The 55,102-nt window shown below is 63.6% G+C and carries 59 protein-coding genes (1 of these 59 cut by a window edge); 36 read left to right on the forward strand and 23 right to left on the reverse strand.

Annotated features, from left to right (window positions below; genetic code table 11):
• From ACX4ZE_RS15230 to ACX4ZE_RS15240, 3 genes are all read right to left on the reverse strand, one after another.
• The coding region (locus tag ACX4ZE_RS15230) for a hypothetical protein (RefSeq protein WP_480274083.1) at positions 1-186 on the reverse strand (186 nt) is incomplete at its 3' end.
• Positions 187-351: 165 nt separating this feature from the next.
• Positions 352-1,569: an AI-2E family transporter gene (locus tag ACX4ZE_RS15235; RefSeq protein WP_480274084.1), complete on the reverse strand. Its 1,218-nt coding sequence runs from the start codon at positions 1,567-1,569 to the stop codon at positions 352-354.
• A gap of 76 nt (positions 1,570-1,645) precedes the next feature.
• The gene (locus ACX4ZE_RS15240) at positions 1,646-2,698 is read right to left on the reverse strand and encodes an NAD(P)-dependent alcohol dehydrogenase (RefSeq protein ID WP_480274085.1); all 1,053 of its coding nucleotides are present in this window, start codon (positions 2,696-2,698) and stop codon (positions 1,646-1,648) included.
• 165 nt (positions 2,699-2,863) lie between these two features.
• Here ACX4ZE_RS15240 and ACX4ZE_RS15245 point away from each other — a divergent pair, with 165 nt between their 5' ends.
• Complete coding sequence (locus ACX4ZE_RS15245) at positions 2,864-3,973, forward strand: S1C family serine protease (protein ID WP_480274086.1); 1,110 nt, start codon at positions 2,864-2,866, stop codon at positions 3,971-3,973.
• 11 nt (positions 3,974-3,984) lie between these two features.
• On the opposite strand, the gene ACX4ZE_RS15250 is transcribed toward ACX4ZE_RS15245, so the two are convergent.
• The 6 genes from ACX4ZE_RS15250 to ACX4ZE_RS15275 all read right to left on the reverse strand — a co-directional run bounded on the left by ACX4ZE_RS15250 (position 3,985) and on the right by ACX4ZE_RS15275 (position 8,299).
• Entirely contained in the window at positions 3,985-4,551 is a 567-nt protein-coding gene (locus ACX4ZE_RS15250) for a vitamin K epoxide reductase family protein (protein ID WP_480274087.1), read from the reverse strand.
• Entirely contained in the window at positions 4,548-5,426 is an 879-nt protein-coding gene (locus tag ACX4ZE_RS15255; RefSeq protein ID WP_480274088.1) for a DsbA family protein, read from the reverse strand. Before ACX4ZE_RS15255 ends, ACX4ZE_RS15250 begins: the two co-directional genes overlap by 4 nt.
• Before the next feature lie 157 nt (positions 5,427-5,583).
• Positions 5,584-6,429 carry a polyphosphate kinase 2 family protein gene (locus ACX4ZE_RS15260; RefSeq protein ID WP_480274089.1) on the reverse strand — a complete coding sequence of 282 codons (846 nt, stop codon included), beginning with the start codon at positions 6,427-6,429 and terminating at the stop codon, positions 5,584-5,586.
• 35 nt (positions 6,430-6,464) lie between these two features.
• A complete protein-coding gene (locus tag ACX4ZE_RS15265) occupies positions 6,465-7,205 on the reverse strand; it encodes an ESX secretion-associated protein EspG (RefSeq protein WP_480274090.1) in 741 nt (246 codons plus the stop codon).
• On the reverse strand, positions 7,202-7,867 hold the full coding sequence (locus tag ACX4ZE_RS15270) for a hypothetical protein (protein ID WP_480274091.1): 666 nt from the start codon (positions 7,865-7,867) through the stop codon (positions 7,202-7,204). The genes ACX4ZE_RS15265 and ACX4ZE_RS15270 overlap by 4 nt, the downstream gene beginning before the upstream one ends.
• A 42-nt stretch (positions 7,868-7,909) precedes the next feature.
• Complete coding sequence (locus tag ACX4ZE_RS15275; RefSeq protein WP_480274092.1) at positions 7,910-8,299, reverse strand: hypothetical protein; 390 nt, start codon at positions 8,297-8,299, stop codon at positions 7,910-7,912.
• A 175-nt stretch (positions 8,300-8,474) separates the two neighbouring features.
• On the opposite strand from ACX4ZE_RS15275, the gene ACX4ZE_RS15280 reads away from it, so the two are divergent.
• The gene (locus tag ACX4ZE_RS15280) at positions 8,475-9,221 is read left to right on the forward strand and encodes a GntR family transcriptional regulator (protein WP_480274093.1); all 747 of its coding nucleotides are present in this window, start codon (positions 8,475-8,477) and stop codon (positions 9,219-9,221) included.
• Between the two features lie 59 nt (positions 9,222-9,280).
• Positions 9,281-9,487 (forward strand): hypothetical protein, encoded by a 207-nt coding sequence (locus tag ACX4ZE_RS15285; protein ID WP_480274094.1) that lies wholly within the window; start codon positions 9,281-9,283, stop codon positions 9,485-9,487.
• Between the two features lie 55 nt (positions 9,488-9,542).
• On the opposite strand, the gene ACX4ZE_RS15290 is transcribed toward ACX4ZE_RS15285, so the two are convergent.
• From ACX4ZE_RS15290 to ACX4ZE_RS15300, 3 genes are all read right to left on the reverse strand, one after another.
• Positions 9,543-10,793: a saccharopine dehydrogenase family protein gene (locus ACX4ZE_RS15290; protein WP_480274095.1), complete on the reverse strand. Its 1,251-nt coding sequence runs from the start codon at positions 10,791-10,793 to the stop codon at positions 9,543-9,545.
• A gap of 121 nt (positions 10,794-10,914) precedes the next feature.
• Entirely contained in the window at positions 10,915-12,165 is a 1,251-nt protein-coding gene (locus ACX4ZE_RS15295) for a saccharopine dehydrogenase family protein (protein WP_480274096.1), read from the reverse strand.
• Positions 12,166-12,554: 389 nt separating this feature from the next.
• Complete coding sequence (locus tag ACX4ZE_RS15300) at positions 12,555-13,238, reverse strand: TetR/AcrR family transcriptional regulator (protein WP_480274144.1); 684 nt, start codon at positions 13,236-13,238, stop codon at positions 12,555-12,557.
• 361 nt (positions 13,239-13,599) lie between these two features.
• On the opposite strand from ACX4ZE_RS15300, the gene ACX4ZE_RS15305 reads away from it, so the two are divergent.
• The 4 genes from ACX4ZE_RS15305 to ACX4ZE_RS15320 all read left to right on the forward strand — a co-directional run bounded on the left by ACX4ZE_RS15305 (position 13,600) and on the right by ACX4ZE_RS15320 (position 16,507).
• Positions 13,600-14,817 (forward strand): DUF445 domain-containing protein, encoded by a 1,218-nt coding sequence (locus ACX4ZE_RS15305; protein WP_480274145.1) that lies wholly within the window; start codon positions 13,600-13,602, stop codon positions 14,815-14,817.
• A gap of 104 nt (positions 14,818-14,921) precedes the next feature.
• Complete coding sequence (locus ACX4ZE_RS15310; RefSeq protein ID WP_480274097.1) at positions 14,922-15,428, forward strand: helix-turn-helix domain-containing protein; 507 nt, start codon at positions 14,922-14,924, stop codon at positions 15,426-15,428.
• Positions 15,425-16,114: a heparin-binding hemagglutinin gene (locus ACX4ZE_RS15315; RefSeq protein WP_480274098.1), complete on the forward strand. Its 690-nt coding sequence runs from the start codon at positions 15,425-15,427 to the stop codon at positions 16,112-16,114. The genes ACX4ZE_RS15310 and ACX4ZE_RS15315 overlap by 4 nt, the downstream gene beginning before the upstream one ends.
• 102 nt (positions 16,115-16,216) lie before the next feature.
• A complete protein-coding gene (locus ACX4ZE_RS15320) occupies positions 16,217-16,507 on the forward strand; it encodes a DUF2516 family protein (protein ID WP_480274146.1) in 291 nt (96 codons plus the stop codon).
• 103 nt (positions 16,508-16,610) lie between these two features.
• Here ACX4ZE_RS15320 and purU read toward each other — a convergent pair whose 3' ends face one another.
• Both purU and ACX4ZE_RS15330 read right to left on the reverse strand, forming a co-directional pair.
• Entirely contained in the window at positions 16,611-17,501 is an 891-nt protein-coding gene (purU, locus tag ACX4ZE_RS15325; RefSeq protein ID WP_480274099.1) for a formyltetrahydrofolate deformylase, read from the reverse strand.
• A 204-nt stretch (positions 17,502-17,705) separates the two neighbouring features.
• Entirely contained in the window at positions 17,706-18,260 is a 555-nt protein-coding gene (locus ACX4ZE_RS15330; protein ID WP_480274100.1) for a GNAT family N-acetyltransferase, read from the reverse strand.
• Between the two features lie 154 nt (positions 18,261-18,414).
• Between ACX4ZE_RS15330 and deoC the strand changes: the two genes are divergently transcribed.
• A complete protein-coding gene (deoC, locus tag ACX4ZE_RS15335) occupies positions 18,415-19,083 on the forward strand; it encodes a deoxyribose-phosphate aldolase (RefSeq protein ID WP_480274101.1) in 669 nt (222 codons plus the stop codon).
• An 89-nt stretch (positions 19,084-19,172) separates the two neighbouring features.
• Here the strand turns inward: deoC and ACX4ZE_RS15340 are convergent, their stop codons facing one another.
• Entirely contained in the window at positions 19,173-19,895 is a 723-nt protein-coding gene (locus ACX4ZE_RS15340) for an LmeA family phospholipid-binding protein (protein WP_480274102.1), read from the reverse strand.
• 98 nt (positions 19,896-19,993) lie between these two features.
• Here ACX4ZE_RS15340 and ACX4ZE_RS15345 point away from each other — a divergent pair, with 98 nt between their 5' ends.
• Entirely contained in the window at positions 19,994-20,602 is a 609-nt protein-coding gene (locus ACX4ZE_RS15345) for a type IV toxin-antitoxin system AbiEi family antitoxin domain-containing protein (RefSeq protein ID WP_480274103.1), read from the forward strand.
• A gap of 9 nt (positions 20,603-20,611) precedes the next feature.
• Here ACX4ZE_RS15345 and ACX4ZE_RS15350 read toward each other — a convergent pair whose 3' ends face one another.
• The 3 genes from ACX4ZE_RS15350 to ACX4ZE_RS15360 all read right to left on the reverse strand — a co-directional run bounded on the left by ACX4ZE_RS15350 (position 20,612) and on the right by ACX4ZE_RS15360 (position 22,535).
• Positions 20,612-21,442 carry a class I SAM-dependent methyltransferase gene (locus tag ACX4ZE_RS15350; RefSeq protein ID WP_480274104.1) on the reverse strand — a complete coding sequence of 277 codons (831 nt, stop codon included), beginning with the start codon at positions 21,440-21,442 and terminating at the stop codon, positions 20,612-20,614.
• The gene (locus tag ACX4ZE_RS15355; protein ID WP_480274105.1) at positions 21,412-21,933 is read right to left on the reverse strand and encodes a DUF2505 domain-containing protein; all 522 of its coding nucleotides are present in this window, start codon (positions 21,931-21,933) and stop codon (positions 21,412-21,414) included. The genes ACX4ZE_RS15350 and ACX4ZE_RS15355 overlap by 31 nt, the downstream gene beginning before the upstream one ends.
• Positions 21,934-22,052: 119 nt before the next feature.
• A complete protein-coding gene (locus ACX4ZE_RS15360; RefSeq protein WP_480274106.1) occupies positions 22,053-22,535 on the reverse strand; it encodes a DUF2505 domain-containing protein in 483 nt (160 codons plus the stop codon).
• 24 nt (positions 22,536-22,559) lie between these two features.
• Between ACX4ZE_RS15360 and ACX4ZE_RS15365 the strand changes: the two genes are divergently transcribed.
• A complete protein-coding gene (locus ACX4ZE_RS15365; protein WP_480274107.1) occupies positions 22,560-23,654 on the forward strand; it encodes a UDP-N-acetylmuramate dehydrogenase in 1,095 nt (364 codons plus the stop codon).
• Positions 23,655-23,722: 68 nt separating this feature from the next.
• A complete protein-coding gene (locus ACX4ZE_RS15370) occupies positions 23,723-24,958 on the forward strand; it encodes a L,D-transpeptidase (RefSeq protein ID WP_480274108.1) in 1,236 nt (411 codons plus the stop codon).
• A gap of 30 nt (positions 24,959-24,988) precedes the next feature.
• Here ACX4ZE_RS15370 and ACX4ZE_RS15375 read toward each other — a convergent pair whose 3' ends face one another.
• Positions 24,989-25,723 (reverse strand): SDR family NAD(P)-dependent oxidoreductase, encoded by a 735-nt coding sequence (locus ACX4ZE_RS15375; RefSeq protein ID WP_480274109.1) that lies wholly within the window; start codon positions 25,721-25,723, stop codon positions 24,989-24,991.
• Between the two features lie 72 nt (positions 25,724-25,795).
• On the opposite strand from ACX4ZE_RS15375, the gene ACX4ZE_RS15380 reads away from it, so the two are divergent.
• From ACX4ZE_RS15380 to ACX4ZE_RS15415, 8 genes are all read left to right on the forward strand, one after another.
• Positions 25,796-26,617, forward strand: coding sequence for an alpha/beta fold hydrolase (locus tag ACX4ZE_RS15380; RefSeq protein ID WP_480274110.1), 822 nt, complete (start codon positions 25,796-25,798; stop codon positions 26,615-26,617).
• Between the two features lie 76 nt (positions 26,618-26,693).
• Positions 26,694-28,139 (forward strand): D-inositol-3-phosphate glycosyltransferase, encoded by a 1,446-nt coding sequence (gene mshA / locus ACX4ZE_RS15385; RefSeq protein WP_480274111.1) that lies wholly within the window; start codon positions 26,694-26,696, stop codon positions 28,137-28,139.
• A complete protein-coding gene (locus ACX4ZE_RS15390) occupies positions 28,136-28,639 on the forward strand; it encodes a type III secretion system chaperone family protein (RefSeq protein WP_480274112.1) in 504 nt (167 codons plus the stop codon). The genes mshA and ACX4ZE_RS15390 overlap by 4 nt, the downstream gene beginning before the upstream one ends.
• A gap of 90 nt (positions 28,640-28,729) precedes the next feature.
• The gene (locus tag ACX4ZE_RS15395) at positions 28,730-29,659 is read left to right on the forward strand and encodes an ROK family protein (RefSeq protein WP_480274113.1); all 930 of its coding nucleotides are present in this window, start codon (positions 28,730-28,732) and stop codon (positions 29,657-29,659) included.
• Between the two features lie 46 nt (positions 29,660-29,705).
• A complete protein-coding gene (locus ACX4ZE_RS15400; RefSeq protein WP_480274114.1) occupies positions 29,706-30,443 on the forward strand; it encodes a phosphoglyceromutase in 738 nt (245 codons plus the stop codon).
• Positions 30,444-30,766: 323 nt separating this feature from the next.
• Positions 30,767-32,824, forward strand: a complete 2,058-nt coding sequence (locus tag ACX4ZE_RS15405) for a CocE/NonD family hydrolase (RefSeq protein ID WP_480274115.1) — start codon at positions 30,767-30,769, stop codon at positions 32,822-32,824.
• A gap of 273 nt (positions 32,825-33,097) precedes the next feature.
• Positions 33,098-34,327 carry a sensor histidine kinase gene (locus tag ACX4ZE_RS15410; RefSeq protein WP_480274116.1) on the forward strand — a complete coding sequence of 410 codons (1,230 nt, stop codon included), beginning with the start codon at positions 33,098-33,100 and terminating at the stop codon, positions 34,325-34,327.
• The gene (locus ACX4ZE_RS15415; RefSeq protein WP_480274117.1) at positions 34,324-35,013 is read left to right on the forward strand and encodes a response regulator; all 690 of its coding nucleotides are present in this window, start codon (positions 34,324-34,326) and stop codon (positions 35,011-35,013) included. The genes ACX4ZE_RS15410 and ACX4ZE_RS15415 overlap by 4 nt, the downstream gene beginning before the upstream one ends.
• 37 nt (positions 35,014-35,050) lie before the next feature.
• On the opposite strand, the gene ACX4ZE_RS15420 is transcribed toward ACX4ZE_RS15415, so the two are convergent.
• Positions 35,051-35,923, reverse strand: coding sequence for a DUF3109 family protein (locus ACX4ZE_RS15420; RefSeq protein WP_480274118.1), 873 nt, complete (start codon positions 35,921-35,923; stop codon positions 35,051-35,053).
• A gap of 65 nt (positions 35,924-35,988) precedes the next feature.
• On the opposite strand from ACX4ZE_RS15420, the gene ACX4ZE_RS15425 reads away from it, so the two are divergent.
• The 9 genes from ACX4ZE_RS15425 (at position 35,989) to ACX4ZE_RS15465 (ending at position 44,322) form a co-directional block, all read left to right on the forward strand.
• Positions 35,989-37,020, forward strand: coding sequence for a Ppx/GppA family phosphatase (locus tag ACX4ZE_RS15425; protein ID WP_480274119.1), 1,032 nt, complete (start codon positions 35,989-35,991; stop codon positions 37,018-37,020).
• Positions 37,017-38,372, forward strand: a complete 1,356-nt coding sequence (locus ACX4ZE_RS15430; RefSeq protein ID WP_480274120.1) for a hypothetical protein — start codon at positions 37,017-37,019, stop codon at positions 38,370-38,372. Before ACX4ZE_RS15425 ends, ACX4ZE_RS15430 begins: the two co-directional genes overlap by 4 nt.
• Before the next feature lie 112 nt (positions 38,373-38,484).
• Positions 38,485-39,390: a sugar phosphate isomerase/epimerase family protein gene (locus ACX4ZE_RS15435; RefSeq protein WP_480274147.1), complete on the forward strand. Its 906-nt coding sequence runs from the start codon at positions 38,485-38,487 to the stop codon at positions 39,388-39,390.
• A 136-nt stretch (positions 39,391-39,526) separates the two neighbouring features.
• Positions 39,527-40,420, forward strand: a complete 894-nt coding sequence (locus ACX4ZE_RS15440; RefSeq protein ID WP_480274121.1) for a thioesterase family protein — start codon at positions 39,527-39,529, stop codon at positions 40,418-40,420.
• Positions 40,421-40,447: 27 nt separating this feature from the next.
• Positions 40,448-41,266 carry a pyrroline-5-carboxylate reductase gene (gene proC / locus ACX4ZE_RS15445; protein WP_480274122.1) on the forward strand — a complete coding sequence of 273 codons (819 nt, stop codon included), beginning with the start codon at positions 40,448-40,450 and terminating at the stop codon, positions 41,264-41,266.
• A gap of 163 nt (positions 41,267-41,429) precedes the next feature.
• Positions 41,430-41,705, forward strand: a complete 276-nt coding sequence (locus tag ACX4ZE_RS15450) for a helix-turn-helix domain-containing protein (protein ID WP_480274148.1) — start codon at positions 41,430-41,432, stop codon at positions 41,703-41,705.
• A 228-nt stretch (positions 41,706-41,933) separates the two neighbouring features.
• A complete protein-coding gene (locus ACX4ZE_RS15455; RefSeq protein WP_003402602.1) occupies positions 41,934-42,035 on the forward strand; it encodes a 30S ribosomal protein bS22 in 102 nt (33 codons plus the stop codon).
• A 236-nt stretch (positions 42,036-42,271) separates the two neighbouring features.
• Positions 42,272-43,318, forward strand: a complete 1,047-nt coding sequence (locus tag ACX4ZE_RS15460) for an NAD-dependent epimerase/dehydratase family protein (protein ID WP_480274149.1) — start codon at positions 42,272-42,274, stop codon at positions 43,316-43,318.
• Positions 43,315-44,322: a lysophospholipid acyltransferase family protein gene (locus ACX4ZE_RS15465; RefSeq protein WP_480274123.1), complete on the forward strand. Its 1,008-nt coding sequence runs from the start codon at positions 43,315-43,317 to the stop codon at positions 44,320-44,322. The genes ACX4ZE_RS15460 and ACX4ZE_RS15465 overlap by 4 nt, the downstream gene beginning before the upstream one ends.
• A gap of 127 nt (positions 44,323-44,449) precedes the next feature.
• Here the strand turns inward: ACX4ZE_RS15465 and ACX4ZE_RS15470 are convergent, their stop codons facing one another.
• Positions 44,450-45,397, reverse strand: coding sequence for an HAD family hydrolase (locus tag ACX4ZE_RS15470; RefSeq protein WP_480274150.1), 948 nt, complete (start codon positions 45,395-45,397; stop codon positions 44,450-44,452).
• A gap of 223 nt (positions 45,398-45,620) precedes the next feature.
• Between ACX4ZE_RS15470 and ACX4ZE_RS15475 the strand changes: the two genes are divergently transcribed.
• From ACX4ZE_RS15475 to ACX4ZE_RS15495, 5 genes are all read left to right on the forward strand, one after another.
• On the forward strand, positions 45,621-45,881 hold the full coding sequence (locus tag ACX4ZE_RS15475) for a glutaredoxin family protein (RefSeq protein ID WP_480274124.1): 261 nt from the start codon (positions 45,621-45,623) through the stop codon (positions 45,879-45,881).
• Between the two features lie 242 nt (positions 45,882-46,123).
• The gene (locus ACX4ZE_RS15480; protein ID WP_480274125.1) at positions 46,124-46,939 is read left to right on the forward strand and encodes a redox-sensing transcriptional repressor Rex; all 816 of its coding nucleotides are present in this window, start codon (positions 46,124-46,126) and stop codon (positions 46,937-46,939) included.
• Positions 46,936-48,381, forward strand: a complete 1,446-nt coding sequence (locus ACX4ZE_RS15485) for a glutamyl-tRNA reductase (protein WP_480274126.1) — start codon at positions 46,936-46,938, stop codon at positions 48,379-48,381. The genes ACX4ZE_RS15480 and ACX4ZE_RS15485 overlap by 4 nt, the downstream gene beginning before the upstream one ends.
• Entirely contained in the window at positions 48,378-49,433 is a 1,056-nt protein-coding gene (hemC, locus tag ACX4ZE_RS15490) for a hydroxymethylbilane synthase (protein WP_480274127.1), read from the forward strand. Before ACX4ZE_RS15485 ends, hemC begins: the two co-directional genes overlap by 4 nt.
• Positions 49,434-49,655: 222 nt before the next feature.
• On the forward strand, positions 49,656-51,218 hold the full coding sequence (locus ACX4ZE_RS15495) for a bifunctional uroporphyrinogen-III C-methyltransferase/uroporphyrinogen-III synthase (RefSeq protein ID WP_480274128.1): 1,563 nt from the start codon (positions 49,656-49,658) through the stop codon (positions 51,216-51,218).
• Positions 51,219-51,268: 50 nt separating this feature from the next.
• On the opposite strand, the gene ACX4ZE_RS15500 is transcribed toward ACX4ZE_RS15495, so the two are convergent.
• Entirely contained in the window at positions 51,269-51,541 is a 273-nt protein-coding gene (locus ACX4ZE_RS15500) for a hypothetical protein (RefSeq protein WP_480274129.1), read from the reverse strand.
• 191 nt (positions 51,542-51,732) lie between these two features.
• On the reverse strand, positions 51,733-52,530 hold the full coding sequence (locus ACX4ZE_RS15505) for a hypothetical protein (RefSeq protein ID WP_480274130.1): 798 nt from the start codon (positions 52,528-52,530) through the stop codon (positions 51,733-51,735).
• 302 nt (positions 52,531-52,832) lie between these two features.
• Between ACX4ZE_RS15505 and hemB the strand changes: the two genes are divergently transcribed.
• The 3 genes from hemB to ACX4ZE_RS15520 all read left to right on the forward strand — a co-directional run.
• Positions 52,833-53,810 carry a porphobilinogen synthase gene (gene hemB / locus ACX4ZE_RS15510; protein WP_480274131.1) on the forward strand — a complete coding sequence of 326 codons (978 nt, stop codon included), beginning with the start codon at positions 52,833-52,835 and terminating at the stop codon, positions 53,808-53,810.
• Between the two features lie 44 nt (positions 53,811-53,854).
• Entirely contained in the window at positions 53,855-54,331 is a 477-nt protein-coding gene (locus ACX4ZE_RS15515) for a hypothetical protein (RefSeq protein ID WP_480274132.1), read from the forward strand.
• A gap of 323 nt (positions 54,332-54,654) precedes the next feature.
• On the forward strand, positions 54,655-55,102 hold the 5' portion of the coding sequence (locus ACX4ZE_RS15520) for a hypothetical protein (RefSeq protein ID WP_480274133.1). It continues 35 nt past the right edge of the window; the window shows 448 of its 483 coding nt (coding positions 1-448); it begins with the start codon at positions 54,655-54,657; its stop codon lies off the right edge, out of view.

Below are 55,102 nucleotides of genomic sequence, written 5' to 3' on the forward strand. Positions count from 1 at the left end.
CCCCGAGCCGGTGCCATGGCAGTCGGGATACGGTGCGGGAGTCGATGGTTCCATACTGCTCGACATCAACGAAGCTGAACGGCGTACCGACACGATCGGACTCGCCCACAACGTATCGCCGATGATGCCCTCGTCGCCCACCATGTTGGCGCCGACATCATGATCCGCACCGGCTGGGTCGGCCATCTCGATGCCCTATCATCAAACGATTGATCGAGGTTGGCAGAGATGGCATTCTCGTGCTGCGCGGTGGCGTGAATACCCGTGAACGGCAAGCCGGCACCCAGACAATCGTGTCCCGATTATGGCAATCGATTGTTTATCGGTCTGTACCCTGCGGAAGTCGCAGATTCAGGTCTTGGCTGAGCTATTGGCGAGCCGGAGGGTCAGCTGCCTGGCCCATTTCCTGTTTCGCTTCGGCGGCGCTGTCCGATCGTGATTGGTCTCGACTTCGTAGCGACGAATGTAGGCGCTGGAGAATGCCTGCACTGTCGCGGTCACCGGGATGGCCAGTAGTGCGCCGGTCGCGCCGAGTAGCGCCGCGCCTGCCAGCACCGCGCCGAAGGCGACGGCCGGGTGCATGTCCATGGTGGTCGCGGTGATCCGCGGTTGCAGTACGTAGTTTTCGAATTGCTGGTAGAGCACGATGAAGCCGAGAATCCACAGGGCGGTGCTCGGGCCATGCACCAATGCCACGATCACCGGTAGCGCGCCGGCCAGATAGGTGCCTACGGTGGGGATGAATTGTGAGACCACGCCCACCCACAGCGCCAGGGCGAACGCCGAGGGCAGGTCGAGTACGCGCAAGACCAGGTAGTGCGCAAGGGTGGAGACGAGTGCGAGCAGGCCACGGGAATAGATGTAGCCGCCGGTCTTCTCCACCGCGATATCCCAGGCGCGCAGCACATGTCGCTGGTGTCGCGGCGGCAACAGCGAGCACATGGCGTGCCGGAAACGCGGCCCGTCTGCGGCGAAATAGTAGGTGAACAGCAGGATTCCGAGGGTCTGGAAGACGGCGCCGACCGCAGCGGTGCCGATGCCCCACACATTGCCCGCCAACCCGCTGAGATAATTCTCCAGGGTCGAGCTCCAGTCGGTGGCGTACTGCTGGATATCGGTGCCGGACAAGTCGGTTCGGAACGTGGAGTTGATCCACTCCACCACACGGTCGACATAATCGGGTGCGTTCTGCACCAGGGTGGTGGCCTGGTCCACCAGTAGTGCGCCGAGGGTCCATCCGAACGCGATGACGAACGCTATCAGGCCGAGAAACACCAGCCCGGTCGCGGGACCGCGGCGCATGCCGCGCCGGGAAAGCCAGTTCACCGCGGGTTCGATGGCGAAGGCGAGAAACAGGGAGACAAGCAGGACGGTGAGCAGGCCTTGTACGCGCTGGAGTATCCAGAAAGCGGCGAACAACCCGGCGACTGTCGCCGCGGCGAGCAGGAACGCGCGCAGCAGCCACGGCGGCATGCCCGCGCTGTCATTGGCAGGCTGTGTCGTTTCGGTGGTTGTCGCCGTTTCGGTGGTTGCCGTTTCGGTTGTTTTGTTGTCGTCCTCTGCGGGCACAAGGCCAACGTACCCACACCGTGGCCGGTTTCGCTGGCCGACACCGACGTGGCAACGCCAGTACCGGAAGTACGAATCACATAGTGGAGACGTCGATGACGAACCGGTAGCGCACGTCGCTGGCGACAACTCGGTCGTAGGCACCGTCGATTTCGTCGGCGGAGATCAGTTCGATCTCGGGGCCGATGCCGTGCTCGGCACAGAAATTCAGCATCTCCTGCGTCTGCGCGATGCCGCCGATCATCGAGCCCGACAGTGATCGTCGGTTCCCGGCAAGGCTGAATGGCTGCACACTCAGCGGGTTTTCGGGGAGCCCAAGGATCACCAGAGTGCCGTTCAGGGTCAGCAGCCGAAGGTAGTCGTCCATTGGCAGGTTCGCCGAGACCGTATTGATGATGAGGTCGAATCGGTTGCGCAATTCGCGGAAGGTCTGTTTGTCGCTGGTCGCGTAATAGCCGCTCGCACCGAAGCGTTTTCCGTCTTCTTGTTTGCTCAGTGAGTGACTCAGCACAGTGACTTCGGCGCCCAACGCGGCGGCGATCTTCACCCCGACGTGTCCGAGCCCGCCCATCCCGATGATCGCGACCTTCTTACCCGGCCCGGCGTCCCAGTGGCGCAGTGGCGAATACAGCGTGACGCCTGCGCACAGCAGCGGTGCGGCGACATCCAGACCGAGCCTATCGGGGATGCGGACCACGAAATTCTCGGTCACCACTACCTGTGTGGAGTAACCGCCGAGAGTGTTCCCTCCGGGCTGCACCGCCGGATCGACCTCGCTGTTGTAGGTCATCGTCGCGCCTGCGGTGCAGTACTGCTCCTCATCGGCAAGGCATGGTGCACACACCCCACAAGAGTCGACCATGCACCCGACACCGACTCGATCGCCGACCCGGTGTTTTGTTACCGCGGACCCGACCTCGGCGACTGTGCCGACGATCTCGTGTCCTGGTACGCACGGGTATCGGGTACCGACCCATTCATTACGCGCGGTGTGGATGTCGGAGTGGCAGATGCCCGCGTACTTGATGTCGATCAATACGTCGTGCGGCCCCAGTTTCCTGCGTTCGATCGTGATCTTCTCGAACGAGCCATCGGAGGCGGACATGGCGTAGGCGGCGGCTGTGCTCATAACTACATACCTACCGCTTAGCGGCATGGTTGCCAACCATGGTGCTCAGTGGCCCGGTCGTGGCTTTTTCGACACGGTCTCACAGTTCTACGGTCGAGGATGCCCGGCTGCGGCGACAATGGAACGGTCAGCGGTTCGGCTGCGGCAGGAGAGCCCAGGAGAGCCATGGACGAAGAACGGCAGCGAGAGATCGCGCGGCGCGCACGTGGTGGTGGCCGCATTCTCATCATGATCGTCACGCTCATGCTCGTGACGGTCGCTTTTCTCGGGTATGGCAGCGAACTGCCCCGTCGAGAGCAGGCTGGTGGCTCGGCCGGGATCTCGACCATGGCCGAGTCACTGAACCCGATGTGTGTTGCCGCGGCCGTGCGACCGGCCCTGGTCAGTATCAATGCTTTCACCGAACCGCTCGGCCCTGGTACCGCAGGGTCCGGCATCGTGCTCACCGCCGACGGCGAGGTGCTCACCAGCCACCATGTGATCAAGGGCGCGACCGCCGTCCGGGTGGCTGACGTCGGTGACAGCAATGTCTATGATGCGGTGGTACTGGGCTACGACTCCGGCGCCGATATCGCGCTGCTCGGTTTGTCCGAGGCTGCCGAGCTGCCGGTCGCCGCCATCGGCAGTTCGGCAGGTCTACGACTGAGCGATGAGGTTCTCGCGATCGGCAATGCCGGCGGGACCGGTGGTACGCCGACAGCGGTATACGGTCCCCTCACCGACCTCGACAGCACGATCGTGGCCGTCAACAGCGCCGATCTGTCTCGTAAAGCGCTCAGCGGCGTGTTGGAGGTCGAGGCGGCGGTCACCTCGGGACAGTCCGGTGGGGCGTTAGTGGATCGGAATGCGGCCGTAGTCGGGGTCATCGCCGCGGCCTCGGGCGACCCGCTGCACGCCGGGGTGCGCCCGCCGAATGGTTATGCGGTGCCGATCGATGTGGCGATGCGGGTGGTCCAGCAGATCCGAACCGGTATCCCGACCGACACCGTGCACATTGGTCCGACGGCCACTCTCGGCGTACTCGTCTCGAACGCGGTGCCGTTCGGCACGGGCGTCCGGGTTGAAGAGGTGGTCGACGGTATGCCTGCCCAGGTCGTCGGGCTGGTCGTGGGGGAGGTGATCGTCTCGGTCGACGATCGCGCCATTACTACCACGCAGTCCCTGCGTAGTGCGCTGAACACACGTAAACCGCATGACACGGTCAGGTTGGGGATCAATGGGGTGGGTGGACAGCGCACGGTGGCGGTCATGCTGGCCGCAGGGCCACCGAACTGATTCGGTCGGAATCAGACCAGAGACATCCAATAGTCCTGGAAACGCAGGAACACCAGCAGTAGCACCACTGTGAAGAACAGTGCGACGATAGTCCAGCGCCACTCGGCCAGCACGCCCAGCGGCCCCTTGATTTGTCCCCATAACTGCTCGGTTACCACCGCGAGCAGCGGCGTGACGACTGCCCAAACCACCATGCAGTACGGGCACAGCGCGTTGATCCGATAAAGCGACTGGAAGATCAGCCAGCAGATGAAAACGACGCCGAGCAGGTTACCCAGCCACAAACCGCCCCAGATCCAGCGCGGAAAACCCACGCCTGCCACCGATAGCACCCCGAGGGTGACTACGACGGCGAACCCGACGATGCCGATCAGCGGATTCGGGAATCCGAATACCGCGGCCTGATCGGTCACCATTACCGACCCGCAGGACAGAATCGGGTTGATGCTGCACGACGGCTTGTAGCCGGGGTCGACAAACAGCTTGAACCGTTCCAATGTCAGAGCTGCCGAGGCCACCCAACCGATCAGTCCACCGATCAGCAAGATCCACGCTGTGCGTCGTCCCGCGGTCGTCATGGCTTCGCTGCGGCGGCGGCGATTACGGGTCCGAGGCCACCGGGGGTCATGAGTGCCTTCGGCTGATCGACCTGCTTGCCGTCGACGAACACTGTCGGGGTGGACTTGACACCGCTCTTCAGTACATCCGCGGTGCGCGCTTTGATGTATTTGTCGTACTTACGATCGGTGATACAGTCGGCGACTGTGTCGTAGCCCGCCTCCTTGGCGATCTGGATCAGCTGATCGTTGGACAGGCCCGCGCCGCCTTCCGGGGGCTGTCGCTTGTACATCGTCGCCAGCCACGCCTGATACTTCGTCGGATCGGCCTCAGCGACGCAGTAGGAGGCGTTCGCACCCCGCGACGAGTACTGCGTGGTCGACCCCCGGTCCAGGAACGCGATCACGTTGTACTCGACCGCCGCGGTGCCGTTGTGCACCGCATCCATGAGCACTTGACCGTTGAAGTCTTCGAAAGCTTTGCAGGCAGGACACTGCAAGTCGGCGACGACCCGGACCGTGACCTTCGCATCCGGCTTGCCGATCCGGATGGCGCCGTTGTCGGTGATCGAGCCGGAGATGCCGCTAGGGTCCTGGTTCGCGGTCGCCGCGATGGACGGGATGGGGCCGGGATCGTCCCTGCGGGCTTTCTTCGCCGCGACGCTGATACCGATGGCGGTGATCAATGCGATGAGCACAGCGGCGACAGCCACCTGGATCAAGATATTCCGATTTCGGTCGGCTCCTCGCGCCGCCAGCAGCGGGTTCGATTTCCCACCCTGCTTTTTGCCCACCGTGCGCTCACCTCGCCTTTCGTTCAATGGACGGTTCTTGCCGTCACGATGGTAGATCGCGGCGGCGCTTTCGTGCCCGTGGGCCGCGTCCGTCGAGGTCAACAACGCTCGCTCGGCTCGGCTGGGTCGGATTGCTCGCTCGGCTCGGCTGGGTCGGATTGCTCGCTCGGCTCGGCTGGGCCGGATTGCTCGCTCGGCTCGGCTGGGCCGGAGCGATCGCCACGACATATCCGGAAAGTGAGCGCGGCCCGAACCGAGGCTACGCCTGTGCCAGGCGCCGTTTCTGCTCCGCGATATCGAACAACGCCGGGGGCCAGTCGAGCTTCAAACGCAGGAAAGCTGCGATGAGCAGTTCGGTGACGGCTAGGCGGGCGAACCATTTGTGGTCGGCGGGCAGGACATACCAGGGTGCGTATTCGGTCGACGTGCGGTCCAGCACCGCCTGGTATGCCTCCTGGTATGCGGGCCAGAACGCACGTTCATCGATGTCGGCCGACTTGAACTTCCAGTATTTGTCCGGGCGGTCCAATCGCTCGGCGAGCCGTTTCTTCTGTTCGTCGAGCGAGATGAACATGGCGACCTTCACCAATAAGGTGCCCTCGTCGACGAGTTCACGCTCGAAAGCGTTGATCTCGTCGTAGCGTAGCTCCCACTCGGTGGGGGGTACCAGATTGTGCACCCGCACTACCAGCACATCTTCGTAGTGTGAACGATCGAATACCCCTAGCTGACCCGCCCGTGGCAGTGCTTTACGGATACGCCACAGGTAATGGTGGCGTCTTTCTTCTTTGGTCGGCACGCTGAATGCCGCGTGGTCGACCCCTTGTGGGTCGACCGAACCGATGACGTGCCGGACGATACCGCCCTTGCCTGCGGTATCCATGCCCTGTAAAACCAATAGCACGCTGCGCCGGTCGCCGGACCGGCCGTTCGCGTACAGCTTCTCTTGGAGGTCCGACAGCACCAGGCTGCGCTCGGCGAGTAGTTGGGTGCCCGCCGTTTTGTCTCCCCGGAACCCGGGAAGTCCGGAGGTTTTGAGTTCGGCGACCCGCAAACCGTCGGCGCGCAAAGCCTCGGTCGGCGTGACCGCCCAGTGTTTGGTCATGCTGTCCACTTAACCATTCGTGTGTCCCAACAGAGTCACACATGCGCGAGGCGGGCTAGCTGCGCGGCGAACTCTCGGTCCGACACCGGGGCGAGAACGAGGTCGTGCGTGGTGGTGAGCAGGTAGCGCCCATCACCGCTGAAGTCCAACCAGGTGCGGTGGCGGGTAGGTGGGGACATGGGATCGTCCGGTTCCACCGTGACGGTGATGAAGCCGCGCCCATCGACCGGCTTACGCAGCGTCCGGCGGAATCGCGCCGGGCCGCGCTGGCCATTGGTGATGGATGGTTCGGCGAGGTCCGGACTCAGCACCGCGTCCTGCGGCTCACGCATCGGAGCGAGCCGACCCGGCTGTGCGGAGCCGATGATCCGCACCAGATGTTCTCCTACCGTGCGAGCATGGCACGCCAGCACGGTCATCGTCTCCTGAGTAGCGACCAGGATGCCCGCGTGGTTGTGCACCATTGCGGCGAAGGCGAGGATTCGTTCGGTTTCTGTGTCGCGATCCCCACGATTGTGCTCCGCGTGCGGGCGTGAGGTGCGTTCGCCGGAGATCGTGATGGTGGTCGCGTCATTCCGTGCGCAGAGCATCAACGCGGCGGCCAGGTCGGGGTCGGCTTGGCGGGCGAAGCGCTGCGGCAAGCGCAGTGCTCGGTACTCCGCTTCGGTGCGCACCGTTGCCGACGGAATCATGTTGACTGGGTAAGGTCTGCGATCCAGGCCCGTTTCGTTCGTCCAGACATGGGTGAATTCGTCTGAGGTGAGTACCCATTTCACCGCGCGCGGCCTCCACGGACAGCGTCGGGACTCGCCGGGCCGCCATCGCTTGCCGCCGGACCTTCCGGTGGCCGAGCGAACTGGGGAACGCGGTCGCCGGTAGCGGGCATCGTCGGGTTGTAAACGTAGGTCATAGTGTCGCGGGCATCCGCTTCCAGTTCTGCGGCCGCACGATCGTGCTCCATCCTGCGTTGTCCACCATAGACAGCTTCGGCGATCGGGTCTGTCAGCGGCCGATATTGCTGGGGTGGTACAATTCCGCCTCGGATCGCTTGTGCGGCATCGCTATTGAGCTCCATCAGCCGTGCGGCCGCCCGGCACACATCGTGCGTTGCTTCACCCACCCTGATGAATTGCCTGGTCGCCGCCGCGGCGGCGTCAGCGGTCCGGCCGGACCAACATGCGAACTCACGAGTGGTGGCGTCGGAGAAGGACTGGAACGCATCGGCCACCGCGGTGGCATTGGCTTGCCATGCCGCGGCTGTCCGGCCGAGCGCCGACGCGTCGAGCATCTCGTGTACCAGCTCCCATATCTCTTGGTGGGTGTAGGCGCCGAATATTTCCCGATCCGGCGCATAGGCGGGATCGTTCGCACCGCTGGAGAATCCAGCGAGTTCCCGCCGGATGCCGTCAGCGGACGCGCGAGCGGTGGAATCTGTCATGATTGTCCCCTCAGCTGGCCCCGGTCTGCGAGCGCTCGCTCATCAAGGCTCCAGATACTCGGTGATCAGCCGTAGCGCGGCTCGATTCGCCGCCTCCGCGTCGGCCAGCCGGTTGGCCGCTGCCAAGTACGCGGCCTTGAACAGCAGTGCCGTTTCCTGGAATGCCGCGAGGGTGTCGAGGTATTGCCTACCCTTATCGGCGAACCCGCGGGTGAGTCCTTGTCCGGTCGGCAGGTCGGGAAAGCCGGACACATCGGTAACAAGATGTCCATCGGCCATCGCGCGTCGCAGATCGTCGACCAGTTTGTCGCATGCGGCAGCGAGATTCTCGGCGACCGCCGTGTCCAGCTCGAACGGTTCTCCTCCGCCGTTGCCGATGGCCGCGGCGTACAGCTCCCGCGCTGCCGCCTGTCCGGTATCGGGTACCGCCATCCGGAAGCCCCCTTCCGCTCGGTCATGCCCGTGCCGTGCTGAATTCGAACTCTACCGGGCAATATCACACTGTAGACCGCCTTGGTGGTGGCTTGTGGGGCTCGAGGGGGTCGGCACTGTCGTTGCTACACTGGCCAGCGTCCCGAGGGGCGGCGTCTGTGGCGGAAGGCGACCGGTGGCTGAAATAGATGATTTACTACCGAAATACCTGCAGATCTCCGGGTATCTGCGTGAGCGGATCGAGCGTGGTGAGCTGGCGCCAGGCGCCGAGGTTCCTTCGGAGCGGGAACTCGCCGCATCCTGGAAGGTAGCCAGGCCTACTGCGGCCAAGGCGTTGAATACCTTGCGCCAGCAGGGAATTGTACGGTCCCGTAGAGGTTCGGGCACCTATGTGGCTGATCGGGTAGTCCGGATGCGCGAGAGCGCGCCTCGATACGGCACGCTTTTCCCCGCGGACAGGTCGCTGACGGTACTCGAATCCGGGATGGTCGAAGGGCCCTCTGAGGTTACTGATGCGCTCGGTCTGCCTTCTGGCGCCATGGTTGTCATGCGTAAGGAATCGAGTACCGATAATTCCGACTCGATGGTGTTGCTGACCTCATGGTTCCCCGGCGAATTCGCCGAATCAGCGGCACGCCTGCTCGCCGGCGCGCATCTACCGAGCGGAATCTCGCGTTATCTGGAATCCGCGACCGGCCGCGGTATTGCGGTTGTGCGCGAGCGTATCGGTGCGCGCCTGGCCAAGGCCGACGAGCGCAGTCTTCTCGCGCTGCCACATCCGGCCGCGGTCTCGATCGTGCACCGGATCTGCCTCGATCACGAGGGCAGCGCCCTCGTATTCTGCGAAGCCGTGCACCCGACCGGTAGCTGGGCATTACGGCAGGAGTATTCCGCCAGTTCAGTGCCCGATTTCCACTGTTGACACACCGTGCCCACAACTGGCATAGTCCACTTATCGGAAGTGTCGAAGGGGGAGTTGCGATGTTCGATCAGTTGACCATCGGTGGATGGGTGATCGTAGGGGAGCACTGCTCGGTACGGCTGGCGCCCCTGCCTCGCGACAACTACCTCGCATTCATCTTCGAAAGCAGCGGAATCGAATTCGAGCTCGCCCTGGCACCCGCGATTCTGCATCGCATGGCCGATCTCGGTGCCGCATGGCCGCCCGGCGTGGTGGAAGCGGGCTGAGCGGCCGCTGTCGTCGGTGTGTCACCGAGTTTCGATGGCACACCGACGAACTCGCTCAGATTCTGTTGACAGTGATGGTGATGCCTGCCGCGCGCAGTCGATCGGTGAGTGCATCGCCCATCGCGGAGGCGGGGGTGAGGATGCCCGCGAGTTCGGGTTGTTTGTCGGTGTCGAATGCCAAGCACAGGCCGCTCTCACCGAGCAGCACCGCGGTGCCCTGGTATCCGGGGTCGCCGGAGCCGGAGAAAGTCGCCAGGTATTTCGCCCCCGAGGTGGTGTGCGCGACAGTCTTCATGGTGAACCAGCCTCGTTCGCGGGATTTCTTGTTCGGTCCGGTGCCCGGTTCGGGCAGGATCCAGTCCAAGAACTTACGGCCTACCGAGGTCCGTGACAGCAGCGCGCCTGCCGCCATGACTGCCACGATGCCGCCGGTCATACCTGCTGCCAGCAGCGGTGCTATCGGCGAGTTTCCGGTGCTCATCACCTCGCGGTAACGGAAATTCTTGCCGTAGGGCCAGTCGAGCAGACCATTGCTGCGGCGCACGAGCTTCGTATTGGCGTTGGCCATGATGAATGTGCCCACCCAACCGTCCAGGCTCGAGTCGATCGCGCTCGCCCGCGACAGCGCCACATCGATTTGGTGACCGAGGTCGGGCTCCCTGGATTTGTCGGGGCTCAGCGAGTACGGGTCCGACATCACCGCGCTCTTGGCCGAGTCGGCGGCGAGCGCCTCCATCGTGGCCCGCGTCGAATCGACAGTGCCGCCGCTGACGCCGCCTCTGGCCGAGGCCACCAGCGTGGTGTCGGCGAGTTCGCCGGTGTTGTCCTCGACAGTGCTGCGGTAGAGCTGGTACACGCTCAGATCGGAGGGGATGGAGTCGTATCCGCAGGAGTTCACGATTTTCGCGCCGGTAGCGGCGGCTTGTTCGTGGTAGGTGTCGATGGCGTCGCGGATGAACAGTGGTTCGCCGGTGAGGTCGGCATAGTGGGTTCCGGCTTTGGCGCAGGCTGCGACCAGGGGCATTCCGTAGCGCAGGTAGGGGCCGACGGTGGTGACGACCACTGTGGTGCGTGTGGCGAGTTCGTCCAGTGCGGTGTGGTCGGTGGCGTCGGCCACGATGAGGTCCCAGGTCGCGGCTTCGTCGCCGAGTTCGTCGCGTACGGTGGTCAGTTTGTCCAGTGATCGTCCGGCCAGGGCGATGCGTGCGTTTTCCGGTGCGGCGCTTGCGAGGTACTGCGCGGTCAGTTTGCCGACGAAACCCGTCGCACCGAAGAGGACCAAGTCGAATTCCCGAAGATCTGCCATGGTCTTGCATTCTCCTGTGTGCGGCTGGTCTGAAGCTACTTTTAGGGTCGGCTCGGGTTACTGCGGCACAGCGTGATCGTTGCTGGAACAGCAGAAGCGCGGGAACAAGCGGGACGAAGCATCAGTCGCGGTCGACGGTGATGGTGATGTCTGTCGCGCGTAGTCGATCGGTGAGTGCATCGCCCATCGCGGAGGCGGGGGTGAGGATGCCCGCGAGTTCGGGTTGTCTGTCGGTATCGAACGCCAGGCACAGGCCGCTCTCCCCGAGCATCATCGCAGTGCCGTTGTATCCGGGGTCGCCGATGCCGGAGAAAGTCGCCAGGTATTTCGCCCCCGAGGTGGTGTGCGCGATTGTTTTCGTAGTGAACCAGCCTCGTTCGCGGGATTTCTTGTTCGGTCCGGTACCAGGTCGGGGCAGAACCAGGTCCAAGAGCTTGCGGCCTACCGAGGTCCGTGACAGCAGCGCGCCCACTGTCATTATCGCCTCGATGCCGCCGGTCATACCTGCTGCCAGCAGTGGTGCTATCGGCGAGTTTCCGGTGCTCATCACCTCGCGGTAACGGAAATTCTTGCCGTAGGGCCAGCCGAGCAGACCATTGCTGCGACGCACGAGCTTCGTGTCATGCGTAGCGAAGATGTAGGTGCCTACCCAGCCGTCCAAGGCCGGGTCGATCGCGCTCGCCCGTGACAGTGCTCTATCGGATTGGTGGCCGAAGTCGGATTCTCTGGACTTGTCCGGGCTCAGCGAGTAGGGATCCGAGATCACCGCGCTCTTGGCCGGGTCGACGGCGATCGCCTCCATCGTGGCGCGGTTGGAATCAATAGCGCCGCCGCTGACGCCGCTTTTGATCGCGGCTATAGCCGTGGTGTCGGTGAGTTCGCCGGTGTTGTCCTCGACAGTGCTGCGGTAGAGCTGGTACACGCTCAGATCGGAGGGGATGGAGCCGTATCCGCAGGAGTTCACGATTTTCGCGCCGGTAGCGGCGGCTTGTTCGTGGTAGGTGTCGATGGCGTCGCGGATGAACAGTGGTTCGCCGGTGAGGTCGGCATAGTGGGTTCCGGCTTTGGCGCAGGCTGCGACCAGGGGCATTCCGTAGCGCAGGTAGGGGCCGACGGTGGTGACGACCACTGTGGTGCGTGTGGCGAGTTCGTCCAGTGCGGTGTGGTCGGTGGCGTCGGCCACGATGAGGTCCCAGGTCGCGGCTTCGTCGCCGAGTTCGTCGCGTACGGTGGTCAGTTTGTCCAGTGATCGTCCGGCCAGGGCGATGCGTGCGTTTTCCGGTGCGGCGCTTGCGAGGTACTGCGCGGTCAGTTTGCCGACGAAACCCGTCGCACCGAAGAGGACCAAGTCGAATTCCCGAAGATCTGCCATGGCATTATCCTCTGTTGTCGCGTGCCGTTCAGTAACTACCGTTCAGTGACTACTTCGAAGACCTCATCCGCGACTGTTTCTTCGGAATAGCTGGATGGTAGCGAAGCCAGGCTCACTGCGGATAGCCACGAAGAAGACCCTGGGCGCGTCGTGCGATACGGTGAGACGTCTGTGATGCGAAGCACAGCTTCTTCGGACAGTTTAGCCCGTACTGCCTCAGACCTGCTCACATGGTCAGTTGCGTCCATAGTGCGCGGACCGCCGAACCGGTCGTCACCGCGCCCGGTTCGACGCATCGTTCGCGTCCGGCTCAGCCAAGTGCACGGCTACGCCGAATGATCCCTGAACTTCGGCGAACGGTCCGGTGGGCAACCGGGCGAACAGCCTGATCAACCTTCCACGGGTGACTCGACAGCAGGCAGTACGTGTGGCCGAGCATTGAATACTTCGGGCGAACCACCCGCGCGGGCCATGCCCTCGAGGGCGCTCCATGACATCATGGTGAGGTAGTCGATCACGGTATCGCGGGGCAGCGACTTGTCGGTGGTCCACCAATGCGTCGCCAGCTGGATACCGCCGACCAGGACATAAGACGTCAATGCCGCGCCTTCGGTCCGAACGCCGAGCTTCCGTGCACGATCGGTCATGATCGTGCACACCACTTCGGCGAAGATCTTTTCGAACTCCGCGAGCGAGGATTGGTCGGCCGATCCATTGCCCATGATGAAGTGGTAGACCTCGGGATTTTCGTCGACGGTACCGACGTACTCGGCCAGCGCGGAGCGAACCAATTGGTATTCATCGGCGTCCAGGCTGATCGCGTTGTACACCCGTGGCATCAATGTAGTCTCGATGAACCGCTGCATGGTCGCGTGGACCAAGTCGTTCTTATCGGAGAAGTACCGATAGAGCACGGTCTTGGAGACACCGATCTCCGCGGCTATCTCGTCCATACCCGCGCTGCTGCCGCGGGCGCGCACTGCCGCGAGGGTGCCGTCGACGAGCTCTGCGCGACGATCGATCTTGTGTTGTCGCCACCGGCGTTTGCGGCCGTCCGTGTGGCCGCCGCGCAGCGCGGACGGTCGCTCGTCGGTGGCGACAAGATTCTCGGTGGACAGCGTGCACCCCCTTGCTCTGCAGTGCTCTTTCGTTGCTCTTCTGCCTCCAGCTTATGTGTCGAACACCTGTAGTACGCCTGTTTAGCTGCCGGATGCGGTAGGAACCACAGTTTCAGGCATGCTCGGCGTGCCGAGATCCTCTTGTCGGAGTGCGCTTCTTCATGGGTCACCTCTTCATGAGCACAGCAGAATGGGAGGCATGGAGAAAGCCCCCGGCAATACTGCGGTGCTGGACGTCCCCGCCGCGCCACCCGCCGCGCCACTCGGGCTGGCCGCTGCGCTCGACGAGGCAGCCAAGCGCCGTGACCTCTGGCGGATGAAGGCGTTCGCCACTGGCCTGCTCGCGCTGGCTACCGTGATCTATCTGTTTTGTCGCTGGATCGAATCACGGGGCGCGGGTGGCGACTGGGTCGGTTATCTGCGGGCGGCATCGGAGGCGGGCATGGTCGGAGCTTTGGCGGACTGGTTCGCGGTGACCGCGCTGTTTCGACACCCGCTCGGCTTACCCATCCCGCACACCGCGATCATCCGGCGGAAGAAGGATCAGCTCGGCACCAGTCTCGGCGCCTTTGTCGGCACTAATTTCCTTGCACCGGAAGTTGTTTCGGCAAAGTTGTTTTCCGCGCGTATCTCATGGCGAGTGGGATGCTGGATCGCCGACCCCGCTCATGCCGCTCGGGTGGCACAAGAGAGTTCGGCGATCCTGTGTGCCATCATCGGGGTCCTGCGGGACGAAGATGTCGAACAGGTGATCGACAACACCATTGTCAAGCGGATCGCTGAGCCGCTGTGGGGGCCGCCTATTGGCCGGGTATTGGCAGAATTGCTTGCCGACGACCGGCAAAAGGCCCTCTTGGATTTGCTCGCCGAGCGTGCGCACCAATGGGCGCTCGGAGCGCAGGAGACGATCGATCGAATCGTATTCCGAGACGCACCGCAGTGGGCGCCGAAATTCGTCAACATCATGCTTTCCGAACGAATTTACCGGGAGCTGGTCGAGTTCACCTGGAAAATCCGTACCGACCCCGAGCACGAGGTGCGTGCCGCGGCGAATCGGTTTCTACAGGAATTCGCCGATGACTTGCAATACGACGAGGCCATGATCAAGAAGGCGGAACGGGTCAAGGCGCAGATTATGGGTCGTACGGAAATCACTGGGATGGCCCAGGCCACATGGCGTGCGGCGAAGCGGCTGATCCTGGAGTCCGCCGAGGATCCGAACAGCACCTTGCGGCGCAAGATCGCCGAGAATGTCCAGCAGCTGGGTGAACGATTGCGCGATGATTCCGACATGCGCGTGAAGGTGGACGGTTGGATCGACCGTGGTGCTCGCTACCTGGTGGAGAACTATGCTGAGGAAATCAGCACCCTGGTCACCGACACGGTTGCCAGGTGGGATGCCGAGGAAGCCAGCAAGAAGATCGAATTGCAGGTCGGTCGAGATCTGCAGTTCATCCGTATCAATGGAACTGTGGTCGGATCGCTTGCAGGACTAGCGATCTACACGATTTCTCACCTGATGTTCGGCGGCTGATCCGTTGCGTATGGATCGTTTGCCGAAACTCTGCTAGCAGACTGCTTGCAATTGCTAGCACTCTATTTTAGAATCGTACCCGTACAACCGCCAGAAGGTGAGTGATGGTAGACCAGCCCGAGGTTTCCACCGAGTACGCCCGACGATCGGATGAGCACTTGTCCGATGCCGGGGAGCGAGGGGGGCGTGTTGTCAACGCGGCGCACGATATCGGAAGCTTCATCAGAGCGCAGCGTGAAGCCGCGCAAGTTTCGCTGCGTCAACTCGCTCAGCTGGCGGGGGTGAGCAATCCGTATCTCAGTCAGATCGAGCGTGGATTGCGTAATCCGTCCGCCGAGGTGCTCACGCAGATCGCCAAGGCGCTGCGTGTCTCCTCGGAGGTGTTGTACGTACAGGCCGGCTATCTAGAGCAGCGGGCGCACAGTCCGGTCCGGGACGCCCTGCTTGCCGATACATCGATCAGTGAGCGGCAAAAGCAGGTGCTGCTGGACATTTATGAATCGTTTCGCCGGGAAAACGGGGGAAGCGAGGCAGGGGGGGATACATGGGACAGCGAGGTTCCGCGCACAACAACCGACACTCCGCCACGCCAGGAGAACGAAACATCATGACCGAGAAAAACGCCACTGTAACCAAACCTCTGCTCGCCACCGTCGGTGCCGGCGACGCGCTCTATGCCGCTGTCAACGATGTCGTCACACAGGTACGTGAGCGTACGGCTACTACCGAGGTGCAGGCACGGGTGGAGGAGGCCCGTGAGCGCTTCGCCAATGTGCCCGCTGACGTACAGGCCCAGTTCGGCTCGTTGCGCGAGCGGTTGTCCGGACTGCCTTCGGAGCTGCCGGAGGATCTCGCCGAGCTACGTGAGAAGTTCACCCCCGAAGAGCTCCGTGCCTTGGCCGAAAAGTACTACCACCAAGCGCTCGACATCTACACCGATCTCGCCACCCGGGGCGAGGAGACTATCGAACGGTTGCGCGCCAACCAGCTCGTCGAGGATCGGCTCGGCCAAGTCGAAACCCTTTACGACGATGCGGTGAGTCGGGCCGAGGGAGTGCTCGGGCGGGTCAATGAGCTGTTCGGTCGCCCGGCGAGTACCGAAGGACATGAGGCCGAGGGCGTGTCGGGCGCCGAGGTCGTGGAGGCAGAGTTCGTGGAGGCAGAGGTCGTCGAGGTGACCACCGAGTCCACCCCTGCTCCTGTGACGAACGGTGCGCCGAAGAAGGCTCCGGCCAAGAAGGCGACCTCCGCTGCCAAGAAGGCTTCGGCGAAGAAGGCTCCCCCGAAGGATGTCTGAACGTTCCGTAGTCACTTGCTAGTCGATGCCTTCGTGCACCCGTGGTGTACGGAGGTATCGCTTCTATGATGGGTGGGGGCTTCTATGATGGGTGGGGTGAACATGGTGCACGGATTGACCGGGGCGATCTTGTGGGTGCTGTGGCTGGCTTTGCTCGGCGCGACGATTTTCGCGCTGATCCACGCTGTGCGTCAGCGTCCGGACGCTTTCACCGCGGTGGACAAGCTGACCAAGCCGATCTGGCTGGCGATTCTCGGGGGCGCTGTGCTCGTGCTTCTGCTCTTTCAGGCTGGTTTGAGCCTGCTTTCTTTTATCGCGGCCATCGCGACTGGTATCTATCTGACCGATGTGCGGCCCAAGGTGGACGAAGTGCAGCGGGGTCCGAGGTGGTGAGGCGATAGCCCGCTGACCGATCCGGACGCGCGCATCGGCACGAGAGGCGATATGTCTACGGTCGGCATGCTCATCCGCGTGCGTCCGGTTCGGTCCGCGCCGGTCAGGAGAAGACGACCGTCCGGTGACCGTGCACCAATACCCTTCCCTCCAAGTGCCAACGCAGTCCACGCGCCAGCACCACTCGCTCGATATCACGTCCCTGCCGGACCATGTCGCGCACTTGGTCGGCATGGTCGATACGGATGACGTCCTGCTCGATGATCGGGCCTGCGTCCAGTTCCGCTGTCACGTAGTGACAGGTGGCGCCGATCAGCTTCACGCCACGCGCGAACGCTTGGTGATAGGGGCGAGCGCCGACGAACGACGGCAAAAAGCTATGGTGGATGTTGATCGCCTTGCCCGCCCAGTGCCGACACAAATCGGCAGGTAGCACCTGCATGAATCGTGCGAGGACCACCGCGTCCGGAGTGTATGCGTCCACTAGCGCACGGACCTCGGCGAAGGCAGGGCCCCGCTCGGCCGGATCCTTCGGGAACGCCACGTAATGGAACTTTGCGCCATGTGCCGCGGTCATCGCAGCCAGGTCTTGATGATTGCTGATCACCGCATCGATAGTGGTGGGCAACTCGCCACTGACGGCGCGTCCGAGCAAGTCGTGCAGGCAATGTCCGTCTTTGCTGACCAGCAGGACGGCGCGGCGGCGTTCCCCTGAGTCCAGCAGCTGCCATTCGGCCGCAGGCCACAGGTCGATGGCTGTCCGGGCGAAACGGTCACGTAACTCAGTGATCCCGAACGGAACTGTCGCGGCTTCGATCGCCTGGCGGGTGAAGAACCAGCCGGTGCCGGGATCGGAGTGATAGCCGGCTTCCACGATCGAACCGCCGAACTCGGCGATGAACGAGGTGATCTCGGCGATGATGCCGGGACGGTCTGGGCAGACCAAGGTCAGCACGTAGCGGCGATCACCCTGATCGGATGGAGCGGAACTCATGGTCTCATTCTCCCAGGTGTGCTGTTTTCGATTTGCCGCGCGTTCGCGGCCTTTCTTGGCTCGTGTCCAGCCGACTGCGACTCACGACTGCTGCGTGCGCTGCGGGAGGCCGGACACGGCCGGGCCGCGAACGGCGCGCGGGTTCATGCGTTCGCCGGGCTCGCACTGTACGCCTATGGGCGGGATGTTCCGGTTGAGGCAGGGTCAGAGGGTATAGAACGGCTCCGGGTAGTGGAATTCGCCGACGATCTGCGAGTCATAGGCAGACAACGGCCGAACTTGGAACTGGCCCGCCCAGGCGGGTTCGTCGGGGGTGATGCCGAACCTGGCCGCGGGGACGAAGCCGAAGCGCGGATAGAATTCCAGGCTGCCGAGCAGGCCGACCAGCGGTTCGTCGAGCGCGTCGGCGGCGCCGAGGGCCGCGTGTATGAGAGCCGAGCCGATCCCGATGCCCTGATGATCGGTGAGTACACCGACCGGGCCTAGTGCCAGTACCGGGAATGGGCCCACTGTGGCCCTGGTCAGGCTCAGGTGGCCGACGACTCTGTCGTGTTCGATGGCTACTAGGGAAAGCGTAGGGATCCAACCCGCATCGCTGCGCAGGCGAGTGACGAGTCCTACTTCGGGTGGATCGGTGTTGTCCCGGTCGATGGAGGTTGCGCCACCATCGGAGGTGTGGGCGTAGTGCGGTGCGAATGCGCTGCGGTGCACCGCGGCGATAGCGGTGGCGTCCTCGGCGCGTTCGCGACGGATCAGCACGGTCTTCTCCTCCTGAACGAAGTAGGGCTCATCCGCACACGTTAGTCAGTCGACCATGGTGGAGTTGTCTCCGATGCGCCATCAACCATGAGTGTGCGGTAGGCCTCGTAGGTGCGCAATGGAATACATCCTTTGTGTGCAAGACTCTCAGCCCATGGCACAGTGGGCTACACAGACCAGGACAGAAGTGGCCGCCATGGTCGACCATACGTTGTTGGCTCCGGAAACCACCTCGGCGGAAGTCGCCGAGGTGATAGAAGACGCTCGGGCGCTGGGTGTCCTCGCGATCTGTGTATCGCCGTCGATGTTGCCGGTGCGCGCGCCAGGACTCGTGGTCGCCACGGTCGTCGGATTCCCTTCGGGGAAACATCATTCGCTGGTGAAGGGCGCCGAGGCGAGGCTGGCGGTAGAGCAGGGCGCGGCCGAGATCGACATGGTGATCGATATCGGCGCGGCCCGCGCCGGTGATTACACAGCAGTGCTCGCGGATATTGTCACGGTGCGTGAGTCCGTGGATGATCGGGCATTGCTCAAGGTGATCATCGAATCCGCCGCACTGCCGGACAAGGCAATCGTGGAAGTGTGTCGAATCGCTGAGCGTGCTGGAGCCGATTTCGTGAAGACCTCCACAGGGTTTCATCCTGCGGGCGGTGCCAGCGCCCATGCGGTGCGGTTGATGGCGGAGACGGTCGGTGGCCGGCTCGGTGTCAAGGCCAGTGGTGGTATCCGGACCGCTGAAGCGGCAGCCGAGCTGATCGCGGCGGGCGCGACCAGGCTCGGATTGTCGAGATCTCGTGCCGTGCTCGACGGTTTTCCGGACTGACCACCGGCTGCAGGCATGCGACGGGCCTTCGGGCCGTTCGGTAGAACAGGACAATCCGAGGAGCAGGCTGCGATGTGGGAGAGCGGATTTCAGCAAAGCGCTTCCGTATTGCCCTGGACGGGCTCCAGTTTGGTGCGACCGCCTGCGAGTTGGACCGCGATACCGGAGTCGGTGACCCGCACGTCCGTCGCCACCATGTCGAGTGGGTAGCTCTTCAAGCTCTGCGTGAAGATATCCAGGATGCTCTGTGCCAGATCGGAGGGCAGACCGATGCCGAGCAGTTCCGCCGATGTCGTCTCCATCTGCACTTTTCCATCCTGGATATGCGGCTTCAACTGGAGTTGGCCGATGCCGCTCAGTACCGACAGGGTGAGCGTGCCCGAGCTGGCGGAAGAGCTCACTTTGTTGACCAATCCGCCGAGCGTTTCTTTGATGCCCTCGTTGCTCCAGGTGACATCGGCGGAGGAGCTGCCGACTGAGCCTCCGTTCTGCTCATCGATTTCGACATCGTGCAAGACAGCATGGACCTTCATCCCGATGGCCGGGCCGAACTTGGTGTCATCACTGTCCACTTGTACCGAGGACACCTTGCCATCGATCCAGGTGATCAGCATCGGCTTGGCACCGAAGCGCACCGTGATCTTCGACCCCATCTCCTTTTCGAATTGGGAGCTGATGCAGCTTGCCACCGCGTGTCTGGCGTAGAGCTCTCCACCGATCAGCAGCGTGGCGAGCAGGGTCACTACTACCGCTAGCGCGATCAGCAGCATGCGCCGGTTGATCGTCGAGGTGAACGGAACTTTTGTACCCATGGGCCGATTCTTCCCGACCTTTCTGTGTCATCTCTGTGGAGGCATTGAGGGGTCAGAATGTGATGTATAGCACAGCGACTGGGCGTAGTCTGATGCCCATGATCGGCGATGCGGCGAGCCGGACAACCGGAGCCGCTGGACAAGGGTGGCGGGTGCTGCGTCGCTGGGCCGGTCGGCACGCCGGTTTCTTCACCACCAGACAGGTAGCCCGCACCGGGTGCGCTGGACGAGTGCGGACTGGTCTCGGGGACGGTTCGGTGACCAGGGCTGGGGCGGGCGTGTTCCGATTATCCGGCTGGCCGGAGGGACCGCTCGATGAATACGCGATGTGGGCGGCATGGTTCGACGGCGCTGCGGCGTTTTCTCACCAGAGCGCGGCGGAGTTGCACGGACTCGGCAGACTACATCCACAGTTCCTTCATCTGTCGGTGGCCGCCGGTCGCATGCCTGTGACACCGCGATTGGTGGTGTTGCACCGCGCGCCGACTGGTACCGATGTGGAATCGACCGGTTCGTTCCTGGTGACGACGCCGGTGCGCACGGTACTCGACCTGGCAGAGTCCGATATCGGACAGGTCGCTTTGAACGAGGTGGTAGCCGATGCGGTCGCCATCCACCGTTGTGCGGCCGACGAGATCACCGCCGCCGGGACACGGTTGTCGCCGCGCGCTGCGAAAAGAACGCACCGGGCGCTCACTACGGCATAACAGAAGCGGTCAAGAATCAGTGTGATGGCCGGGGCGATCCATCTCGGTAGGAGCCACAGCCGACCACGGCACGGACAACACATTGTCGCGCAGCCTGCGGCGGTAATGGCGGATCGGGAAACCGTCCTCGCGCAGCAACTGCACAGCCGCACGCCAACGAACTCGGGGACCGAAGGGGGTCAGTTGCGCGGCGCGGGCCCATGAGCGGTCTGCGGCGGTGAGCAGAGCATGGATCGGCTCACCGGGGACATTGCGGTGAATCAATGCTTTCGGCAGTCGTTCGGCCAGATCGGAGGGCTGCTCGACGGTGAACGGATCCCAAGCGAGGGTGAGTGAACGTGGGCCATCCTGGTCGAGCAGCACCCATGTGCATCGCCTGCCCAGTTCGTCACAGGTGCCGTCGATCAGTAGCCCATCCGGCGTCAGCCTAGACTGGATAGTCGCCCACGCATCAGGGACCGCCGATTCCGGATATTGCCGCAATACATTGAATGCGCGCACCAGGACCGGTCGCAGCCCGGCCAACTCGAACCCGCCGCGTGCGAAGGTGACGCCGTCCCGGTCGAGTGCTACACGCTGCGGGTCGATCTCCAACCCCACCACTCGCATGTCGGTGCGGACCGTGCGCAGCCGAGTGGCCAGTTCGAAGGTGGTCCATGGGCTTGCGCCGTACCCGAGGTCCACTACCAGCGGGTCAGCCGTGTCGCGTAGGCGCGCGGCAACGAACTCATCATTGACCAGCCAGCGGTCGCTCCGGCGGAGGCGATTGACGGCGGTGGTGCCGCGAGTGCTGGTGCCGACCGGCTTGGTCAGCGGGCGGGGTGGTTTTCTTCCAGCCACTGCGCCGTGAACTCGGCCTCGGCCCGGAACAAGTCGATCACGTTCACCAGCATCAGCTGTTCCAGACGCGGCCCAACCATGGGAATGAATACTTTGGCTTCCGAGGAGAAGCGCATGGTACAGCCGATTTCGGTGGGGAAAAGGCGCATGGATCCACCGAGGCTGCCCGGTCCGGCCGGAATGGACGCCGAGTACTTTCCGGTGATCTCGTCCAGCCCATAGGCACTGTAGCGCTCCTTGCGAGTGATCACCATATCCTTGCGTATGATCGTCTGCGCGATCTCCGGAAGCATGTCGCGAGGCAGAATGTGGAGCAGTTCGATCTCGATTCCGCTATCGCCCGCCTCCACCCGGCTTACCTCGTTGCGGGGTGTGTGCTTCCGCATTTCCGTCATCCGCGCTTCCCAATAGTCACGACTCGACAGCGCCCCGTACAGCTCTTTCGTAGTGTGTAGCGGGTAGCGAGCGGAGTAGTCCAGTCGGCGTGCCATGGGCCCACACGTTACTGGGTTCGAAGTACGCGCTTTGACGGGTGGGTGATAAGCGATAGCCCGGATATGGTGCGCGCCCGGCGTGTTGCCGGGCAGCGCGCCGGGCGCCGGAGTTCTGATCAGCGGGACGCGAGCCAGTCGGCGGTGAATTCCGCCTCGTTCTTCAGCAGCTCGGTGAGGTGCTCGGCGATCGCTTTCTCGATTTTGCCGCCGAACAGCGGAATCTTCACCTCGATGGTGCCTTCGGCCGTGACCGTGACATCGTCGTCGCCTGCCAGTGTGAGGGTGCCGCGCACCTCGGCGGGCGCACCCTCGACGCGGGCCTCGAAGGTGCCCGTATCTCCTGTCCAGTATTCGACGCGCGGAATGATCAGGTCGCCGGGGCGTACCGCAGTGATCGCGGCAGGCAGCAATTCGGCGGCGACGGCTTGCACCATCTCGACGCGCACTTGTTCACCGCTGATGGTGATCGACTCCAAGCGGGAGTTGGCGCCGCCGACCCGCGCGATACGATCCTTCCAGTACTGATCGTCTGCGAGGGCCGCGCGCACAGCGGCGAGGGGATGAGAGTAGCGGGCCGTGTACGCCAGCGGTGTAGCCATGAGCCGACACGCTACCGTCTGGTCGTGCGAAGTTCACATGTAGTGCTGTCGGATCTCCTCGCAGGCACCGGCGCGCGGCTGCGTGCTGGTGGGCGGCTGGCGGAGCTGACTACGCTGCGGGTAGGTGGACCCGCTGTACTGGCGGAGTGCACGACAACCGAGGCGCTGGTCGCGACAGTGCGCGCGTTGGACGCGGCGAACATACCGCTGCTGTTGTTGGCGGGCGGTTCCAATCTGCTCGTCGGTGACGACGGTTTCGATGGTGTGGTGGTCCGGATCGCCACCACCGGTGTCGAGATCGGTGCGGGCGGCGTTGTCGCGGAGGCGGGCGCGAACTGGGATGAGGTGGTACGCGCAACGGTTGCCGCTGGGTTCGGCGGGCTAGAGTGTCTATCGGGTATTCCCGGCTCGGCGGGTGCGACGCCGGTGCAAAATGTCGGTGCCTATGGTGCCGAGGTGTCGAACCTGTTGCGTAGGGTGCGCTTGCTGGACCGAGCCAGCGGCGAGATTCGCTGGGCGGTGCCTGAGGAACTCGGGTTCGGTTACCGCACCAGTGTGTTGAAGCAGCAGGGTGAGACGGTGGTGCTCGCGGTTGAATTCGTACTGCGCGCCGACGGTTCCAGCGTGCCGCTGCGCTTCGGCGAACTCGCTACCGCGCTTGGTGCCGACGTCGGAGAAACCCGGCCGACGGCGCAGGTCAGGGATGCGGTGCTGCGGCTGCGCACGGGCAAAGGCATGGTGCTCGACCCGGTCGACCACGATACTTGGAGCGCGGGCTCGTTCTTCACTAATCCGGTACTTTCCCTGGACCAGGCGGAGCGGGCGCGGGCCGCGATAGTCGCTCATGTGGGTGATGTCCCGGTGCCTGCCTTCCCAGTTCATGAGGGGATCAAGTTCTCCGCGGGTTGGCTGATCGAACGGGCGGGTTTCGGCAAGGGTTTCCCAGGCGAAGAGGCGCAGGCACGGTTGTCGACAAAGCACGCGTTGGCGTTGACCAATCGCGGTAGTGCCAGTGCGGCCGATCTGGTGGCATTGGCCAGGACGGTGCGGGACGGGGTTGTCGAGCGCTTCGGAATCCGATTGGAGCCGGAACCGGTTGTCGTCGGCATCACGCTCTGAAGTGCTGAAATCAACGCTACTTACTGCGGCTACAGACCGGTCGGCATCTTACGCGTAGATTCGACCAGATGAACAACCGTCTGATGATCGGCCGACCGGCTGCCGTGGTGTCGGCCGTGCTGTTGGTGGCAGTTGTCTTCCTGACCGCAGGCTGCACGGTCGATCGCAGCCAGGGGAGGCCGCCACAGAAAACCGGTCCGATCGCCGCGGCCGAGTTGAATCCCGGCGACAACGCTACCGGCGTCAACCCGACCGCGCCGATTTCGGCGACGATCAGCCACGGCACAATCGATCAGATCGCACTGACCAACGCTGCGGGCAAGCAGGTTCGCGGCGAACTCGCGCCGGATAAGCGCAGTTACACCATCACAGAACCGCTCGGCTACGACGCCACCTACACCTGGTCGGGGACTGCCATGGGGACCGACGGCAAACCGATCTCGATCGCCGGTTCATTCCACACCCTCGCACCGAAGAGCACCGTCCCCGCGACGATCAACATCGGCGACAATCAGGAGGTCGGTATCGCGGCGCCGATCATCATACAGTTCAAATCCGCCGTACCGAACAAGGCTGCGGTCGAGCGGGCACTGACCGTCACCACTAACCCGCCGACAGAGGGCGCGTGGGCCTGGCTTCCGGACGACAGTGGCGGCTCGCGAGTGCACTGGCGGCCGAAGAACTACTGGACGCCTGGTACCAGTGTGCATGTCTCAGCCCAGTTGTATGGTCTCGACTTCGGTGGCGGCAAATGGGGCTATTCCGACTTGACCTCGGACTTCCGTATCGGCCGTAGCCAGATTGTCAAGGCGAATGCCCCGAGCCACCGTATGCAGGTTGTTCGGGGCGGACAGACTGTCTTCGATTTCGCGGTCAGCTACGGAGAGGGGAACGAGCCGCGCAATGTCACCCGGTCCGGCATTCATGTGGTCACTGAGAAATACAAAGACTTCATGATGTCGAATCCGCCGTACTACACCAACGTTCGGGAACGGTGGGCGGTACGTATCTCCAACAATGGCGAATTCATCCACGCCAATCCGGCGTCGTTGGCGGCGCAGGGCTCGGTCAATGTCACCAATGGCTGTATCAATCTGTCGCCCGCCGACGCGCAAGCCTATTTCCCTACCGCGCTATACGGCGACCCGGTCGAGGTGACCGGAACGTCGATCCCGCTTTCGGCCGCGGACGGCGATATCTACGACTGGGCGATCGATTGGGCGACCTGGAAGAGCATGTCGGCGTTGCCGAGCGCACCAGCGGCGATGGCGTCGGCCACGCCAGTGCCACCGCACGGTAACTGAACCGGCAGCGCCCCGATCGATCGCGAGAGCCTAGCCGCGCCGGGCGAATCGGGACGGGGTCGCTTGATCGCGCGGTTGGATGATGATCTGGTCCAGGTTGACGTGCGCGGGTCGCGATGCGACGAAACCGACGACCTCCGCGATGTCTTGGGCGACCAGTGGGTCGATACCCTCGTACACTTTCGCCGCGCGCTTGGCATCGCCGCCGAAGCGGACCAAGGAGAACTCGGTTTCTACTGCCCCAGGGGCGATTTCGGTCAGTCGCACCGGTTGCCCGAGTAGCTCGCCGCGCAGCGTGCGGTGCAACACGGCTTGCGCGTGTTTGGCTGAGGTATAGCCGGAGCCATTGTCATAAGCACTGAACGCGGCGACCGAGGTGATGGTGACGATCAATCCATCGCCAGAGGCGATCAACGCAGGCAGCAGGGCTTTGGTAATGCGCAAAGTGCCGAGCACGTTGGTTTCCCACATCCACCGCCAGTCGTCCAGGTCGGCCTCGGTGACCGGTGCCAGGCCCTTGGCGCCGCCCGCGTTGTTGACCAGCACGTCGGCGCGCTCGATCGCCTCGGTGAACGAGCGCACTGACTCATCCGAGGTAACGTCGAGTTCCAGTGCGGTGCCGCCGATTGCATCGGCGAGGTGGCGCAGGCGGTCGAGCCTGCGTGCGCCGACATAGACGTGGTAGCCCTGCTCGGCCAGTTCCTTGGCGGTGGCCTCCCCGATACCCGAGCTGGCTCCGGTGACGACGGCGATACGAGTGCTCATGGCCTTGATCGTAAGTGCGAGGTTCTCGCCACACCCGAAGGCTATCGGTGTAGCACGGTTAGCCTGGCTGGCATGGCTATTCGAGACGCGGTGAGCGCGGACGGCACGACCATCGTCTACCGGGTGAGTGGCCGGGCCGACGCTCGGCCGCTGGTGCTGCTGCACGGCTGGTCGGCGAATCTGCGCTGCTGGGGGACAGCCGCCGACGATCTTGCCGCGCGCTTCCGGGTAATCGCGGTCGATCTGCGTGGCCATGGCTACTCGGACACGCCCGTCACAGGGTACGACGATCCGAAGAACTGGGCTGCCGACGTTGAGGCGGTGCTGGCAGCCGAGGGCATCACGTCGGGCGCGCTGTTGCTCGGCTGGTCTTATGGTGGGATCGTGTTGTCGGATTATCTGACCGCCTGCGGCGCCGCTGCTGTCGCAGGCGTTGTCTATACCGGCTCTATGGCGAACATCGGCCCCGGTGTGCCGGGTGCGGCGACCGGAAGCTTGATGCGGGAGGCGATTCCGGATGTCTTCGCCGAGAGTGCAGGCCGTGCGGTACGCGCCTTCAGCGTGTTCGGCAATGCCAATACCGGACCTGGCTCGGACAAAGGGCCGGATGCGCAACGTCTGTTCGGGGTGAGCCTCGCCACTGCGCCCGCAGTGCGCGAGGCGCTGTTCTATCGGACCGTCGACAACACCGAAATGCTGCGTGCGCTGGATATACCGGTACTCGTTCTGCACGGCACCGCAGATCGGGTCGTCCCGGTCGAGAACGGCCGTTACATCGCCGATACCGTCACGAACGCGCATGCCTCATTCTGGGAAGGCGCTCAACACGGCTTGTTCATCGAGGATCGCTCCCGGTTCGTCGGCGAGGTGAGCACGTTCGCCGAATGTCTGTGAATTGATTCACTGTCGTTATGTGATAGCTCTCACTTGGCGCGGTCGGAGTGTCTGACCCGTTAGAGCGCCGTGCACTATGGAGAGCGTGAGTCAGCGCCTGTACCTACGGCCGAACCGTATTGCCGTGTTGTCGGTGCACACTTCGCCATTGGCCCAGCCGGGGACTGGCGATGCGGGTGGTATGAACGTCTACATCCTGCAAACGGCTATCGAACTGGCTTGTCGCGGGATAGAGGTGGAGATTTTCACCAGGGCTACCGCATCGAATACTCCCCCGGTGCAAGAGGCGGCGCCCGGCGTATTGGTGCGCAACGTGGTGGCCGGCCCGTTCGAAGGGCTGGACAAGTACGACCTGCCTACTCAACTGTGTCCGTTCGCGGCGGAAGTGTTGCGGCAAGAGGCCAGGCACCAGCCCGGCTATTACGACTTGGTGCATGCACATTACTGGTTGTCCGGCCAGGTCGGCTGGCTGATCAGGGACCGCTGGCGGGTACCGCTTGTGCATACCGCTCACACGCTGGCGGCGGTGAAGAACGCTGCGCTGGCCGAGGGAGACTGCCCCGAGCCGGTGACCCGTGAGATCGGCGAGAAGCAAGTGATCACCGAGGCCGATCGGCTGGTCGCCAATACCATCGAGGAGGCAGGCCAACTGGTCGAGCTCTACGGCGCCGCCGCCGAGCGCATCGACGTTGTGCCGCCAGGCGCGGACCTGGCCCGCTATCGCCCTGGCGACAAGAGCGCGGCGCGCGCGACACTCGGTTTGACCACCGGTGAGCAGGTCGTCGCGTTCATCGGCCGCATCCAACCTCTGAAGGGACCCGATGTGCTGGTCCGTGCCGTCGCCGAGGTACTGCGCACGAATCCAGCGAGCGCGCTGCGCGTGCTTATCGTCGGAGGTCCATCTGGCAGCGGGCTGCAGCAGCCCGATGCACTGATCGAGCTGGCCGCCGAGCTGGGCATCGCCGAGCGGATCAGCTTTCTTCCGCCGCAGCCGCCGGAGCAGCTGGTACTGGTTTACCGCGCCGCTGATCTGGTCGCGGTGCCAAGCTACAGCGAGTCTTTCGGGCTGGTCGCGATCGAAGCGCAGGCCAGCGGCACGCCTGTGATCGCAGCTGAGGTCGGCGGGCTCGGTACGGCGGTGCGGCACGAGGTCTCTGGTCTGCTCGTCCCAGGGCATCGCACTACGGACTGGGCGAACGCGCTGCGCCTTTTGCTCGCCGACCCCGACCGGCTACGCCGGATGAGTGAAGGTGCCGTCGAGCACGCCGGGAACTTCTCTTGGGCGCATACTGCCGATGGATTGATGGCCAGCTACCGCGCGGCGCTGTCTGGTTATCGCGATGATCATATGGTGCTCGGCGGGCGCGGCCTCGCGCGCAGCTCGGTGCGCGCCGACGCCTATGATTCCATCTCTGGAGAACGCACTAACCTAGCTGGAGAACGGACTGCCGCTCTTCTCAGTGAGAGCAGCCAGGTCGGATCGCGGGCGCTGTGGCGGCGCCGGATGGGAGTACGCCGATGAACGAGGCGCAGGCAACCGCGCGGCTCATCGATGCGGCGCTGCGTGAAAGAGAGATCGAGTACACCAGGCCCGGAGATACGACTTTTGTCGTCGTCTTGCCTGGCGAGCGCAAGCTGGAAACCACGGTGATGCTCACGGTGGGTAAGCATGGGGTCCGGATCGAGTCGTTCGTCTGCCGTAAGCCGGACGAGAACTTCGAGGGCGTTTACAAACATCTGCTTCGCCGTAATCGCAGGCTCTACGCGGTTGCCTACACTCTGGACCGGGTCGGCGATATCTACTTGGTCGGTCGGATGGCCGCGCACGCGGTTACGGCGGATGAGCTGGATCGGATATTCGGTCAGGTCTTGGAGGCCGTCGATGCGGATTTCAATGTATTACTGGAACTAGGCTTCGCCGAATCCATTCGGCGAGAATGGAAATGGCGGGTCTCACGCGGCGAGTCGTTGCAGAATCTGCGTGCTTTCGAGCACATGGTCGACTCCGCTGACAGATCCTGAGCCGCTCGGCGGAACCGGCCAGCTGGGTTCGAGCCTGGCGCGCGGTTCGCCATAGATCTCGATAATTCAGATTGTTGGAAGGGCGCGGCATTGACCGTTCTCGCTGTGGATATCGGTGCGACGAAGATCGCGGCCGGGGTGGTGTACCCCGGCCGTTCGGTGGATGATGTGCGTCGCGTCGACGTGCCTCCGGTCGGAGTGTGGGAAGCCTGCCGGAAGCTGCTGCTCGAAGTCGCGGGGACAGAGCCGGTCACCGCGGTTGGTATCGGTGCGGCCGGACCAGTGGATGTGCGCACCGGGGTCACCGGGCCGTTGAACATCCCCGAGTGGAAATCGGGTTTCCCGATCGTCTCCGCCGTGCAGGAAGTGTTTCCCTCCGCCGTGATTCGGTTCGCTGTCGACGGCGCCTGTCTCGCATTGGCTGAGCAGTGTGCCGGAACATTGCGTGGGGTACCAGATGCGCTCGCCATGACCGTGTCATCGGGAATCGGTGGCGGGCTCATCGCCGACGGTGCGGTGCTCTTGGGGCGCACCGGGAACGCTGGTCATATCGGGCATATCGTCGTGCCGGGGTGGGATACGCCCTGCGGTTGCGGTGGCATCGGGTGTGTCGAGGCAGTCGCGGGCGGTATGGCATCGGTGCGGTGGGCGCGTGCGCAGGGCTGGCCCGGCGCCACCGGTACGCAATTGGCCGCGGCCGCCCACCAAGGGGAAGAGATCGCCGTCGCCGCACTGCACCGGGCGGGCACCGCGCTCGGCACGGCGATCGCCTCCGCTGCGGCGCTATTGGACATCGACAGGGTGGTGATCGGTGGCGGCTTCGCGCAATCCGGTGCGCCGCTGTGGGATCCGTTGCGGGCTGCGGTGGACAAGCACGCTCGGTTGGGCTATCTGCGGCACTTACGGGTGGAGCCGTCCAGGATCAACCATGGCGCCACCCTGGTCGGTGCTGGCGTGCTCGCCGCAGACGAAACGGTTCGATGGGGGCCCGCTACTGCGGGTAGCCGCCCGGTCCAGTAGCGGGAACCGCCGCGCTCCGGTCGAGGACGCATGGAAGGATGGCGACATGACGTACACCCTCGTGTTGCTGCGCCACGGCGAAAGCGAATGGAACGCTCTGAACCTGTTCACCGGCTGGGTGGACGTGCACTTGACCGACAAGGGCGTCGCCGAGGGCAAGCGTGCTGGGGAATTGCTGGCCGAGCACGGCATTTTGCCGGATGTTGTCTACACCTCTCTGCTGCGCCGCGCGATCTCCACCGCGAATATCGCATTGGATGCATCGGACCGGCACTGGATTCCGGTGGTCCGCGACTGGCGGCTCAACGAACGACACTATGGCGAACTGCAGGGCAAGAACAAGGCACAGATCAGGGAGAAGTACGGCGAAGAGCAGTTCATGCTGTGGCGTCGCAGTTACGATACGCCGCCGCCGCCGATCGACCCGGTCAACGAGTACAGTCAGGAAGGCGAGTCGCGTTACGCAGGCATCGAGGTCCCGAAGACCGAGTGCCTGCTCGACGTGGTGAACCGGATGGTCCCGTACTGGGAGTCGACTATCTCCAAGAATCTACTGTCCGGCAGGACGGTATTGGTCGCCGCGCACGGCAATTCGCTGCGCGCGCTGGTCAAGCATCTCGACCGGATCTCCGACGAGGACATCGCGAGTCTGAACATCCCTACTGGTATTCCGCTGCGTTACGAGCTCGATGAGAATCTCCGCCCGATACGGCCGCGCGAATATCTGGACCCGGAAGCAGCCGCTGCTGGTGCCGCCGCTGTGGCCGGGCAGGGCGGCGAGTAGCAATCGGTAAGCGATCCCACCGCGCCCCATCCTTTTCGGGTGGCGGCGCGGTGTTGTTCTGTAGCCGGTTGTCCTGGCTTGCTATGTGAGTGGTCGGGCCTGTGCGTCGCTCGATACGGCAGGTGTGATCGCCGACCGTTACCGGCGATTATTCCGTTGCGGGTGGAACGATTCCGCAGATCGGCGTTCGTCTCCATCGATATGGTCGGCCCATGGGGTGTGCGCAGGAAAATGAAGCGCAGTTGATGTTACCCATTGTTCAATTCCGGGTGTGGCTATGTACACTCGGCTGGTCCGACCAGCCGAGAGATGGATCACGTTCGATGAAGCACGCGTTGCGAATCGCGGTCGCAGTGGTTGCCGTCACGGTACTCGCCCCCTTTCTCGCAGGCGGCGCCATTGCTGCGCCGCTGCCGACCGGCCCTGACGGCGGCGCTGCGGGCGCGGCATGGGCAGCGACACACGAGGCCCCGCAGGAGTACCCGAATATCCACATCCAGTGGGACGTCCCCATCACGATGAGTGACGGCACCGTCTTGAAGGGCAATCTCTATCGGCCGGCTGATGCCTCCGGCCGACCGATAGAAACTCCGACACCGACGATCGTCAACCTCACGCCCTATACCAAGCTGGTGTCGAATCTGGCCGATCACGCGCAGGCCGTTCCAGGACTGTCCGACGCGCTGATGCAGTGGTTCCGGCAGACCGATATGAGCGGCACGCCGCTGTCTGGTGTCACCGACCTGACCAAGGCGTTCGGTGGCGGCGAGTTGCGCAGCTTCACCGTTGATCGTCAGTTGATCAAGAGTGGTTATACCCAGCTGGTCATCGATGTGCGCGGCACCGGCTTCTCGCAGGGCATCTGGGACATGTTGCGCGGGCGTGAGCAGCAGGACACCGTCGAGGTGATCGACTGGGCGGCGCGGCAGCCGTGGTCCAACGGGCGTATAGGGATGAGCGGAATCTCCTACTCCGGGATCAACCAGGTGCAGGCGGCGGAGAAACGCCCCCCTGCGTTGAAGGCGATCTTCCCGATCGTGCCGGGCGATGATCTGGTCAACGATGTGCTCGTGCCCGGCGGTGGTTTCGGTCTCACCTTCATTCCGATATGGCTGACCGCGGTCAACGGACTCAAGCACCTCCCCGATATAACTTCGATCCTGACCGGGCAGCTCGATACCACACGGTTGGCTGATCGCACGCAAGATCCATGGACGTTCATGGATGTTTTGCTCAACGTCTTGTCCACCGTGCCCATGAAGGATATCGATCCGCGCGCAAGGCAGCTGCTGACCGACAGCTCCCAACCGCGCAAGGATTGGCTCGGAGATGCGAGCTTGATCCAGATACCGACCTTTATCACCGGCGGATGGCATGATCTGTTCGCCTACTCGCAATCCAAGATCTATAACCAGATTCCGCTGCCTCCGGGGCAGAAACAGTTGCTGATGGGCAACACTTATCACGTCAACTCAGGCAATGAGTACGGCAGGCCGGGGTTGCCGCCGCGGCTGGACATCCTGCAACGTGCGTGGTTCGACAAATGGCTCAAAGGCATCGACAACGGCATCGAGCAGTACGGCCCGATCACGTTGCGCCAGCAGGGCGGCGGCTGGATCACCACCGATTCGTTCGCCGCACCGGCCGGTGAAGCAGGTCCGCAGCAGGCGGTGCATCGCAGGATGTACCTGTCGGCGGCACTCAGCGGTACGGCACACAGTGTCTATGACGGTACGCTCAGCCCGCAAGCCCCCGGAGGGCTCGCCCGTCTGACTGTCGCGCCAGGGCTGACCGGGCTGTGTTCCAACGACGCCGCGCAAGGCAGCGGTGGTGTGCTGTCGGTTATCGACGGTTGCGCCAAGGATTCCAGGATCCAAGAACTGAACGGGCTGACCTTCACCAGCGCCCCGGTCGCCGAGCCGACCACGATCTCGGGGCAGATCGCGGTGCGGCTCAACACCGTTCAGGATGCCAACGACGGTTACTGGGCGGTCACTGTGAATGACGTCGCGCCGAACGGCCAGTCGACGGTGCTGTCGTCCGGGCAGCTCATGGCTTCGCTTCGCGCGATCGATGATGCGCGGAGCAGCAGATCGGCCAATGGTGACTACACCGATCCGCGCCCGTTCACCTCGTTGGACCGGCGACAACTGACGGTTCCAGGTGAGGCGACCACACTGGATATCGCTTTGCCTGCCACGGAGGCGATCTTGCAGCCGGGCCATCGGTTGCGTGTCGATGTGTACGCGGGCAACTTCCCCAAGAGCTTGCCGATCCTCCCGATGCTCGTCGACACCGGTTTGCGGCCACAGCATCTGCAATTGGATCCGAACCGGCCGAGTTTCGTCAATATCCCGATCGGCGGAAATCCGGGCTGGTAATCCAAGGAGTGGTCGAGCGGGTGCCCGCATACCTTTCACTGTCTCGGCTGTGGGGGTGGGAAGTCGGGTGCGGGCACATGCTGCCCGACCCGGTTGCCGAGCTTGCTGTGATACAGCGGACGCAGTGGATCGTCCACTGGGTCATCTCCCGTGGGACCGTGATGCCGAACTCTGCGTAAACATACGGCGAATGAGGCCGGAAGGCGTTATGACCTGCGCGGAACTTTATGCACCCGGAGTGGGCTGGTCGGTCGGCGACCGTACGATTCAAGTGTGAGTGTTCCGCAGGCCATGCTGTTTGCAGTCCTTGCGGCTGTTGTCGGCCTGACAGTGGGCGGATTGCTGATCCCGTATATGAATGCCAGGCAGGCTGCGAGGAAGCGAGCCGAGTCTGGCCTCACCACCTCCCAAGTGCTCGACCTGATTGTGCTCGCCTCGGAAAGCGGCATCGCGGTTGTCGACGAGTACCGTGATGTAGTGCTGGCCAATCCTCGTGCGGAGGAACTCGGTCTGGTCCGCGAACGTCTGCTCGACGAGCGTGCCTGGACGGCGGTGGAGAAAGCGCGAGCTACCGGTGAGCCCGCCGAGTTCGACCTCACTGCCAAGAACTTGGTTCCCGGCCGCGGCCGCATCGCTGTGCGTGGCGTCGCCAGGCAGTTATCGCGGGAAGAAACCACCTTCACCGTGCTATTCGCCGACGACGACTCCGAGCAGGTCCGTATGGAGGCCACTCGGCGCGATTTCGTCGCCAATGTCAGCCATGAGCTCAAGACACCGGTCGGTGCGATGAGCCTGCTGGCCGAGGCGCTACTGGAGTCGGCCGAAGACCCGGAGGCCGTACGACACTTTGGCCAGCGTGTGCTCGGCGAATCGCTTCGGCTCGGGAAGATGGTGACCGAACTCATCGCGCTCTCGCGCTTGCAGGGCGCGGAGAAGCTACCTGAGCTCGAAGCGGTGGATGTGGATACTGTGGTGGCGCAGGCGGTCGACCGGTCACGGACCGCTGCCGAAGCCGCGAGTATCACAGTCAGCACCGACCGTCCGAGTGGGCTGGAAGTGCTCGGTGACGAAACCCTGCTGATCACCGCACTATCCAATCTAGTGGAGAACGCGATCGCCTACTCGCCGCCCGGTTCGCATGTGTCGGTGAGCCGATCGCTGCGCGGCGATCACATTGCGATGGCGGTTACCGACCGTGGTATCGGCATCGCGAAGGAAGACCAGGAGCGAGTATTCGAGCGGTTCTTCCGCTCCGATAAGGCGCGTTCGCGGGCTACCGGCGGCACTGGGCTCGGCCTGGCTATCGTCAAACATGTCGCTGCCAATCACAACGGGGAAATCACCCTGTGGAGCAAGCTGGGCACCGGATCGACATTCACTTTGCGCATACCCGCCCACCACGAAGCAAACGCTGAAGACAGTGATGCTGTGGTGCGCACGAAAGAAACCAGCCCGCGCTCTTCTAGCTCGGGCCGACCGAATGGTGTGGAGGCACGCAGATGACCAGTGTTCTGATCGTCGAGGATGAGGAGTCGCTGGCCGATCCGCTCGCGTTCCTGCTGCGCAAGGAAGGTTTCGAGGTCATGGTGGCCGGTGACGGGCCATCTGCGCTCGCCGAGTTCGACCGGTCCGGGGCGGACATCGTCTTGCTCGATCTCATGTTACCCGGTATGAGCGGCACCGATGTGTGTAAGCAATTACGCACCCGTAGTGGCGTTCCAGTGATCATGGTCACCGCGCGCGACAGCGAGATCGACAAGGTGGTCGGCTTGGAACTCGGTGCCGATGACTATGTCACCAAACCGTATTCCGCGCGGGAGCTCATCGCGCGCATTCGCGCGGTACTGCGCCGCGGTACGGGCGACGAGCTGGACGGCTCCAGCGACAGCGGCGTGTTGGAAGCAGGACCGGTCCGAATGGACGTCGATCGGCACACCGTCATGGTGAACGGCAAGTCGGTGACTTTGCCGCTCAAAGAATTCGATCTGCTCGAGTACTTGTTGCGCAATTCCGGGCGGGTGCTCACCCGCGGTCAGTTGATCGATCGGGTCTGGGGCGCCGACTACGTCGGCGATACCAAAACTTTGGATGTGCATGTCAAACGGCTGCGTTCGAAGATCGAGGCCGACCCGGCCAAACCGGAGCACCTGGTTACAGTCCGCGGCCTCGGCTACAAGCTGGAGGCATGACCGCCGTCTGCCGGACGGGTGCTCGGTGGGCGGGCTATCACGTGGGCTGCTCGGCGGGATCATGCATCCGCTCGGCGTGCACAGTGGCGGGGTGGACGGCGATCAGGCCGAGCCCGGCGCGGCGTTCGCAGTGTCTGACCAGTTCTGTGTAGGCGGGGGCGCCGAGTAGTTCGGTCAGTTCCGGTGCATAGGCTTGCCAGACCGGCTTGCTGCCGACATGTGCGTCGGGGGAACCGGAGCAGTACCAGGCCAGTTCGGCCCCGCCGGGACCCCAACCACGACGGTCGTACTCGGTGATCACGGTGTGCAGGATCTCCACGCCATCGGGCCGGTCCACCCATTCCTGGGTGCGTCGGATCGGTAGTTGCCAGCAGACATCCGGTTTCACCTCCAGCGGCTCGATGCCGCGGCGCAGTGCCATGGTGTGCAGCGCACAGCCGACGCCGCCCGCGAAGCCGGGACGGTTGAGGAAGACGCACGCACCGTCGAGTCGACGAGTGCGCAACGCGGGTTCGTCGTTCAGCTCGTCGGATTCCAGGTAACCCTTTTTGGTGACCTTGCCTTCCGGGTCGGTGGCCTCGGCCATGAACTGCCAGTCCTTCGGTGTGAGCATTTTCACAGCGCGTTGTAACCGTTTGCGATCATCGTCGTCGGAGAGGAATGCGCCGTGTGAACAGCAACCGTCGGAAGGCCGGTCGGTCAAGATGCCTTGACAAGCTGGTGTGCCGAATACGCACGTCCATCTCGATAAAAGCCAGGTCAGATCAGCGGTAATCAGATGCTCATCGTTTGCAGGATCAAGGAATTCGATCCATTCGCGAGGAAAGTCGGGATCGACCTCGGGGGTCGGAACAAGCTTTCTCGCTGGTGCGGGCTGGGCCGGGCCGTTCGCGGATACGCCTAACGTCACGGTTGAGGACGCTAACAGTTCGGTCGCCTGGGTTGAAGTACCACGGCACCCAGTACCGTATTCATGTGCGGCTTGGGGTACTCGATGTCGGAAGCAATACCGTCCACCTGCTGGTGGTGGATGCGCATCGCGGTGGCCACCCCTTGCCCATGAGTTCAACGAAGGCCACGCTGCGTCTGTCGGAGAACATCGACGAAGCGGGACGCATCACCGAGGCTGGTGCGCGACGGCTGATCGACACCGTCGCCGAATTCGCCAGCATCGCCGAGACCTCCCGTTGTGTCGAGCTGATGCCGTTCGCCACCTCGGCGCTGCGTGAGGCGACCAATTCCGATGAGGTCCTCGCCGAGGTGCGCGCGTCGACCGGCGTCGACTTACGGGTGCTTTCCGGCGTCGATGAGGCGCGGCTGACCTTCCTCGCGGTGCGTCGATGGTTCGGCTGGAGTGCCGGCCGCATTCTCAATCTGGACATCGGTGGCGGATCATTGGAAATGAGCAATGGCGGCGACGAAGAACCTGATGTAGCGCTTTCTCTGCAACTGGGCGCGGGCCGGTTGACACGGGAGTGGTTGAGTGAGGATCCTCCAGGTAAGCGCCGGGTGGCGGTGCTGCGCGACTGGCTCGACGCCGAGTTGGTGGTTCCGGCGAAAAAACTGATCGAGCCGGGCAGACCGGATCTGGCTGTCGGCACCTCGAAGACGTTTCGCTCGCTCGCTCGACTGACCGGTGCGGCGCCTTCCGCGGCGGGCCTGCGGGTGCGTCGCACACTCACCAGTTCTGGTCTGCGCCAACTGATTGCGTTCATCTCGCGGATGACGGCGGCCGACCGTGCAGAATTGGAAGGCGTGAGTTCCGATCGGTCACAGCAATTGGTGGCCGGCGCGTTGGTCGCGGAGGCGAGTATGCGGGCGCTGTCGCTGGATACCTTGGAGATCTGCCCTTGGGCGCTGCGCGAGGGGCTCATTCTGCGCAAACTGGATACCGAGATGAATGGTGGACCCGAAGCGATCTGCTCAGCGGGGCCTGCGGCCGAAGGCGGCACGCCGGTTGGCGGTAGTACGCGATCGTCGGGCTCGATCGGGGTGGTGCCTTCATGAGCGAGGATTCCCAACAACTATCGGTGGCGGAGCTGCTAGCGCGAAACGGCAAGCAGGGGGGTGCGGGAACCAGTGGAGGCAGGCGCCGTCGTAGTGGCCGGGGCATCTCCGTTGCCGAACTGACCGGCGACCTGCCGATCGTCCGGGAGAGTGGCCATTCCGCTCACGCCGCGTCGGATTCAGATGAGGAAGAGCCCGAGTATTCGGCGTCCGCGCTCGAACCGCCTGTACAGGAACCAGTTTCCACTACGACGGAGCCACCGTCCCACTCTGCCGTGCCGGATCGGGAGCTGTCTTCCTCCGCACAATACGTCGCGCCCTTCGGCTCGCTTTCATCGGGCACTTCTTTGCCCAGACCCCACTCGGCCGGATCCGGACCGCATGTGGCCGACCCGCTGTTCAACGGTGTTTCCGAGGTACCGGCTCTTTCCGGCCGCAGACGCAGGCGAGACGAGCTTGCCTCGGAGGATGCGGAGATCGAGCACTCGATCCGGCTCTCCGGGCACAATCTTTCCGAGCACAATGGTATTCGGGGTGGCCGTGCGGCCAGGCGCAGAGCTGCGGAGGCGGCGGCCGAGGAATCCGGCCCGCCCACTGCGGCGTGGACACCGACTGATGGCGATGACGTTCCTGATCCGGAAATGCCGATCGACCCGGAGCCGGTCGTTTCGGCCGACACCGAGCGGAGTACATACGGGAGATCGCCTCTATACAATGGTGAGGACGATCTTCCCGACCGGTCCGCTCGACAACACAAGAATCGAGACCCGTCACGTGACGCGGAGCTGGCGTCCGGCGGCATCCCGACCGCCGCATTTTCCCTGGCCAGTCGAGACCAGCAGCTGGTCTCTGGTCAGACGGTGGCGGGCGATTTGTTACGTGATGGTGTCGAGCGGGCTGAGCGCGCTGGGAAAGACGGAGCCAGCCATAGTGAGCGCGAAGCCAGAAATTCTCATGGCGATGCTGCGGAATCCGATGGCATCACCGATGTGCACGAGCCGGTCGAAGCGGACGAGGAGGAGCAGTCCAGGCCTGCCCGCGCCGCATCGCCGCGCCGGTCGCGTGCGGCGAAGAAGTCGGTGGACAATGTCAACCGACGTCAGTGGATGATCCTGGGTGGTCAGAGTATCAGTGCGGCCATCGTCGGCATGGTGCTGTTCAAGGGGTTCGAGCGTATGTGGGAGGTGCTTCCCTTGGGGGCGCTGGCCTTGGCGGCGATCGTCATTCTCGGCTTGGTGGCTCTCGTCCGAATCCTGCGTAGGACCGACGATATCCTCAGTACTGTGATCGCTGTCGTCGTGGGCACCTTTGTCACGTTGGGGCCGCTAGCCTTTCTTCTCAGTACGAGTTGAGCAGGGAGCGGTCGTGGGGAACATCGGACAGGCGAGCGAGACCGGGCGACAATATGCGCCTGGTCCGGTGGCACGGACAGGAGTTGTCGCATCGGACGAGCCGGGCGAGGCGATCAGACACAGGCCTATCCAAGTCGGCTTGTCCACAGCTTCGGTGTATCCGCAGAATACCGAGGCCGCTTTCCACTACGCGGCCGAGCTCGGCTACGACGGTGTCGAATTGATGGTGTGGGCCGAACCGGCCAGTCAGAGTATCGATACCGTGCAGGCTTACTCCCGCAAATACGGTGTTCCGGTACTCGCGGTACACGCGCCCTGTCTGCTTATCTCGCAGCGGGTGTGGGGCGCGGACCCAGTTGCCAAGCTCACGCGAAGCGTGCGTACTGCGGAGGCGCTCGGCGCGCGCACTGTGGTCGTACATCCACCGTTCCGCTGGCAGCGTCGCTATGCGGCGGGGTTCGTTACGCAGGTGGCCGAACTGGAAGAGACCAGCTCGGTGATCGTCGCAGTGGAGAATATGTTCCCGATGCGCGCGGACACGCTGTTCGGTCGTAGTGGCGGAGCGGTCAGAAGGTTGGAACGGCGCGGTGGCCCTGGCCCCGCGCTCACCGCTTTCAGCCCGTCATACGATCCCACCGATACCGGTTTCCGGCACTACACACTCGATCTGTCGCACACGGCGACCTCAGGTGCCGATCCGCTGGCCTTGGCGACCCGTATGGGGTCGGGTCTGGCGCATCTACACTTGGCCGATGGCCGAGGTGCCGCCCACGATGAGCATCTGGTTCCGGGTGAGGGCACTCAGCCCTGTGCACAAGTGTGTGCGCATCTGGTCCGCACGGGCTTCTCCGGCCAGGCAGTGGCAGAGATCAACACCCAGAACGCGCGTACGGTGGGAGACCGGGCTGCCATGCTGCACCGCACGTTGACCTTCGCGCGCAGGCATCTAGACACTTCCCCCACTTCAACGTCCGCCTCCACCGGCCAGAGCCGAGTCTCGGCCGAACCGCCGATGTGACACCCGTCCCATCTCGGATGGGGAGAGATGAACATCGAATTCTCACTGTTGTACGTTGTACGAATTCTAGTAGCCGAACTGCGACTGGAACCGTGCGTGGCGCTAGTGGCGCAGTCCATAGAGGACAGGAGTGAGGATGACGACGGAGCTGGCGGCCGACTCGGGCCCTGCGCTTACCATCGATGCGCCGTTCAGTCGGGTGTGTGAGCTGACCGAGCTGCGGACGACAACCCCGGACGTGGGTCGTTACGCGGGTGTTATCGACGAAATCTGGACTATCGGAACAAAGGTGCACGGGGGCACCATGGTCGCGGCCAGTGCGGCAGCGGCAGCGAAGTGGTTACGGGCTTCTGATCCAGCTCTGGTCGAGATGGCCCCTCTTGCCGCGAGCTCCGATTTTCTCGGTGCGCCGAATCCCGGTGCGGTGGTGTACGAGGTGCGCGTCCGTAAGATCGGTCGCCAGATCTGTCTTGCCGACACCGAGCTCATTCAAGACGGGCGCGCTCTGGTGCGCACGGCGTTCACCTTCGGGCGGTTGGACGACACCGACCCGATATACGTGGCGCAAGGTATCGACGTGCCCATGCAGCCGCCCGCCGATGCGATTAGTTACGCGCCGGGTTCCCCGATGGGCAATATGATGCGCATGGGTCAGGGTGCCGAAGTCTACCTCGACCATGCATGGGCTCGTTTCGCCGATGGAGAAAAGGGAGAGCCGCGCCTGCGGATGTGGATGCGTCCAAGGCCCGGCGATGAGCAGGACTCCGACATCGCCATGTTCTTCGCTATGATGTGCGCGGACATGAGCCCGCCGGTGCCGTTGAATCTCGGTCGCTTGGGTTGGGCGCCTACTGTGCAGATGACCACATATTTACGGCGCAGGCCCGCGCCGGGTTGGTTGCGGATTATCGCCACCGCGCATGAGGTCGGTGATCGAATGTTCGATGAGGACCAGTTGGTGTTCGACTCCAGCGGAGCGATTGTCGCGCAGAGCCGTCAGCTGGCTCTTGTTCCCCAGCGCGGGATGTGAGCCGCGCGCCGTCTAGCCTTGAGGCCCATGACGAGAATTGCGGTGATCGGTGGCGGGCGTATCGGGGAGGCGTTGATCGCTGGGCTGCTGGAGTCTGGACGAATGACCAAGGATCTGGTCATCGCGGAGACACACCGAGAGCGAGCAGATCTTATAGCCGATCGTTTCGGTATCCGGGTTACCGATGATGTGGCAGATGCGGTCGTCGGCGCGGATCTACTGGTGATCGCAGTGAAGCCGAGTGATGTGGACGGCGTGCTCACTTCACTGGGCAAGGCCGAGCTGAGCAGCGATCGCGACCAAGTACTTGTCTCATTGGCTGCTGGAGTGCCCACCTCCCGGCTGGAGAGCAAGTTGCCCGCCGGATTCCCAGTAGTGCGGGTTATGGCGAATACACCGATGCTGGTGGGGCAGGGTATGAGCGTGATCGCGCCTGGCCGTTACGCGCGGGGGCAACATCTGGAACTGGTGACCGAGGTGCTCAGCGCGGTGGGCAAGGTGGTGGCTGTCGCGGAGACCCAGATGGACGCGGTCACTGCGGTGTCCGGGTCTGGGCCCGCGTATTTCTTTTTGGTCGTCGAGGCCATGGTGGACGCGGGTGTCGGGCTCGGGCTCACCAGAGATGTTGCCACTGAGCTCGTGGTGCAGACCATGATCGGCTCGGCGGCGCTGCTGGACAGTTCTGGCCAGACCGCGGCAGACCTGCGTGCCGCGGTCACCTCGCCGGCGGGGACTACTGCGGCCGCGCTCCGTGAACTGGAGCGCGGTGGATTACGCTCATTGTTTCTGGAAGCGCTGTACGCGGCCAGGCAACGGTCGGTCGAACAGGGCGCGTCCGCGGAATAACCGGTCCTCTTTCGCTGGGAAACGCCGATTTCTCACTCCCGTCGCAGTAACACCACCGGTCCCGCTAAGCTTCAAGGAGCACGTGCGTGTCTGTTCCGCCGGTGGGGAAGCCGGCGGCGCGGACGTGCCGGAGGTCGATGGTGCAATGATGTCTTCGAATAAGATGTCTGCGGATTCCGGCAGCTCCGGACCGGCGGGCAACCGGGGAAATCCCCGGGTACAGCGGGATTCGGCGCCGCAAGGGCAATCTGTGCTCGGCGGTGGTACCCAGTTCCTCACTGTCGCCGAAGTGGCGACTCTGATGCGGGTATCCAAGATGACGGTTTACCGTCTCGTGCATTCGGGCGAGCTGCCCGCTGTGCGCGTCGGTCGATCGTTCCGGGTGCATGCCAAGGCGGTGCACGATTATCTGGAAGCGTCCTATTTCGACGCCGGTTGAGGCGGTTTCGGGGCCGGAGGGGGGTACCGGTACGATGGCTCCTCGGTTCGTGCCCGCCCGCCGGCGGCATCGCTGTTGGTTGCCCGGTGGTACCCGGCGGCGCGGACACGGGGCGTGAGGCTTGCCGAGCAACCCGGCCGTCCGGCCGGGGATGCTGGGTGGACGGACGTCCGGCAATCGCGCACGGTGAGCGTGCGCGCCGAGTAGAGAGAACGCGAGGACAACCCTATGGGTTCTGTGATCAAGAAGCGCCGCAAGCGCATGTCGAAGAAGAAGCACCGTAAGTTGCTTCGCCGTACGCGTGTCCAGCGTCGCAAACTCGGCAAGTAAATCATCGCTGCGCGGTAGCCGAGAAGGCCCGTCATCAATTGGTGACGGGCCTTTTTTGTGAAATTTGAAATTTTGAAATCATCCCTTGTATCGGGTGACTGAAGACATCGTTAGATCCTGGTTAATAATCCCGGTGTTCGGGTAGATAACCGCTACGCTAGGGACTGGGAATAAACACTGTGGCGGCTGGCAATGGGAAGCGGGTGCCGGTGATTTCTGAAGGTCGGGAAGGGCATGTGCCGAGAGTTGTGCTGGTCACCGGAGCCAGTAGGTACTTCGGCGGTACGGTCGTCTCTCGGCTGGCTCAGGATCCCAAGGTCGAACGTATTCTCGCCGTGGATACGAGAACGCCCGGCCGAGAGGCTTTGCGGCGCATAGGTCGCGCCGAGTTCGTGCGTGCGGATATTCGAAACCCATTGATCCGTAAGGTAATCGATGGTGGCGAGGTGGATACCGTGGTACATGCCGCGGTGCTGTCGCGCCCACCGGCGGGTGGCGGGCGCACGGTGATGAAGGACCACAATGTCCTCGGTGCGATGCAGCTGTTCGCGGTGTGTCAGAAAGCGTCGTCGGTGCGGCGCGTCGTGCTGCGTTCCTCGTCGGCGGTGTATGGGTGCAGTGCGAAGGACCCCGCGAAATTCAGCGAGGAAATGAGTGCGCGCAGGCCGCCGCGAGGCGGGTTCGCTCGTGACATGATCGAGATCGAAGGATATGTTCGCGGGCTCGCTCGGCGGCGCCCCGATATCGCCACGTCAATTCTTCGATTCGCCCCGATCGTAGGGCCTCGGTTAGCCGCGCATGGAATGCAGTATTTTGGTTGGCCACTGGCGCCCACTGTATTCGGCCGGGATGCTCGGGTGCAGTTACTGCACGAAGAGGACGCGGTGTCAGCGTTGACTTCGGCGGCGCAGACGGCGGCGAGCGGCACATACAATATCGCGGGCGATGGCGCGTTGACACTGTCACAAGCGGTCAGGCGGGCGGGCCAGATCGAATTGCCGCTGCCTTTCACACTGTTCCGTACGGCGGGACGTCTGTTGATGGGCCCAGTGATGCACCAGTTCTTCGCGGAACAGCTCGACTATTTCCACTTCGGTTGTGGCCTGGACACCACACGCATGCGCACCGAACTCGGGTTCGTGCCGCGCTGGACGACGGTGCAGGCATTCGACGACTTCATCGGGGGCGCAGCGTTGCGGCCCGTGGTCGATCCCACATGGATAGACGCCGCAGAACACAAACTGCTCGGCCTGCTCGGGGCCGGTACGGGAGCACATCAATGAGTGACGTAGCGAAGGTCATCCAACTGCACGACACCCAGTTCGAGACGCGCCACCGATCTGCCCAGCGGCGCTTGCCCGCCCCGAGACCGGTGACGTCGCTCCTGGAGCGGCGTGCATCGGTGGAGCCTCCGCCGCCGCAGTCGCTGTCGGAAATGGTGCGTGGTGCGCTCGGCAAGCGGATCACCAAGACCGCCGATTTCGCGCGTCGCAGGCTGGTCGGTGACTATCAAGTCGATGAGTTCGGTTTCGACGAACATCTCCTCTCCTCGGTTTTTCTCCCCATGCTGCGTCCTCTGTCGGATCTGTGGTTCCGAGTGGAGGTCAACGGGATAGAGAACATTCCGGAAGCGGGTGGGGCGTTGATCGTGTCCAACCATGCCGGCACCGTGCCACTGGATGGCCTGATGCTGCAGGTGGCTTTGCACGATCGCCACCCCAAGCAACGCGCGGTGCGCTTACTCGCCGCTGATCTGATGTTCGAGGTGCCGGTGCTCGGTGTGCTGGCTCGCCGGGCTGGACACACGCTGGCCTGCCCGGAGGACGCCGAGCGGCTGTTGCGTTCCGGTGAGTTGACCGGAGTGTTCCCCGAGGGCTTCAAAGGCGTCGGCAAGAAGTACACCGACCGCTACAAATTACAGCGTTTCGGCCGCGGTGGTTTCGTTGCCGCAGCGGTGCGCACCGGCGTACCGATCATCCCGTGCTCCATTGTCGGTTCCGAGGAGATCTACCCCAAGATAGCCGACCTCAAGCCGCTGGCCAGGTTGCTCGGACTACCGTATTTTCCGGTGACGCCGCTGTTCCCGCATCTCGGCGCACTCGGGATGATGCCGCTGCCGTCGAAGTGGTACATCGAGTTCGGCGACCCTATTCTGACCAACGCTTATGAGCCGGAAGCGGCCGATGACCCGATGACCATGTTCGAGGTCACCGACCAGGTGCGCGAAACCATTCAACAGACGCTCTACAAACTGCTCACCAAGCGCCGTAACGTTTTCATGGGCTGATCTGCGCTTATATCCGCCCGAACGCGCGCGTCGGACTCGCGCTGGGTTGATTGTGGGATTGGTTGGCCCTTATCTATCTCTGTGGGATCTATCTCTGTGGGCGCTGTCTTTATGGGGGTCGTCTCGGCTAGGCGCTGCCGCGGCGCCGAGTAATGGCGGCGGCGACCGCGCCGCCCGCCGCACCCAGCACTAGTGCGGTCGGCACGCCGATTTTGGCGGCCTTGCGTCCAGTGCGGAAGTCACGAATCTCCCAACCGCGATTCTTGGCTACTTCACGCAGATCCGAATCTGGATTGATCGCCACCGCGGTACCGACCAGCGAGAGCATCGGCACATCATTGTGGCTATCGGAATACGCGGTGCACCGCTTGAGGTTCAGGCCCTCGCGAATCGCCAGCGTACGCACCGCATGCGCCTTACCGAGTCCGTGCAGGATGTCGCCGACCAAGCGCCCGGTGAACTTCCCGTCCGTGCTCTCGGCGACGGTGCCCAGCGCGCCGGTCAGCCCTAGTCGCTTGGCGATCACTTGGGCCAGTTCCACTGGTGTCGCGGTCACCAGCCACACTTGCTGACCCGCGTCCAGGTGCATCTGTGCCAGAGCACGGGTGCCGGGCCAGATTTTGTCGGCAATGATCTCGTCGTAGATCTCCTCGCCGAGCACAGCCAACTCGGCGGTCGAGCGTCCAGCGATGAATGCCAGCGCTTTTTCTTTGCCACTGGCCATATCGGTGCTGCTCTCTCTGCCAGTGACCCGGAACTTCACCTGTTTCCAGGCGACTTGTAGCAGATCGGAGGACTTGAAGTATTTGCGCGCTGCCAGACCACGAGCGAAATGCACAATAGACGCGCCTTGCACCATGGTGTTGTCAACATCGAAGAATGCCGCTGCGGTCAGATCCCGCGGTACCTCCGATCGTGCGGTGTCCGCCTCGCCCGCGGCCAGTTCCGCGTCGTGCAACGTCAGTGCGGCATCCGCGCTCGCTTCACCGGCCAGGTTGGCGCGCAATTCCTCTTCGCTCGGGCCGAACGGACTGCGCGAGATTCGGGCGAGCTGGTCCTGCAGCCCCTGACCCATCTGGCTCAGGTTCCATCGCACCGGAAACTCACCGAAGCGTCCTGCGATGAATCCGGCTCTCGCCACCTTCGATCGTTCCGGCACCAATACCTCCGCCCGTCGCACGAACCATGTCAACACTAGTCGGATCGGGTGGCAGTCACCGTATAACTCAGTGGGCGACACAATCGGGTGAATAGATACCGGCCTAGGAGAGTGTCTGGACCTCGATGTAATATCCGCCATGACCACTCCCACGCATTCAGTGACATTGCTTACTCGGGCGGGCTGCGGCCTGTGCACGACGGCGCTGGAGCAGTTGCGCGAGATCTGTACGGAATTCGGTATCGAACCGGGGACCATCGACGTCGATGTCGCCGCCGCGACCGACCCTGGCCTGCGCGCGGAGTACGGCGATCGGCTTCCTGTCGTTCTGCTCGATGGCCGTGAGCACAGCTATTTCGACGTCGACGAGCGGCGATTACGCGCGGATCTGATGAGCTGAGTGCCGCCGCCGTATCTCCATGTGGGCCACTGTGCTGGTCGCGGCGGAAAATGAGGCCAATTTCACCGACTTTGTGCAGGGCTTCACAAGCAGTTACGGTGGTGGCACGCGACCCGCCCGCCGAGGCCTGCGGGACCGCCCCGAAATTCGAAACTTCGACAACACGGCACCGGCACGTCCCGGGTCAGTGGGTCGAGCGACGAACCGGTTGCCCGAGGAGCCGAAGACTAGGAGCCGAAGACGTGACAGAGCAGCATGAGGCGCCGAGCGGCGTCTCCGGCAGGGCTCTGCAGAAGGAAATCCCGCAGGCCACGGTCGCGCGGTTGGCCACCTATCTTCGTGTACTCACCGTATTGGCCGATGACGATATTGCCATCGTATCGAGTGAGGAACTCGCCGCCGCGGCGGGTGTCAATTCGGCAAAGTTGCGCAAAGATTTATCTTTCCTCGGCCCCAACGGCGTTCGTGGCGTCGGTTACGACGTGGCCAAGCTGCGTTCCCGAATCGAGAACGTACTCGGTCTGGCGCAAGGGCATCGCGTAGTGCTGGTCGGCGCGGGAAGTCTGGGCCGGGCACTGGTGGGCTACGGTGGGTTCCCGCGTCGTGGTTTCACCGTGGTCGGTATGTTCGACAGCCACCCTGAGGTCATCGGCATGTCGGTCGCCGGTCTGACAGTGCGTGCGGTCGCCGAGCTGGCCGCAGTGGTCGCCGAGTTGAAGCCGACCATCGCGGTTATCGCTGTTCCCGAAGCCGCGGCACAAGAGGTGTGTGACGGGCTCGTCGCCGCCGGATTGCAATCGATTCTGAGCTTCGCCCCGTGTGAGCTGATCGCACCGGCGACGGTCGAGATTCGCCGGGTGGACCTGGCCGTCGAAATGCAGATGCTGTCATTCGAACGGTTGCGCAACGCAGAGCAGACCCCGTTGCCGGAGGTCGTGCACGCCGGGCCGAGTCACGTCGCCCACTGCCTGCCCGCACCACATCCGACAATTCAGAACTCGGGAACTTCGCATGCGGTAACGGAGCCAAGCAGTAAGAGATCGGTGGTCACACCATGAGCGTCCTCCTCGTCGGTATATCGCATCGCAGCGCCCCGGTGTCAGTGCTGGAGAAAGTGGCTATCACCGATACCGACAGGCCGAAGATGATCGATCGCTTGCTGGCTTCCGGTCGCGTGTCCGAAGCCATGATCCTTTCCACATGCAACCGGGTGGAGATCTACGCGGTAGTCGACGCCTTCCACGGCGGACTCGACGAGGTCAGTGATCTGCTGACCAAGCACTCCAGCCTACCGCTGCCGGAGCTGACCAAGTATGCCTACGTCCGCTACTCCGAAGCCGTCGCCGAGCATCTGTTCTCGGTAGCCAGCGGTCTGGACTCGATGGTGATCGGCGAACAGCAGGTGATCAGCCAGATCCGTGGCGCTTATGCCGCTGCCGACGCGCAGCAGGCGGTCGGACGGACTTTGCATGAGCTGGCTCAGCACGCATTGCGGGTCGGTAAGCGCGTGCACGCTGAAACCGGAATCGATCGCGCGGGCGCTTCGGTGGTGTCGGTGGCACTGGATCGGGCCCAGCAGGTACTCGGGCCGTTGACCGGGCGGACTGCTGTTGTGGTCGGCGCGGGCGCGATGGGCGGCCTTGCGGTCGCACATCTTTCGCGTGCGGGGATCGGACGGATCATCGTGGTGAACCGCACTGTTGAGCGGGCACACAGGCTCGCCGAGACTGCGGGCACGCACGGTGTCGCATCGGACGTGAGGGAACTGTCCAGGCTTTCCCAGGCATTGGCGGAAGCCGATGTGGTGGTCGCCTGTACCGGTGCGGTCGGTGCGGTTGTGACGCTCGCCGACACCCACCGTGCGCTGACCGAACGCGAGCGTGACGAAGAATCCGCCGCGGTGGAACGGCCTTTGGTGTTCTGTGATCTGGGCTTGCCTCGCGATGTGGAGCATACGGTGGCCGGGCTTCCTGGCGTCGTGCTCATCGATATCGAGACACTGCAGCGCGACCCTGAGGCGGGTGCCGCCGCCGCCGATACTGTGGCCGCCCGTTCGATCATCGCCAAGGAGCTCGCCAAATACTTTGCCGGACAGCGGATGGCCGAGGTCACTCCGACGGTTGCCGCACTGCGACAGCGGGCGGCGGCGGTGGTCGAGGCGGAACTGCTCCGCCTGGACTCGCGGCTACCCGGTCTCACCGACCCGGAACGTAACGAGTTGGCGCGCACAGTGCGTCGAGTGGTCGACAAGCTGTTGCATGCGCCGACGGTACGGGTCAAGCAGCTGGCGTCTAAGCCAGGCGGCGACAGCTATGCCAAGGCGTTGCGCGAGCTGTTCGAACTGAAACCTGGTGCTGCGCAGGCGGTGGCCGCACCGATGGAGCTCACCGCGCTCAGTGGCGAACATGTCGAAATCGCATCGGCCGACGGGGACAAGTTCGCACTGGTTGACGATTTCACCAAAGGACACCGCGGCGAGGAACAGGGGCAGACAACATGACCATGGTGTACCGAGAAGACGATGCGCCTACCGACGGGACGCGCTCGCCGTGGCGGATCGGCACCAGGGGGAGTCTGCTGGCACTGACCCAGGCGGGTACGGTACGGGATGCGCTGATCGCGGCAGGACACCCGGCCGAGCTGGTCGTGATCAAATCCGCCGGTGACCTGTCCGCGGACCCAGTGCAGAAGATCGGCGTCGGAGTGTTCACCACCGCGCTGCGCGACGAACTGGCCACCGGTGTCATCGACATCGCGGTGCACTCCTACAAAGACCTGCCGACAACTCCGGACCCCCGCTTCATCATTGCCGCCATTCCGCCGAGGGAAGATCCGCGGGATGCTTTGGTCGCGCGCGATGGCGCGGTGCTCGGTGAATTGCCGGTAGGCGCCAAGGTCGGCACTTCGGCGCCACGGCGGGCGGCGCAGTTGCGCGCACTCGGTCTCGGCCTGGACGTCGTCCCGCTGCGTGGCAACCTGGACACCCGGTTGCGTAAAGTTCGCGAAGGCGAATTGGACGCTGTCGTAGTGGCCAGGGCCGGTTTGGCTCGCATAGAGCGGTTGGAAGCGGTCACCGAGGCATTGGAGCCGGTGCAGATGCTGCCCGCTCCCGCCCAGGGGGCGCTAGCGGTGGAATGCCGCAGCGATGACGCCGCCCTCGTACAGATACTGGCCGACTTGGATGACGCGGCCACTCGAGCGGCGGTGCTCGCCGAGCGTTCTCTACTGGCCGAGCTAGAGGCAGGCTGTACCGCTCCGGTCGGCGCGCTCGCCGAGGTGGTCGAATCGCTCGACGACGAAGGGCGAGTCGTGGACGAGCTATCGCTGCGGGCGTGCGCGGCAGCCGTCGACGGATCAGACGTATTGCGTGCGTCGGTACTCGGCGCTCCCGAGGACGCGGCGGAACTCGGCCGGGCGCTGGCCCGCGAGCTACTCGACCTGGGCGCACGAGAGTTACTCGCCATCGAACCGGACGACAGTTCGCACAACCAGGCGGCGAATTCGCCTGCGACAGACTTGATCAACCCCAGCCCAATGGAGAACAGCCAATGAGCGAGCGCATCGCGCGAACCACAGGCACCGAGCCTTCGGACCTGCCCGAGCCAGGCGCGAACGAGGTGCGAGCATGAGTGGTCAGGCCTGGAGGAGGCAGCGGAGCGTGACCACGCAGGGGCCCGCTCATGCCGGAAAGGACGTCGGCATGAGTGGTCAGGCCCGGAGGAGGCAGCGGAGCGTGACCACGCAGGGGCCCGCTCATGCCGGAAAGGACGCAGCGTGAGTCGAGCTGCAAAGAAGCACCCCGGCCGGATCTTTTTCGTCGGGTCGGGTCCTGGTGACCCGGCGTTGCTCACTGTGCGGGCACGTGCGGCGATCGGACGAGCCACGTTGGCGTTCACCGACCCTGATGTGGATAAGGGTGTGCTCGCCCTTATCGGTACCGAGGTCGAGCCATGCCCCGATGGGGAACGCCAGGTCGATGTGCGGCCTGCGCTCGGCGAGCCGGTCGAGGTGGCCAAGACGCTGATCGCGGAGGCGCGCGCCGGGCGCAATGTGGTCCGCGTGGTCGCGGGTGATCCGCTGACCACAGACTCGGTGATCGCCGAGGTCAACGCTGTCACCCGGTCACATATGGTGTTCGAGGTGTTGCCCGGTCTGCCCAACGGTTCGGCAGTGCCCAGTTACGCCGGTATCGCGCTCGGCTCCGGACATACCGAGGCCGATGTACGTGGCGAAGTCGACTGGACTGCCCTGGCTGCCGCGCTGGGTCCGCTGGTACTGCACGCGACATCCGGGCATCTGGCCGAGACTGCGAGTGCACTGGTCGAACATGGCATGGCACCACAGACTCCGGTTGCGGTGACTGTGCGGGGCACTACCCGCCAGCAGCGCACCATCGAGGCCACCCTGGCTACATTGAACAGCGCGGCGTCGGAGTTGGTCGGCCCGCTTGTGGTCACTATCGGCAAGGTGGTCGCGCATCGCGCGAAGATGTCGTGGTGGGAGTCGCGCGCATTGTACGGCTGGACCGTGCTTGTGCCGCGCACCAAGGACCAGGCGGCCGAAATGAGCGAGCGACTGGTCACACACGGCGCCATTCCGATGGAAGTCCCGACCATTGCGGTCGAACCGCCACGCAGTCCGGCCCAGATGGAGCGTGCGGTCAAGGGTTTAGTCGACGGTCGTTACCAGTGGGTGGTGTTCACCTCGACCAACGCTGTGCGCGCGGTATGGGAGAAGTTCGCCGAGTTCGGCCTGGACGCACGGGCGTTCTCCGGTGTGAAGATCGCCTGTGTCGGTGAGGCCACTGCGGACAAGGTGCGCTCGTTCGGCATCAACCCAGAGCTGGTGCCGAGTGGGGAACAGTCCTCCGAAGGTCTGCTGGCCGACTTTCCGCCCTACGACGACGTTTTCGACCCGGTGAACCGGGTGCTGTTGCCTCGCGCTGACATCGCCACCGAGACGTTGGCCGAGGGGTTGCGCGACCGAGGCTGGGAGATCGACGATGTGACTGCCTATCGTACGGTGCGCGCCTCGCCGCCGCCTGCGGAGACGCGTGAAATGATCAAGACCGGCGGCTTCGACGCGGTCTTGTTCACTTCGTCCTCCACGGTGCGTAATCTGGTGGGTATTGCGGGCAAGCCGCACGCGCGCACAATCGTCGCTTGCATCGGTCCCAAGACTGCTGAAACGGCCATCGAGTTCGGCCTGCGGGTGGATGTGCAGCCGGAGGTAGCCCAGGTCGGGCCCCTGGTCGAGGCACTGGCCGAGCATGCGGCCCGACTGCGTGCCGAGGGATTGTTGCCGCCGCCGCGCAAGAAGAGCCGTCGTAGCCGCTGATCCGTCGGTTTTCAGATGGTGCGCGACCCGAGTGTCGGCTGAAGGCGAGTTCAGTACCGTTTGCGCATAAGTGTGCGGACCAGTGAGCAGGTGGTATCTGAGGGTGGCCGAATGCCGATCACCTCGGCAGTGTGTCTGATCCGCTTGTTCGTCGCGTAGCTCGGCGCGTAGACGCCGGAGTCGAGCAGAGCGATCGCCAACCGCATCGCCTTCAGTCGCCGGTTGTGCATGACGTACCACGCTCGGGGGCGACCCGGAGGCAGCGGACGCTTCTGCACCGGGGCATAGGGGCGATCGATGAGAACGGTGTGTGGTGTGCGCATTGGCATCCCTCCCATGACGATCAGGGGCGACCAACCCCTCGAACATACCTTCGATTCTACCGCGTGATGCTGACACTTCCGCTGGGTAGGAGTTCTCGCGGGCCGTACTGTGCGCCACTTCCCGGCGTGCGACGGTTGTGGACGGGCCCGAGTCGGTGGTGCGCTGGCATCGCGGAGGCCGTGTCGTCTGATCAGCGGGTATGTCCCGCCGGGGTCGGATAGCCGTATTCGCGTGCGTAGTTGGTCAGTTGCTCGTCGTAGTTGCCGAGGCTGTCCAGTAACCAGGCATGCCCGGTATCCTTGACCACCACGATCGGCCCCCGACTCCCCGGCGGGAGCATGGGCACCGCGCTACCGGTGTACCAGGACACGGTGGACCATGGAAAGATGAAGGCCCAGCCGATATCGGCAACCCGCTCCGGGGGGCCCAGTTGCATAGGGTCGCCCGGAGGAGCATGCCGTGCGCTGTGCTCGGCGAGCAAATGTCGTGCGCTGTTGCGGGCTACGCGTGCATCCAGCGGCCCTGTCGTAGTGTTCGGGAACGGCAGAGTCGCTTCGGCGTCGGCGAGCAATCGCAAGCCCGCCTCCGGGACCACCCGACAGGTCCGGCTGCGCAGCCGGACGAAGACGGAGTGTTCGGTATCAGAGAACCACAGTGCGACGGCAGCGTCCGCAGTGCAGCCCATCAGGTGTGTGCCGCAACTACCCGCCCACTCGCGTTCGTCGGGATGGACGCCGAGTGCGGCGAAGGCGGCGTGTGCGCTGGGCAGTACGCGAGGCTCGGTGCGCTGCTGTGCAAGGAACTCGACTCGGAAGCTCTGTCCGGTCGAGTCGGTGGCGTGCCAATCTCTCCTGGTGGTTGTGGGCGGGGGAAGATCGCCGGTCAATGTCGGCCACCAGTCCGACAGCAGTACCGCCACCCACGATTCGAAGTCGGCGGCTGTGGCCAGCGAGATATCGATGTGCGGATCGGGCATGTTATCCCCCATGGAGTCTCGCCTAGTCGGAGTATGACCCTTCGAATTCTGTTGTGGGTGAGATTGCACACACTGTTATTCGGTGGGCTTTACCCGCGCCGCGCACCGACCATCGCCTGTTCGCATTCGTTGCTGTATACCCGAATCGGGTCCATTCCGCGCTGAACTGTGCGGTGGTGGCACCGGAATGTCGTCGTCGCCACGGCTATGACATCTGTGCGTACGGTCATCTGTGCGTATGGCTGTCCGGAATGGGTTCCGCATCCCCAGTGCTGCTTGCGACAACCTATTGGGCCGAGCGTATCCTGCGGTTCATGACCGGAATGGACCGCCCGCGGCGATTGCGCCGGACCCCGGCCTTGCGTCGACTCGTGGCTGAGACAACTTTGCGCCCGCGGCAATTGGTATTGCCGATGTTCGTGGCCGATGGCCTGAGTGAGCCACGCGCGATAGGTTCCATGCCTGGAGTTGAGCAGCATTCGCTCGATTCGTTGCGCAAAACGGCTGTCGAGGCAGTTACCGCAGGTGTCGGTGGGATCATGCTGTTCGGTGTACCCCGTCCGGAGGACAAGGACGCTGTCGGTAGTCGAGCAGGTGATCCGCAGGGCATACTCAATCGCGGTGTGCGCGCGCTCGCTGATGAAGTAGGCGATTCAACTGTGCTCATGGCCGATACCTGCCTGGATGAATTCACTGATCACGGCCATTGCGGCGTGCTTGCCGCCGATGGCTCCGTCGACAACGACACGACTTTGGATCGTTATGTCGAGATGGCGCTCGCCCAAGCCGAGGCGGGTGCCGACCTGCTCGGTACCAGCGGCATGATGGACGGCCAGGTAGGCGCGATCCGGCGCGGGCTGGACGCTGCAGGGTGTACCGACACCGGCATCCTGGCCTACTCCGCGAAATACGCCTCGGCGTTCTATGGTCCGTTCCGTGAGGCTGTTGGTTCCTCGCTACGTGGTGATCGGCGCACCTATCAGCAGGACCCGGCCAATCGCCGTGAGGCGATCCGCGAACTGGAGTTGGATCTAGCCGAGAGCGCGGATATCGTCATGGTGAAGCCTGCGATGTCTTATCTGGACATTCTGCGCGATGTCGCAGACCGATCGACCGTCCCGGTCGCTGCCTATCAGATCTCCGGTGAGTACGCGATGATCACGGCAGCGGCGGAGCGCGGGTGGATCGACCGGCGCGGCGCTATTCTCGAATCAATACTCGGTATCCGGCGGGCGGGCGCGGATATCGTGCTCACCTACTGGGCGACCGAGGTCGCGCACTGGCTGTCGTGACGAACAGAGCGGGGCCATCGAATACTGGACTGAGCCGAGCTCCGATGCCGGAAGATATCGATACCGCGCGGCGGTTGTGGTGGGGTGTCATCGGTTTCGGCGTTGTGCAATTGCTCGCGTCGGTCATTGCCGCACTGCCGCAGCGGCGCATCTTCGCCGAGGAGGTCCTCGAGCGAGCCCGTACGCAGGACGCGGAAGTCACGATGGCAGGCGCTGAGCTGGCGGTGGCGCTGGTGTATGTGGCCCTCGCGCTGGCCGGGCTGGGGTTCTCGGCATTCGCGCTGATGGTCGTGCACCAGTTCGGCCGAGGCAAGCTCTGGGCGCGGGCCGTGCTGACGGTATTCGGCGGGTGGTCTGTGCTGGTCGGTGTCGGATCGCTGTTGGCGATCAATGAGGTGACAGGGATGGCCTCGTTGGTGGCCGGTGGCGCGTCGATCGTGCAAGCTGTGCTCGCGGTCGGTGCGATCTATCTGGCTTATCGCGCGGAGTCCACCGCGTACTTTCATCCGAGCGGGCGCTGAGCCAGTAGTGGAACAAGTTTCCAGTTTGTCCGGGGCAGTTCGGCATGTATGGTGAGGGTTGTCACAGTGGACATGGAAACCGGTAGTCGTTTGTCATATGTGGTCGCGCGTCGCGTGCGGAAGTTCGACAGAGGGCTCTGGAGGATCGGAGGCAACGATGCGAGTGGTGATCCAGCAGCCGCACAGCATTCGGCGAGATCTGGCCGTATGGAGCCTGCTCATCCTGTTCACGGTGCTGACCATCGCCGTGCTGTCGTTACCCAGCTCCACGCACTGATCGCGTCTATCGTGCTTCCGCCGTATCCTGCGGTGCTGGTTTCGGTGTGACCGACGAGACCGTCTTGTTCGCCGAACCTGGTGCCCGTTGGCGCGCGGTGTCCTACGGGCCCTTCCTGTGCGCTGTCATTCTTGCCTTCGAGCTCGGCACGGGTGGTTCCGCACACTGGTTCGCCCTGTCGTTCTGTGCCGCGTTGATCGCGGGTTTCGTCGCGTTGCAAGTGATCGCGGGTAAACGGCATGCCAGCGTAGAACTGACTCCGGCGACGCTGCGCTCGGGTACCGAGTCGTTGTCGCTGAATTCGATCGACGAAGTCTTCCCCGAAAGGGGCGAGCGTTCTCGGCGCGAGGAGCAATGGGAATCGGCCAGGGCACTCGGTGAATTGACTGGCGTACCGCGTCGCCGTACCGGCATCGGGTTGCGGCTGGTCGATGGAACTGTGGTGCAAGCGTGGGCTAGAGACCACCGGGCGCTACGGGGGGCATTGACCGAAG

The sequence above is a fragment of the Nocardia sp. TBRC8007 genome, assembly GCF_056629435.1.

Bases quoted from the DNA above. Each gene is read 5' to 3' on its own strand.
- proC (WP_480274122.1), top strand. From the start codon at position 40,448: ATGACGAGAATTGCGGTGATCGGTGGCGGGCGTATCGGGGAGGCGTTG.
- ACX4ZE_RS15380 (WP_480274110.1), top strand. From the start codon at position 25,796: ATGGCTATTCGAGACGCGGTGAGCGCGGACGGCACGACCATCGTCTAC.
- ACX4ZE_RS15250 (WP_480274087.1), bottom strand. From the start codon at position 4,551: ATGACGACCGCGGGACGACGCACAGCGTGGATCTTGCTGATCGGTGGA.
- ACX4ZE_RS15345 (WP_480274103.1), top strand. From the start codon at position 19,994: ATGATCGGCGATGCGGCGAGCCGGACAACCGGAGCCGCTGGACAAGGG.
- ACX4ZE_RS15315 (WP_480274098.1), top strand. From the start codon at position 15,425: ATGACCGAGAAAAACGCCACTGTAACCAAACCTCTGCTCGCCACCGTC.
- ACX4ZE_RS15295 (WP_480274096.1), bottom strand. From the start codon at position 12,165: ATGGCAGATCTTCGGGAATTCGACTTGGTCCTCTTCGGTGCGACGGGT.
- mshA (WP_480274111.1), top strand. From the start codon at position 26,694: ATGGAGAGCGTGAGTCAGCGCCTGTACCTACGGCCGAACCGTATTGCC.
- ACX4ZE_RS15470 (WP_480274150.1), bottom strand. From the start codon at position 45,397: ATGGGTCAGGGGCTGCAGGACCAGCTCGCCCGAATCTCGCGCAGTCCG.
- ACX4ZE_RS15270 (WP_480274091.1), bottom strand. From the start codon at position 7,867: ATGACAGATTCCACCGCTCGCGCGTCCGCTGACGGCATCCGGCGGGAA.
- ACX4ZE_RS15450 (WP_480274148.1), top strand. From the start codon at position 41,430: ATGTCTGCGGATTCCGGCAGCTCCGGACCGGCGGGCAACCGGGGAAAT.
- ACX4ZE_RS15415 (WP_480274117.1), top strand. From the start codon at position 34,324: ATGACCAGTGTTCTGATCGTCGAGGATGAGGAGTCGCTGGCCGATCCG.
- ACX4ZE_RS15400 (WP_480274114.1), top strand. From the start codon at position 29,706: ATGACGTACACCCTCGTGTTGCTGCGCCACGGCGAAAGCGAATGGAAC.
- ACX4ZE_RS15355 (WP_480274105.1), bottom strand. From the start codon at position 21,933: ATGGCACGCCGACTGGACTACTCCGCTCGCTACCCGCTACACACTACG.
- ACX4ZE_RS15475 (WP_480274124.1), top strand. From the start codon at position 45,621: ATGACCACTCCCACGCATTCAGTGACATTGCTTACTCGGGCGGGCTGC.
- ACX4ZE_RS15440 (WP_480274121.1), top strand. From the start codon at position 39,527: ATGACGACGGAGCTGGCGGCCGACTCGGGCCCTGCGCTTACCATCGAT.
- ACX4ZE_RS15240 (WP_480274085.1), bottom strand. From the start codon at position 2,698: ATGAGCACAGCCGCCGCCTACGCCATGTCCGCCTCCGATGGCTCGTTC.
- ACX4ZE_RS15260 (WP_480274089.1), bottom strand. From the start codon at position 6,429: ATGACCAAACACTGGGCGGTCACGCCGACCGAGGCTTTGCGCGCCGAC.
- ACX4ZE_RS15505 (WP_480274130.1), bottom strand. From the start codon at position 52,530: ATGGGGGATAACATGCCCGATCCGCACATCGATATCTCGCTGGCCACA.
- ACX4ZE_RS15275 (WP_480274092.1), bottom strand. From the start codon at position 8,299: ATGGCGGTACCCGATACCGGACAGGCGGCAGCGCGGGAGCTGTACGCC.
- ACX4ZE_RS15515 (WP_480274132.1), top strand. From the start codon at position 53,855: ATGCCGGAAGATATCGATACCGCGCGGCGGTTGTGGTGGGGTGTCATC.
- ACX4ZE_RS15305 (WP_480274145.1), top strand. From the start codon at position 13,600: ATGAAGGCGTTCGCCACTGGCCTGCTCGCGCTGGCTACCGTGATCTAT.
- ACX4ZE_RS15500 (WP_480274129.1), bottom strand. From the start codon at position 51,541: ATGCGCACACCACACACCGTTCTCATCGATCGCCCCTATGCCCCGGTG.
- ACX4ZE_RS15465 (WP_480274123.1), top strand. From the start codon at position 43,315: ATGAGTGACGTAGCGAAGGTCATCCAACTGCACGACACCCAGTTCGAG.
- ACX4ZE_RS15390 (WP_480274112.1), top strand. From the start codon at position 28,136: ATGAACGAGGCGCAGGCAACCGCGCGGCTCATCGATGCGGCGCTGCGT.
- ACX4ZE_RS15430 (WP_480274120.1), top strand. From the start codon at position 37,017: ATGAGCGAGGATTCCCAACAACTATCGGTGGCGGAGCTGCTAGCGCGA.
- ACX4ZE_RS15455 (WP_003402602.1), top strand. From the start codon at position 41,934: ATGGGTTCTGTGATCAAGAAGCGCCGCAAGCGCATGTCGAAGAAGAAG.
- hemC (WP_480274127.1), top strand. From the start codon at position 48,378: ATGACCATGGTGTACCGAGAAGACGATGCGCCTACCGACGGGACGCGC.
- ACX4ZE_RS15360 (WP_480274106.1), bottom strand. From the start codon at position 22,535: ATGGCTACACCGCTGGCGTACACGGCCCGCTACTCTCATCCCCTCGCC.
- ACX4ZE_RS15285 (WP_480274094.1), top strand. From the start codon at position 9,281: ATGTTCGATCAGTTGACCATCGGTGGATGGGTGATCGTAGGGGAGCAC.
- ACX4ZE_RS15320 (WP_480274146.1), top strand. From the start codon at position 16,217: ATGGTGCACGGATTGACCGGGGCGATCTTGTGGGTGCTGTGGCTGGCT.
- purU (WP_480274099.1), bottom strand. From the start codon at position 17,501: ATGAGTTCCGCTCCATCCGATCAGGGTGATCGCCGCTACGTGCTGACC.
- ACX4ZE_RS15340 (WP_480274102.1), bottom strand. From the start codon at position 19,895: ATGGGTACAAAAGTTCCGTTCACCTCGACGATCAACCGGCGCATGCTG.
- ACX4ZE_RS15290 (WP_480274095.1), bottom strand. From the start codon at position 10,793: ATGGCAGATCTTCGGGAATTCGACTTGGTCCTCTTCGGTGCGACGGGT.
- ACX4ZE_RS15405 (WP_480274115.1), top strand. From the start codon at position 30,767: ATGAAGCACGCGTTGCGAATCGCGGTCGCAGTGGTTGCCGTCACGGTA.
- ACX4ZE_RS15485 (WP_480274126.1), top strand. From the start codon at position 46,936: ATGAGCGTCCTCCTCGTCGGTATATCGCATCGCAGCGCCCCGGTGTCA.
- ACX4ZE_RS15310 (WP_480274097.1), top strand. From the start codon at position 14,922: ATGGTAGACCAGCCCGAGGTTTCCACCGAGTACGCCCGACGATCGGAT.
- deoC (WP_480274101.1), top strand. From the start codon at position 18,415: ATGGCACAGTGGGCTACACAGACCAGGACAGAAGTGGCCGCCATGGTC.
- ACX4ZE_RS15375 (WP_480274109.1), bottom strand. From the start codon at position 25,723: ATGAGCACTCGTATCGCCGTCGTCACCGGAGCCAGCTCGGGTATCGGG.
- ACX4ZE_RS15245 (WP_480274086.1), top strand. From the start codon at position 2,864: ATGGACGAAGAACGGCAGCGAGAGATCGCGCGGCGCGCACGTGGTGGT.
- ACX4ZE_RS15370 (WP_480274108.1), top strand. From the start codon at position 23,723: ATGAACAACCGTCTGATGATCGGCCGACCGGCTGCCGTGGTGTCGGCC.
- hemB (WP_480274131.1), top strand. From the start codon at position 52,833: ATGACCGGAATGGACCGCCCGCGGCGATTGCGCCGGACCCCGGCCTTG.